This window comes from Vibrio sp. 10N.286.48.F5 (genome assembly GCF_041469785.1).
GTDB classification, from domain to species: Bacteria; Pseudomonadota; Gammaproteobacteria; order Enterobacterales; family Vibrionaceae; genus Vibrio; species Vibrio crassostreae_C.
In genome coordinates this window covers 1-57,671 of the sequence record NZ_JBFRLG010000003.1, presented here as the reverse complement: position 1 = coordinate 57,671, position 57,671 = coordinate 1, and the positions used below count along the sequence as shown (strand labels likewise).

Below are 57,671 nucleotides of genomic sequence, written 5' to 3'. Positions count from 1 at the left end.
ATTTCAATGGCTAGTTGTTTCACGCCGTATTCAGAAAGCTGAGAGCGTCCACCTTCTGGTAACACAATGCATTGTGAGTCAGGCTGTCTGACTTGCTCAATATACGTCTGTGGATGAAGTTCAGAGCCTGTTTCTTTGACTGAAATAACCTCAGCCCCAAGGTCGATAGCGCCACGGTAGTTGCCGAGTGGGCGTTCTTGTAGCCATTGAGGCAGGTGGTCGACGTAGAACTCAAGCGTCCAACCTTTGATTTTTGCAAGTACGGCGAGCGAGAACAATGAGTTGGCTTGAGCGGAACCATAGCTTATTAGGGTGGTAGTGCTTGGGTGCTCGTCTTCCAGTAGCTTCATGAACTTTCTGGCTTTGTTGCCGCAAAAGTGGGAATGAAGCTGATCGTCACGCTTTAAGAAAAAGGTGTGGTCGTTGTATTGATGTTGAGTTACAGGGCTATTATTTAGTTTCATCGCACTTAGACAAAATACTGACTCAAGAGCCAGCATTTATAGTTCAAATAGGACTAGCGAGTATCTAGTAGCTAGGGACCGCTGTAAACCAACTAAATCAAGTTTTCGTTCGATATTGAGCCGTGAACTACGAATTCATTTGCTCTGGGATTGATGAGGATAGATCGGTTTGAAAGGTGATTTTAGCGGTACATCCACCACAACTGCGATTGACCAATTCAAAGCCCCATTGGAAGCGTTGACATAAGTCCTCGACAATCAATAAACCTAACCCATGCCCATTCGGATTGTACTGTTCTTGTAGGCCTTCGCCTTGATCTTCAATCACAACACTCTCTTGGGACAGAGTGACCGTTACGGTGCCACTATTGGTCGCTGCAATGGCATTTCTCAACAAGTTTCCGACCAACATATTCATTATCGCGCTGGTGGCCTGAATTGTGGGTTCTGATTGAACGTACATGGAGATGTCGACGTCTTTCTCATCCGCCTGTGCTGAGTTTTTTGAGACGATAGTCTCTAACTCTTGTTGGCTAAACAATCGCAGTGGCGCATCGTCACTGTTTCTTTCGTAACGCACGAGGCCGAGTAGGGCATCGACCATCTCTGACATCTGAACAATGGCTTCATCAATGCGCTCAATCTGGCGAGATTGAAACTCGGTGGTTTCGCTTCTTAGCAGTAATTTATTTGCGCCACGAGAGACCGTTAACGGTGTTCTTAGTTCATGACTTGAGTAGCGAGCAAAGGCTTGTTCACGTTTGAGTAAGGAATTGATTTCTCTTCGGTACTGATTGAGTTGATCTGTGAGCTGACGAAACTCAACTGCGGCGTCGTCATTGACACTAAATTCTTCATTGAGGTTGAGCTTATTGGATTCCAATTGTTCGGAAATAGAATTGAAGGGTTCAATCAGTCGTTTAGATAATCGATAGAGCAGAGCACCAAAGCTAAAAATTAGAATAGAGAGTAATGTTAGTACAAAGGTGGTCGCATAAACCAGTTCGTAAATCTCAAACTCGACGCGGTCGATCTCGGAAAGCAGAACGATTGGGTGGGTTTGACCTTTATCAGAATACTCACCAACATACACCATGCGAGAGTTAGGTTCTTCACCTACCTCGCCAACAAAGCTTTCTTTGCCTTTAATGTATTTGAGGTATTCGGCAGGTATCAATGAAAGATCATTGTAGGCGATTGTCAGGTCATCAATTCTTAACGTACCGCTTTCCCCTGCTTGGAATAAACCAACCGCATAGTTACGGTCGATCAGGATGCGTCTTTCACCGACGCGATCTTCTGACATGTAGAGTGCGGCAACAAAGACTAAATAGACAAAGGCCGATACAATCACGGCCATTAACCCAAAGAAAACCGCTAAGCGGCCGGTTAGGGTTTTGGTGCTCGTGAGAACATTTAAAATCAATTCGATGACTCCAGACGGAATCCAACTTTAGGGACGGTAATCAACATCTGAGTATCAAACGGCTTGTCGAGTTGGTTACGTAATTGATAGATGTGACTGCGCAACACGTCATTGTTGGGTTCGTCTTCTTCCCAGAGTTTGTAGGAAATATCTTCGCGAGTAACCACTTCTGGTGCTTTTTGGCACAACATCTCAAGGATGGTGTAAGTGGTTGGGTTGAGTGCGAGTAACTTATCTTGACGGTACGCTTTACGCGTTTTTTGGTCGATGGTGAGTTCATCAAACTGCAATTTAGAAGAAGCCACTTTTCCTCGGTAACGACGAACAAGCGCTTTCATTCTGGCTTCCAAAATATCCAAATCAAAAGGTTTGGTTAGATAGTCATCGGCACCATGCTCAAACCCTTTTAACATATCATCGCGGCTATCTAACGCAGTCAACATCAAAATAGGTGTCGCGTTGCCTTGGTCTCGCAGTTTATTACAAACCGTGAGGCCGTCCATTCTTGGCAACATCAGATCCAATATGATGATATCAAATGAGTTTTCCAACGCGAGTTGCAGGCCGAGTTCGCCGTTGTCCGCATAATCGAGTTCCATGCCAATACACTCAAAATAATCAAACAAGACACCTGCGATTTCACGGTTATCTTCGACTAATAGAACTCGTTTCATTTTGATTCTCATACAGAAATAGACGGTAACATTATCCTGAGTGAGCGTGAAAAATATGTCAATAACATAACTTTCACTTATGAGGGGGTAGATTGGATTCAGATTAAAAAATAGAAGAACGTATTATGTCTGAACTTCATATTAGCCGACCTAAAGTCTCCACATCACGGATCAATCCCGCCGTTTCACTATCGATCATTGTGCCGTTTTACGATGAACAAGAGGTGTTAGAAGAGTTTCATTCTCGCTTAACCAAGGTACTGGATAGCTTACCCATCACCAGTGAAATTGTTTATGTCGATGATGGCAGCAAAGACAACAGCTTGGATTTGGTGAGTTCATTCACTTCAATCAATAGCTCAATTTCTGTGATCGGTTTAAGCCGTAACTTTGGTAAAGAATCAGCGATGAGTGCTGGCCTCGAACACTGCCGAGGACAAGCTGTGATCTTGCTCGATGCCGATCTACAAGACCCACCCGAGCTGATTCCTCAAATGATTGCCAAATGGCGCGAAGGTTATGACGTCGTCAATATGCAGCGTAGCCAACGTGATGGTGAAACGTGGTTTAAGAAGTTTTCAGCAGCAAGCTTTTACAAAGTCATGAACGTGGCAGCGAAGATCGATGTTCCAGAAAATGTCGGTGATTTCCGACTGTTAAGCCGAGAGGTTGTCGACCATATCAACCAACTGCCTGAACGTAACCGTTACATGAAAGGCATCTTTTCATGGCCAGGTTTTAGACAAGCAACGATTCAGTTTAAGCGCGACGCTCGCTTCTGTGGCGAGACCAAGTGGAACTACCTGAAACTCATCGGATTGGCGATGGATGGCATCACATCATTTTCTATCCGCCCACTGCGTATTGCGACGGCCGTTGGTGGATTAGTGGCGCTTACTGCTTTCGTGTATGGCGTCTTCATCGTGCTCAAAACCATGATGTTTGGTGAGCCTATTACGGGCTACCCCTCAATGATGGTGGTTCAACTTGCCCTTGGCGGCATTCAACTTCTGAGTATTGGTTTAATGGGGGAATACATAGGTCGTATTTTCATCGAAACCAAGAACCGTCCTTTGTATCTGATCCAATCGGTGGTCGATACCCCTGCATTAAAAACGCATTTTAAATTAGAGGAGTCAGCATGAGCCTGAACCGAACGCACCTATGGTATTTGTTGGCTTTTGCATTGGTTCTAAGGCTCTTATCTCTGGCGACATACCCTTTAATGGACACTACGGAAGCGCGCTACGGTGAGATGGCTCGCTTGATGGTAGAAACCGGCAATTGGTTAACCCCTCAATTTGATTACGGCATCCCTTTCTGGGGTAAGCCTCCGATGTTTACCTGGATGAGCGCGATTGGCATTGAGCTGTTTGGTTTGAGTGAGTTTGCTGTGCGTGCGCCACACTGGTTAGCAGGTTTTGCGACGATTTTGTTGGTTGCGTACATGGCTAAGCGCACCGGACAAAGTGCCTTGGTGGCGGCCGTGGTATTGGCGACATGTGGGATTTTCTCTATCGCGGCGGGTGCTGTTATGACTGACATGGCATTAACGTTAGCGATGACCATAGCCATGTTAGGTTTCTACCTATGTTGGTTAGGAGGAGAGGGTTCGAAGGGAGAAGGGAGCGCGAAGACTAATCGGTCTTGGGGCTATGTCGGTTTCATTGGCTTAGCACTAGGCTTGCTGGCAAAAGGGCCGGTAGCGATTGTGATTATGGGTATCGCCGTTTTCCCTTGGTTAGTATTGCAACATGGATTTTTTGGCGCTTTTAAAGTGTTATGGCAACGCTTTCCACTGTTGTCAGGCTTAGGCGTGATGCTAGCGATTGCTTTGCCGTGGTACATCATGGCTGAAATGGCAACACCGGGTTTTATTGATTACTTTATTGTTGGCGAGCACTTTAAGCGTTTTGTTGTGAGTGGTTGGGAGGGCGATTTATACGGTTCTGCCCATGACCAAGCAAGAGGCATGATTTGGATTTTCTGGATTCAAGCGGCTGCGCCGTGGTCGATTGTGTTGCCTATTTTGACTTTCGCCCGTCGTAAGAAAATCGCAGAAGTTAACGCTGAACATAGTGGGTTGTTTTCATTCCTTGTGTGTTGGTTGGTCTCTCCTCTAATTCTTTTCACTATGGCGGGTAATATTCTTCCAGCTTACGTCCTACCGGGTATTCCAGCCCTTGGCTTGCTGGTGGCAACGCTTGTGGTAGAAAAAGATAAGAAGTGGTTCTCGAGTGTGGCTTTGGTGCTACCTGTGCTGTTAATGATTGCGATGGTCTACCTCAACCTAGGCAAAGCGAACGAGAAAAGTGACCGTATTATCTTCGAGCAGATCACGGATGAAGCGCCGAGCTTTTACATCGGTAAACGACCGTTCTCTGGGCAATTTTACAGTCATGGACAAGCGAAAAAGCTACTTGATGTTAAACAGTTAGATGGTATCGACAAGTTCTATCTGATTGGTAAAAGAGCGGAAGTGGAAACCAAGATTAAAGACAATGCGTTGACCTGTATTTTAGAGCCGACGGTGAAGATCAAGCGCGCTCTATTTAGTTGTCATAGCCAAAACATCAAACCAAATCTATCGTTGAGCCATATTCGAAGTGATGGCGATGTTCAATTTTAACTCGTCATCGAGACTGTTTAGCCACAAGTTCGACGTGCTAAACCAAAAACTACAACCTCATCATAAGATGATTAAATTCGCTATGGTGGGGTCGGGTGGCTTTGTTGTCGATTGTGCCGTGTTTGCGTTGCTGCATTACGTTATTGGGCTGCCGTTAATGAGTGCTCGAATTGGCTCTTTCATCGTTGCAGCAACGACAACCTGGTTTGGAAATCGAGTGTTGACCTTTGAATTCAAAGGGCAGGGGAATTGGTCCGAAAAGCTGATTCAATGGCAAAAGTTCATGTTCTCTGCATCAATATCGGCGATACCTAATTTGCTGTGCTTTAAGTTGATGACTGAATTGCTGCCTGCATTTACTGGGGCAGTGTTTATCGCAATGGCGGTTGGCATCTTGGTGGGCATGGTCAGTAACTATTTGCTTAGTCAGTATTGGGTGTTTGCTCGTTAGGCTATCTTGTAACAGACACAAAAAAGCGCAGCTAAATAGCTGCGCTTTGTGTTTTTACGATAGCGAAGTCAATCGGTTCGCGATATTAGCGTTGTGCTGCGCGCTGGCGGTTCTTGCCGTTACTTGCAGGTTTGCCACCTTGACCATTGCCCGCTTTGTTACGGTTTGGTTTGCCATTTCCGCCGCCATTACCTTGTGATTGCTGACCACCAGGACCTTTCTTAATGAAGCCAGTCGCTGGTTTACGAGCATTGCCATTACCGCCACCTTGGTTAGCATTACCTTGGCTACCGTTGCCGTTACCATTCGGCTTCTTGCCACCCGGTTTCTTACCAGAGTGGTTACGTGGGCTTTCGCCGCCAAGACCCGGTTGAGCTTTACTGTGCTTAGTTGCAAAACGTTGTGAGCCGTGACGACCAGATTTACGACGTTGTGCCGGTGTTTGCGTATCAAAGTCTTCTGCGGGTACTAGGCAGTTTGCTTTGTCACCAATTAGGTGCTGTTTACCCATGCTGATCAGCGCTTCACGGATGATTTTCCAGTTTTCAGGATCGTGGTAACGAAGCAGGGCTTTATGCAGACGACGTTGACGATCACCTTTCGGTACAGGAACATCTTCACGCTTTTTATATTTCACGCGTTTCAGAGGGTTAGTCTCTGAGTAGTACATCGACGTTGCATTACACATTGGCGATGGGTAGAAGTTTTGTACTTGGTCACACTCGTAGTTGTGCTTTTTCAGCCACATCGCAAGGTTAAGCATGTCTTCATCTTCCGTGCCCGGGTGAGCTGAGATGAAGTAAGGAATTAGGTACTGTTTCTTGCCGGCTTCGGCGCTGTACTTCTCGAACATCTCTTTGAAACGATCGTACGTGCCCATACCTGGTTTCATCATCAGATCCAGTGGGCCTTTTTCAGTATGCTCTGGAGCAATCTTCAAGTAACCACCAACGTGGTGAGTCACAAGCTCACGAACGTATTCTGGAGATTCAATCGCTAAGTCGTAACGTACACCAGAAGCGATCATGATCTTCTTAACGCCCGGTACTTTTCTCGCAGAGCGGTACAGGTCGATGGTGTGTTGATGATCTGTGTTTAGCTTTTCACAGATTTTCGGGAACACGCATGATGGACGACGACAGTTAATTTCTGCTTTTGGATCTGAACAACCTAAACGGTACATGTTCGCCGTTGGGCCGCCCAAGTCAGAAATAGTACCTGTGAAGCCCGGTACTTTATCTTTAATGTCTTCGATTTCATCCAAGATAGATTCTTTCGAACGGTTCTGAATGATGCGACCTTCGTGCTCTGTGATTGAACAGAAAGAACAACCACCAAAACAACCACGCATGATGTTAACCGAGGTTTTGATCATGTCGTATGCAGGGATTTTCGCTTTGCCGTACATAGGGTGCGGAACACGCTTATAAGCAAGGCCAAACACGTAGTCCATCTCTTCTGTGGTCAATGGAATTGGCGCTTGGTTAACCCAAAGTTCGCGATCTCCGTGACGTTGAATCAGAGCACGACCTGAGTACGGGTTTGTCTCAAGGTGCAGAATACGACTAGCGTGAGCGTAAAGAATACGGTCATTGTTTAGCTTTTCGTAACCTGGGATACGAACCGCTGTAGTTTTTGCATCGTGACGAGAAGGGCGAATAGTAATAGGTTGCGCTTTTACTTCTTCTTTTTCGTCTTTCTTGGTATCACACTGAGTTTCAACTTCGTACGGGTTAACCGGAACATACGCTTTGTTCGGCTTTTCGATACGAGAAGAGTCAATGATCTTGAAGCCTTCAGGGGCCGCAGGAAGATTGATAGCAGTACCGCGGATATTGGTCAGCGTAGACATGTCTTCACCATCGGCAATGCGGTGTGCTACTTCAACCAATGCACGCTCAGCGTTACCAAAAAGAAGAATGTCAGCTTTTGCATCAAACAATACAGAGCGGCGAACTTTATCTGACCAGTAGTCGTAGTGAGCTACACGACGTAAGCTCGCTTCAATACCACCAAGCACGATTGGCGTGCCTTTGTAAGCTTCACGACAACGTTGAGAATAAACCAGAGTTGCACGATCAGGACGCTTGCCACCTTCATTGTTCGGAGTATAAGCATCATCGTGACGTAATTTGCGATCAGAGGTGTAGCGGTTGATCATGGAGTCCATGTTACCCGCTGTGATGCCGAAGAATAGGTTAGGTTTACCTAGCTTCATGAAGGCATCTTTATTGTCCCACTTTGGTTGAGCAATAATGCCCACGCGGAAACCTTGAGCTTCAAGCAGACGGCCGATGATAGCCATACCAAAGCTCGGGTGATCGACATAAGCGTCACCAGTTACAATAATAATGTCACAGCTATCCCATCCAAGAGCATCCATCTCCTTTCTACTGGTAGGCAAAAAGGGTGCAGTTCCGTAGCACTCGGCCCAGTATTTTTTGTGTTCGTGAATAGGAGTGATATCGCTGTACATATTTCAACCTCTGATTTTTGAGGCGGGAATTATAGCGGCATGAGCCTAGACTAGCCAGTAGAACATGCCCCTGTTAGTTCTGGTGTCTTTCGTCTTTTTACGGTAAATGGCGATAAAAGAGCCATACAACAGCATAGTTGAAGCCTTGAATAACGTCGCTAATTTGTGATTTTGATTAGTGTTCGCAGCAGTTTTTGATATTATTCGCGAAAATAAGTCTGAAGAAGTAGATCCACAATGGTCGAAACGTTATTAGTACAATTTGCTCCGATGCTTTTAGGAACCCAACTGATCTTAACCCTCATCTTGGTGAAAGGGGATATTTGTCCGGGGCAGCGTGGTCGGATCCACAAGATGTTACCTGCGATTGGCGTGCTGTGGCTTGCCGTCGCTTCAGTAAAAATTGAAGCCTTTCTGGTCGTGTTCGCGATCTTTTATTTCTATTCTCAAGTTCAAACCAAGAAGACTCGCGATTCTGGTCCTATCTGGGTGATGTACTTGGCCTGTGGTTTAGCGTTGTCATATGTTGCTATACAAGCGACTGAGCAAGCAACCGCTGTTGGTATCATTACTACTTTGCTGCTAGTGGTACTGTTAGGAGCAGCGTTTGGCCATCTACTACTGACGATTGCAAGGACACGGTTGCAGGCATTTCATCGAGTGCTTCCTGTTGTGGGCGTGCTAACCGGTATGTTGGTAGTACTGGCGACCGTCGTGAGTGTTTACTCTTTGTCTGAAGCTCAATTAGAACCTGTGATTTCCACTTTGCTATTTAGTTTTGCTTTGTTGATCTCCTCAATCGTGGTGTGGTGTTGGCATTTACTGTTCGCAAGAACGCCTGAAAAGCTTCAACTGAGTATTTCGTTGTTGATGTTATTGGTGGCCGTTGTGGGTTTAACGCCAGTTTGGGCGCTTTAATCACGCACTTTCATTAATTACGTATTCTTGTTAAGAAGTGTGATCTGTTTTTTAGCGTGACGTTGGTAAGCGTTCTAAACTTAACTCTAGTCAGTGTGTTCGTAAGGAGTACGAGATGGATTTAAGCAACGTCAAAGGTTTCGATAGCATTATTTTGCTAGGAATCGTTAATGAAAAACTTCGCCTAGAATGCGATAGCTTTGAAGAGCTGATCAGCATGTATGAAATGGATACAGAAAGTGTTGTGGGCAAGCTCGATATGCTTGGCTATCAATACGATCCATTGACTAACCAGTTTAAGTCTTACTCGAGATAAGCTAAAGATTAGCGCATCTTTTATCGAAAATGACATGCATCGCGTGTTGTGGGTGTTGAGAGAAAAAAAGTCACAGATTATCTGTGACTTTTTTGTTTCTGACGAATCGATCGAGCTTAACTTAGCCATAAATCATCTTTAAACGACCTCTATGCCATCTAAGTGACTCTTACTTTGCTGTCTTGCCGTGCTAAAGAAAGCTTGCAGGTAACGTTTATCTTTCTCAGAGTTTCTTACCGCTGCGAACAGTCTTCTTGATAGTCCTTTGCCTAATGGCTTGCTGGCAATCAGCCCTTGTCTTGAGAATTCACTGATCGCCCAGTTTGGTAGAGCCGCTACTCCCAAACCTGCTGATACCATTTGAACTAGCATTAACGTGTTGTCCGCTTGTTTCCACTTTTTAGGTTCTACACCCGCAGGCTGTAAAAAGTGCTTCACGACATCTAAACGCTGTTTTTGAACAGGGTAGGTGAGCATGGTGAGATCGCTAAGATCTTGCGGTTCAATGCTCGCTTTTTCTGCCAAAGGTGAGTTGATTGCGGTGATCAAACGCATCTCAAAATCAAAGAGTGGTTCGTAGTGAACCTCAGAGCGAGGCTGTATATCAGAGGTGATCACCAAATCTAGCTCGCCTGCCATTAGCGCGGGTAGCGGCTCAAACCCAAAGCCTGACGAGAAATCTAGCGTTACGCTTGGCCAAGCCACTTGATATTCCTTCAAAGCAGGCATTAACCATTGGAAGCATGAGTGACATTCAATCGCCATGTGCAAACGACCATTCACATCCTCTTTCAGGCTCGCGAGTTCGTTCTCCGCTTTAGCTATTCTTGGCTGTATCTCATCGGCAAGCCTAAGCAAAATCTCACCTTCAGAGGTGAACTTAACTGGTCTAGTTTTACGTAGGAAAAGCTGACCACCGATACGCGCCTCAAGGTCTTTCAGTTGGTGAGAAAGCGCCGACTGAGTCAAGTGAAGAGAAGTTGCCGTCGCTGTTAGCGAGCCGCTGTCTCTTAAGGTAGTCAATGTTCGAAGGTGTTTAAGCTCTATCATGAGTTTTCCTCATATTCCTTAAGCCAATTCAATATTTCTTAATAATCACCCTACGGGGTTTTCTTTCATTTGTAAACGTCTAGATGTCCAGATGGATTTAATTTTTTCAGCTTTAGATTATTCAAGATGAATATTTTTAATAAACAAGATGAATATTTGGACGTTGTTCATCGTTCAGATTAGGGAGATAGTTTAGCCATCCAGACGCCTTATAAAGAACTTAAACCATAAGCTAGGCAGTTTGATCGAACACTAAAAATTATTGAATAAGGAACAGGTTCATGACTACGACAACGCATATTTTAGGCTACCCACGTATCGGCGAAAAACGCGAACTCAAATTCACTTTAGAAAAATACTGGCGCGGTGAGATTAGCCAATCAGATTTAAAGCAACTCGGTAGCGAACTAAGAAATCGTAACTGGAATGTACAAGCTGACGCGAATCTTAGCTTTGCAACTGCGGGTGACTTCGCATGGTACGACCATGTATTAACAACGACTTTACTTCTAGGCCACGTACCAAAGCGCCATACTGGTGGTTCTGAAGATGAAAAATCCTTCCCAGATTTAGATACTTTGTTCCGTGTGGGGCGTGGTCAATCTCAGGTTCAGTCGACTTGTTGCGGTGGTACGCATACGTCTAGTGACGGCACTAAAGATAGCTCTGCGGCTTCTGATATGACTAAGTGGTTCAACACCAACTACCATTACATTGTGCCTGAGTTCAGCAAAGACGATTCCTTTGAAGTGAGCTGGCCACAACTGTTTGACGAAGTGAGTGAAGCGATAAAATCCGGGCATAAGGTGAAGCCAGTTTTGTTAGGCCCGTTATCTTATTTATATCTTGGTAAAGAAGTGGAGGAGGGTTTTGATCGTTTATCTCTTCTTCCGCGCCTTCTTACCGCTTACCAAGCAATTTTGGCAAAACTCGCTAAGTTGGGGGTTGAGTGGGTTCAAATCGATGAACCAATTCTTTCGCTTGAGCTTGAGAGTCAATGGGCAGATTCATTCAAGTTGGCGTATCAAGTGATTCAAGGTGATGTAAAACTGCTGCTCACTACTTATTTTGATTCGGTGACTGATACCTTAGATAAGATAGTAGAGCTACCAGTTAATGGCCTACATATCGACTTAGCAGCAGCACCACAGCAACTTGATGAAGTAGTGGGTAAGTTACCTGAACACTGGGTACTTTCAGCAGGGGTGATTAATGGACGAAACGTTTGGCGAGCTGATTTAGCCGCTCAACTAGAGTTACTACAACCAGTGAAAGAGAAGCTAGGAGACAAACTTTGGGTAGCAAGTTCATGTTCACTTTTGCATAGTCCAGTCGACCTTGAGTTAGAAGATTCACTCAGCGATGAAGTGAAGAGTTGGTTTGCTTTCGCGAAACAGAAAGTGACCGAGGTGAGTATATTGGGTGCTGCACTAGACGGTAATCACAATGCTATCTTGGCGTGTGAAACCTACAGCCAGCCGATTGTTGCACGCAAGAGCGCGACTCATGTGAATAAGCCGCAGGTTCAAGCTCGTATTAACACCATTACCAAAACCCTAACCGAGCGAAGTGCTCCTTATGCCGAACGCGCTTCACATCAGTCTGAGGTGTTAGGTTTACCATTATTGCCAACCACAACAATTGGTTCATTTCCACAAACCGGAGAGATCCGTGTTCAGCGTAGTGCTTACCGCACTGGCAAACTGAGTGAAGCGGAATACAACACCGCGTTGAAAGGTCATATTGCGGATGCGGTGAAACGACAAGAAGCACTTGATTTGGATGTACTGGTTCATGGTGAAGCTGAACGTAATGATATGGTGGAGTACTTTGCTGAAAATCTAGCAGGCTTCCAAACTACTAAGTTTGGTTGGGTACAAAGCTATGGCTCACGCTGCGTGAAGCCGGCGATTGTGGTCGCGGATATAGAGCGTGAGAAGCCGATGACCGTAGAATGGTCGACCTATGCCCAATCTCTGACCTCGAAGCAGATGAAAGGGATGCTGACAGGCCCAGTCACTATCTTATGTTGGACATTCCCACGTGAAGACATTTCACGCAAAGAGATCACTAATCAATTGGCATTTGCGCTGCGAGATGAAGTGTCTGATTTGCAAGACGCGGGCATCAACATTATCCAAATCGATGAACCAGCGATTCGTGAAGGTCTGCCATTGAAAAAGCGCGACCACGCAGAATACCTAGAGTGGGCGGTCGATGCCTTTAAGATTTCAGCTGCGAGTGCTAAACCAGAAACTCAGATTCACACCCACATGTGTTACAGCGAGTTCAACGAGATCATTGATTCAGTCGCTGCGCTAGACGCCGATGTGATTACCATAGAGACTTCTCGTTCGAACATGGAACTGCTGAAAGCGTTTGAAGAGTTCAACTACCCGAATGCGATTGGGCCTGGCGTTTATGACATCCACTCACCAAACATTCCTTCAGAAGAGTGGATTGTTGATTTACTTAAGAGAGCGGCAAAGAAAATCCCAGCAGAACGTTTGTGGGCAAACCCTGATTGTGGCCTGAAGACGCGTAACTGGGCAGAGACAGAAGCGGCACTGGCTAATTTAGTTTCAGCGACTAAAATGCTGCGTAAAGAGTGGGAGTCGGCAGAAGCATCAGCATAATTAAAGCTAGGGTGTTATCGTTCTAAAAACAAAAGTCTGAGAAAAGAAAGGCCTCGCATCTGCAAGGCCTTTCTTGTTTGTTACTAGCTTAACGTTAGAAATCAAATCTAGTTAATGCTCTGACATGTCTCTTTGCTGATTAGCTTTTCAACCATCAGTTGTCCGCGAGTGTTGCGAACCTTAATGTTGTAAGCCAAGCCCATGTCAAGGTTTGCTCTAACTTCAGAGTTGGTGCAGTAGCTGTTAACACTCATATCTACGACTTGGTTTAAAGGCTTAGCACCTTTAGCGTCTTGGTTGTAGATGATCATGATCTCGATAACGGTGTTTTTTGCCAGTACACGCATGACCGACAGTGGGCCATACTCAATCGGCAGGCCTGCAGATAAAACGCCAGCACGGTGCTGCGCCATCATCTCTAGCTGTCTTTGTTCGTCTTGCTCACTTGAAGCACAGCCTGCAAGCAGAGCTAAAGCCAGTGAGCCAATAATCCATTTTTTCACGTTAAAATACTTTCTTGAATGGTTTTACAATCACATTTTGGTAAACGCCAGCATCAATGTACGGATCTGCGTCTGCCCATACCTGTGCGTCCTCTAAAGAATTAAACTCAGCAATTACAGTAGAGCCAGTGAAGCCGGCTTCACCAGGGTTGTCTGAATCAATCGCAGGCATTGGGCCAGCAGTCAAAAGTCGGCCTTCATCGTGAAGTGTTTGCAGGCGTTCTAGATGTTGTGGGCGAACACTTAGGCGCTTTTCTAATGAATTTTCGACGTCTTGAGAAAAAATCACGTACCACATATTGGTATATCCTTATTTTACTTCACTGAATTGGGGGCGTTTAAATTCGCTATCTTGCTAATTTACGCGAACTAATTGGTATTGGAAGAGCTAATGATAAGAAATTGTGAAATGGTGCGAGAGAGAAGTATGGTCTTTAGCGATTTCATTCGTTGAAACTAAAGACCGTCTACATTAGCAGCTTGGTGAAAAGTACTATTTATTGATCGGGCGAGGCTTACCACCCTCATCGACAGCAACGTAGTTGAACGTTGCTCCACAAACCTTATATCGGTCGCCGATGCCGTGATCAAGTACAGGCTTAACCCACACTTCTAGGTCGATATTCATCGAGCTACGGCCAATCTTGGTGCAGTCACCATAAACACACACAACATCACCCACTGAAACCGGCTGTTTGAACTCAATACTCGATACTGAAACAGTGACAATCTTGCCGTTAGAGATCTCCTTCGCCAGTATGCCGCCAGCAAGGTCAAGCTGAGACATTATCCAACCACCGAAAATCTGGCCTGCTGCATTGGTATCAGAAGGCATCGCCAATGTGCGAAGAAGTAAAGAACCAATCGGGTTCAAAGTTGATTGAATAGTCATTGTTGTACTCTTAATGGTATTGATTGTTTTAAATTTAAATAGATGTGTTTGCCGCGCTCGCGGTGGTCGTATTTTTAACGTATTCACCGAACACAAACAATCAGTGGCCAATGATCACGAGTATCATTGGCCACTGTTAAATAGCATATTGATAATAATTGTATCAAAAAGGGGATGAGGACTCATCCCTTAGGGTTACTTCTCGTCGGTATTTTTATCCGTTAACTCTTTCTGCTGGTCTTTTGGTAGATGCTTATAGATATAAACACCAGTGAGCAAGGTGAAGAGCAAGGTCGCGATGAGTAGACCAAACACTTTGAAGTTGACCCAAACATCCAACGGTAGGCTGAAAGCAACGTAAACGTTGAGAACGGCACATAGGGTAAAGAACAGCGTCCATGCCCAGTTGATCTTGCCCCATACCGAATCAGGCAGTGTGATCTCTTTGCCTAACATACCTTTAATCGCTGATTTGCCCATGATGTGACTGACCGTCAGGCCAATCGCAAACAGTGCGTAAACGATGGTGACTTTCCATTTAATGAAGTTGTCGTCGTGCAAGAAGATGGTCATGCCACCAAATACGGCAACCATTAGAAAGGTGATGACCTGCATTTTTTCGACTTTCTTGTAGATGAAATAAGTCAAAATAATTTGAACTGCAGAGGCAACGATCAAAGCGCCGGTCGCGGTATAGATGTCGTACATCTTATAAAGCGCAAAGAAAATAATGAGAGGAATGAAATCAAGAATTTGTTTCATGAGACACTGACTATCCAGTTAGTTGAGTTGCTGACAGTCTAACGAAAACTGTCTCGATGCTAAATAGCTCGAGACAATTGGGTGCCAATTAATTCAATCTAACCACTCATCGTGTTTAAAGAGTTGAAGCAGGTTATCGCATTGACGAGGTTTGATAGCGAGGTATCAGCTTTTTGATATCTTCAAGGTAACCTTCGCTCTTTAAGCTGTCTAAGGTGTTTTCGAGCTCTTGCTCACTCATGGCAAAACATGTCGATTTACCGGTCGTTAAGTCGAGATACTCGTGATATTCACGCTCTGTGAAGTGGCCGATTCTATCCATTAATAAGGTTTTAACCCCATGGTGAATTAAGCCGTAATATGTATGTCTTTGTAAGGTCATAGCCTATCCTCCGTGACAGGGTGCGAAGAAAAGACAACCTGCTGTAAATTGTTTGGGTTATCTATGACAAAGCAATTCGAATGCCATTTGGGTCACAGACACAGAATATTTCTGTTATCAAATTGAATTGATTCTTTTTTCAATCAGTTAAATGAAAGCTAATTCTGTTCTCAACCAAACAATACGTCGCTGACGGAAAATAGTTTTATTTTGAGAACGTTGTCATTCTCATTATGACGCTTTACTGAAGCCTTATGGTCTTTGAGCTTGGCAATTTCCCCGTTGTTAACCGACAAGCCACTCGACCAATGTAGTTAGGGATACATTTTGGCGATTCTTGGGCTGAATTAAGAAGTAACCATTTCCTGAAAAGACACTGTCTTCACTCACTTTGACTAATCTGCCTAAATCAATATCTTGCTTGGCAAGCGTGATGTCGCCTATCGCAATTCCAAATCCTTGAATAGCTGCATTCATCGCTTGATCGAGTGTTGCGAACTGTTGGTTATTCTTGCTCGAAAGGTCATGACTTCCTATGTGCTCCAACCAAAGTCGCCAATCACTTTGTTCATTGTTGGCGTGTAACCACGTGTAGTGAGCGAGTTGGTGCGGTTTGATTAGAGAAGAGGAACCACTGGTAAGGTGATTGGGTTTGATGCTTTGCGCTTGGCAGACGGGTGCGAGTTGCTCGTTGAACAATAACTGGCTGACGATCGATTGTTGGCTCGGCTTCTTGCCATAGGTAATCACGGCATCGAACGGGTCAAAACTTGGCTCAAAAACATGCTTGATGGTAGAAGTGAGCTCAACATCAATCTCAGGGTAGGCTTCTTGAAAAGACATCAGTTTTGGTAGCAACCAAGAGGTAATGCAACTCGGTGCGTTTAGCTTAATTTTGGAAGGGGAACTCGCCACTTGGTTCAGTGCGGATTGCAGTCGCTGAATTGTATCTTGGATGAGCGGAACCAGTTCTTCTCCTTTGGGTGTTAATGACAACCCCCGAGCATGACGATAGAAAAGGTCGCACCCAAGATTTTCTTCAAACGACAATACCTGACGACTCACTGCACCTTGCGTAACATTGAGCTCATGTGCCGCGCGTGTAAAGTTGAGGTGCCTTGCCGTAGACAAAAACGCGAGCAAGGTTTTGGTTGAAGGAAGTGTGCGATTCATATCTTTACCTATGACTTTTTATCATGGCTATTATGTGATTATTTCGATTCATTTATCAATAGTGTTCTGTTTGAATGTAAATACTTAATCATCATTTGTGATTCAATATTTGTATAAGTCACATTTTTTGAATATGAAGGCAATGATGAAGACATTGTGATTTTGTGAAAGGGATAGCTTCTTGACATCTTTTATTGATAGCTTAGTGCCTCAGGCTGTAAAAAAATTAATACCTTATCAATCGGCAAGAAGAATTGGTGGTGATGGACGTGTCTGGCTAAACGCCAATGAATTGGAAAGCTCGCTGTTTCAAGGAGAAGCAAGTCACAACCGATACCCAGACTTCTTACCACAAGATATTGCTAAGGCTTATCAAGATTACTGTAGTACCGATGCCGCGACTGTGGCTGTTCGTGGTGCAGATGAAGCGATTGATTTGCTGATCAGAACATTCTGTAAACCGGCGTGCGACAACATACTTATCTGCTCTCCAACGTATGCGATGTATGAGTTTTGCGCTGATGCATTGGCGATTAATACCTTGGACTCTCCATTGCAGGAAGACTTTAGCCTGAACGTCGCTGATATTGTGAATAAGGCAGAACTGGCGAATATCGTGTTTCTTTGCTCACCAAACAATCCAACGGGCAATGTGATTCCTAAATCGGATTTGATTCAGGTATTGGAAGGTACGATTGGGAAGTCGCTAGTGGTCGTCGATGAAGCGTATATCGAATTTGAACCACAAACGTCAGCCGTTAGTCTTATTGAACGCTATCCACATTTGGTTGTGATTCGCACCTTGTCTAAGGCATTTGGACTGGCTGCGGTTCGTTGTGGTTTTATCTTAGCGAGTCAAAATGTGATGCAGTATGTCGCGAAGCTGATTCCACCGTATCCGATGCCAGATTGCTCATCTCAAATCGTGCTAGACGCTTTGTCCGATGAACGAGTCTCAGTGATGCAAGACGCGACGCAAAAGCTGGTTGAACTACGTAACTGGTTTGCTTGTGAGCTAACGCGGTTTGATTTCATCGAGTCTGTTTACCCTTCATCGACAAACTTCATTTTGCTGCGTCAAAAAGCAGGGCACCAAGTGTTCAGTGTCTTGGCGAAGGACGGCATTGTGACAAGGAACCAAAACCATGAACCGGCTTTGCGTAACTGTGTTCGAATCAGTATTGGTAGCCAAGAGAGCATGCTAGAAGTGATAACGTCACTAACACGTTACCAAACCGAATTAGAACAGAGTCAACAAGGCAAACAAATTCAACAAGCTCAACATAAAGAAATTAAATCTCAACTCGATAAAGATCATATCTAGGATGGCAATGATGAAAAAGATAATACTAGGACTCGCTTGTGCGGCCGCTTTACTTGGTACAACGGTACAGGCGAAAGAAATCCGTTTAGCGTCGGACTTTACGTATCCGCCATTCAACTATAAAAACAGCGACGGTGTGCCTGTCGGGTTTGATATTGAGATAGCTGATGCTTTGTGTGAGCAAGCTAAACTCGATTGTACTTGGGTTTCACAAAGCTGGGATTCGCTAATTCCAAGTTTGTTGGCAAGAAAGTCGGATGTGATCATGGCTTCGATGCGCATTACCGAAGAGCGTAAGCGTAAAATCTTATTTACTGACAAGTACTACCAAACACCAGCCGTATTTGTTGCTGCTAAAAGCGCAGAATTCAGCGTTGATGAGGCAGGCTTAGCGGGTAAAACCATCGGTGTTCAGCAAGGTACGATTCACGATCGCTACGTAACCGACAAGTTTGGTAGTGTTGCCAACATTAAGCGTTACACAGGGCAAGATGAAGTGTATCTGGATCTGCAAAACGGTCGCTTAGATCTAACCTTCGGCAACTCAGATCAACTGTCATTGGCTTTCTTAGATAAGAAAGAAGGCGAGGGTTTTGAGTTCAAAGGCAAAGCCGTTACCGACAAAGCCTACATCGGTGAGGGTACGGCGTTAGCATTAAGAAAGCAGGATTCAAAATTGGCGAAACAATTCAATGCTGCGATTGAAGAGATCAGAGCAAACGGTACTTACGACAAGATCGCCGCTAAGTACTTCACGTTTGATATCTATGGCGCTGATTTGTAATTCGTTTAACGCCTAAAAATTAGAACACCAAAAACAAAAATCCGAGGGCTGTAAGGCTCTCGGATTTTTGTTACAAACAATTCATCCTCTCAAGCTTCTCTCTATTGCCTTTATCTATTCTTGTTACCTAAATCCAACCGAAAACCTTGCCTTCATCACCTCACAAAGCACTGTTCACGACTCGCGTTTTCGAGCGAGGAGACCTTCTTTGTCGTGCTCCATAACTGAATTTAATGTCTTAAAATAACATAAATAGATCGATACTCTTTTACTAAGAGATTGTTCTTAAAGCAGTTGAAAGTAATCGAAATTACAAAAAAATCCAAAGTAGAACTGATTAATGGTCTAATTAGTCCCAAATATGATTGGTATCACAATCAATTAGGTTCTCAGGCCAATAGATAAACCTTAGTTCACAAAATATACATATAGTATTGTAATACAAGATTCATAGGGTAAGAATATTGTAATGAAACGTTACTGCTATGAGCGATGTGCAATTGAACGTTAGATTTCAAACTTAGCTATAGCGTTGCATATAAAAACTGTACCTCTTACAAAATGGATTCTGGAGAAGAACATGAAAAAACACCTACTGACGATTGCAGCGGCTTCAATTCTTATGGCATTTGGCGCTCAAGCAAAAACTTTGACGTTAGGGCATGCAATGTCATTAGAAAGCGCAGCTCACCAAGGCATGGTGATCATGGCTGATAAAGTTAAAGAAAAATCGAATGGTGAACTTACGATTAAGATCTTTCCAAACGGTCAATTAGGCTCTGAACGTGACCAAGCGGAGCAAGTTGTTACTGGCGCGATTGATATGGCCAAAATCAATGGTGGGTTAGCCGAATCTTTTGAACCAACGTTTAAGGTTAATGCACTGCCTTTCTTATTCCGTGACGTTCCACATATGAGAACCTTCATGCGAAGTGAAGCTGCACAAGAGATGCTGCTTTCAAGCGAAGGTAAAGGTTTCATCGGTCTTACATTCTATGATTCAGGCACACGTAGCTTCTACGCTAAGAAAGCCATCAACTCACCAGCAGATCTAGCTGGCATGAAAGTTCGAGTTCCTGGTTCTCCAACCATGATGGAAATGGTTAACTTACTTGGTGGTAAAGCAACACCTGTACCTTTCAATGAGGTATACACGGCTCTGCAACAAGGTGTAATTGATGGTGCTGAGAATAATATTTCTAGCTTAGTTGAAATGAAACACAGTGAAGTTGCCAAATTTTACTCTATGGACCAGCACATGATGACACCTGACGTGATCATCATTTCAGAATACAAATGGGGTTCATTAACGGCAGAAGAGCAAAAGATCTTAAAAGAAGCTGCTGCTGAGTCTCTTGAAGAGCAGATCAAAATCTGGGATGCAACAGATGACATGAACAAAGAGAAAGGAATGAAAGAAGGTGTCACGTTTGTTGAAGTTGATAAAGCCCCTTTCCGTGCAGCTGTTAAACCTATGATTGATGAGGCGAAAAAAGATCCAAAACTAGCTCCATTCATTGAAAAAATTGAAGCTCTTTAATCAGTCTTAGTGAAAATATAATTTTGCCTTGGCTTTGCTAAGGCAAAATTTTTTGAGGTATCACACCATGTTAGCAACTTTCAGAAACCTACTTGATAGGCTGATTCTTTTTGTCTCTTCTTTTGCACTAATGTTACTTGTCGTTACTGTCACTTGGCAGGTCTTTAGTCGTTATGTTTTGAATGATCCAAGTAACTGGACTGATGAACTTGCTCGTTATGCGATGGTATGGCTTGGCTTATTAGGAGCAAGCTACTTATTCGGTATCAAAGGACACTTAGCAATAACGTTATTGGATGGTTATCTTAAGGGTAAAGCACATATCGCATTACATGTACTCATCAATATCATTTCTGGCGCATTTGTATTTCTAGCAATGCTTCAAGGTGGCATCGCCCTAATGGGAAGAACCACACAACAACTCTCTCCAGCACTGCAATTACCGATGTCGACGGTGTATTCAATATTGCCGATTTCAGCCGTTATTATCCTCATTTATTTGGTCATGAATACGTTTGATCTTTTTTGTGAACCCAACAAAAAATAAGTTTTAAAAGGACTCTATATTATGGATTTGTCCATTGGTGTTTGGCTGCTAGGCCTATTCTTATTCATGATCGCGATAAGCATGCCGATTGCGATTGCAATTGCCATGTCATCTTTAACCATCATGTATTTCATCTTACCGTTTGAAGTCGCCAGTATTACTGCGGGTCAAAAAATCATTACCGGTATTGATAGTTTCAGTTTATTAGCCATCCCTTTCTTTATCCTCGCGGGGAATATAATGAATGTAGGTGGCATCGCGAGTCGACTCATCAACCTTGCAAAGCTCTTGGTTGGTTGGATCCCGGGCTCACTTTTTCACGTGAACATCTTCGCCAATATGATGTTTGGCGCCGTTTCAGGATCAGCCGTTGCAGCAGCAGCTGCGGTTGGTAAAACCTTAGGCCCAGAATTAGAAAAAGATGGTTATGATAAAAACTTAGCAACAGCAGTAAACGTTGCATCTTGCCCGGCAGGCTTATTAATACCGCCGAGTAATTCACTGATCGTATTTTCAGTGGTATCGGGTGGAACATCCGTTGCGGCGTTGTTTATCGCAGGGTATGTCCCAGGTATTCTAATGGGCTTAAGTTGTATGGTCGTCGCCTATTTCATCGCTAAAAAGAAGGGCTACAAAACAAGTGCGAATGACGGCTTCACAACGAAAGATGTGCTGAATATTGTTTGGCAAGCAACACCAAGCTTAGGGCTTATTGTTGTTGTTATTGGCGGTATTATTGGTGGTATATTCACTGCAACAGAAGGGGCATGTATAGCGGTTCTATACTCTTTTATACTGTCACTCTGTTACCGAACCCTCAAATGGGCACACTTTCCGATAATTTGTAGAGAAACGGTTCAGGTTACTGGCATTATGCTGTTCTTGATTGGTGCTTCTACCATTATGTCATGGGCAATGGCGTTTACCGGTCTACCAACCATGATCAGTGATTGGATGCTCTCTATTTCAGACAATCCAATTATCATCTTTATTCTGATGAACCTGATTCTACTGATTGTGGGTATGTTTATGGACCTTACGCCAGCCGTATTGATCTTTACCCCTATCTTTATGCCGATTGCTGAGCATTTAGGCATGCATCCAATTCACTTCGCGATGATGATTATCTTCAACTTATGTATTGGCATTGCAACGCCACCCGTTGGTACGGCGCTATTTGTGGGTTGTAGTGTCAGTGGCTCTAAGATTGAAAACGTTATAAGAAGTATCATGCCGTTTTGTGCCGTATTGATCGTCACACTGTTGGCCATTACTTTTATTCCTGAAATTAGTTTGGCTCTGCCTCGTGCGTTTGGACTCATCAATTAGCCTTACAAGGGTAAGATTTACCGACTCAATATTGATCATCACCTAATAAAAAACCGCCTATATGAAGGCGGTTTTTTTAATCAAAACTGAAGCTTAATATTACGCTTGCTGTTTTTGTAGCTCAGTTTCTTTCGCTTCGTCTTCGATTAGAGAATCAACGATGACTGCACATGCTGCATCACCAGTGATGTTCAGAGCAGTACGGATCATGTCGAAGATACGGTCTAGAGCGAACAACAGAGGTAGACCTTCGATAGGGATACCAGCCGCTAGAAGAACCGCAACCACTAGGAAAGAGGGACCAGGAACACCTGCTTGACCAACTGCGCCTAGGGTAGACGTTACGATGATAGCAACGTAAGCACCCATAGACAGGTCGATGTTGAACAGCTGTGCGAAGAAGATAGCAACTAGGCCGTAGTAAATTGCGTTACCAGACATGTTGATCGTCGCACCAAGAGGCAGAACGAATGAAGCCGTAGAGTTACGAACGCCAAGTTCTTTCTCTACCGTTTCCATTGTTACTGGCAGTGTCGCCATTGAAGATGCTGTTGATAGTGCAACCGCTTGAGGCTTCTTCATTGCTACTAGGAACTTCTTAGCTGAAGTCTTAGTGAAGATTTGAATCATTAGCGGGTAAGCAACAAAGCCGAAGATTAGGATCGCAGCGATGTAAACAACGAACAGTTTGAACACAACCATAAGTGCGCCAAAACCGAATGTACCCACAGCTTCTGCCATTAGGCCGAATACGCCAAGTGGTGCAATGATCATAACTTTGTTGATCATCCAAACCATTGCGTCAACAATCGCGTTTACGCCATTGATGATAGGGTCACGTTTCTCTTTCGCTTGTTTAGAAATCGCAATACCGAAGAATAAGCAGAAAACTAGAATTTGAAGAATGTTTGCTTCATTCAGTGATTGGAAAACGTTGGTCGGGATCATGCCCGTGATGGTTGCCCAGAATGTTGGAAGTTCGCCTTTCGCAGCATATTCAGAAGAGAACATGCCTTCAACGCCAGAAACATCGATACCACGACCTGGTTCGAATATTTCACCCATTACTAGCGCTAGTGCTACAGCAAGTGCAGACGTTAGTGCAAAGTAACCCAGTGTTGTTACACCGACTTTACCAGCCGATGAGCTGTTGCCTAGACCAGCAGCACCTGAAATTAGGGCAACCGCGACTAGAGGGATAACCAGCATCTTGATCAAATTGATGAAGATAGCACCCAGTGGAGCGAACATAGTTGCGCTGTCACCCATCATCGCACCGACTAGGGTACCGATGATCATTGCAATAACGACTTGAACGCCGATGTTGCTTAGTAAACTCTTTTCTTTTAACACTTCCATAACCTCTGTGCTACTAAATATAAAAATCCCAGAACTACTCACCAATGTACGATGTACCATTGGATTAATATTTCGCGAGAAGTTTTACACGTATCCTTTACATTTATCAATATGAGCAGAGATGAAAGAACACCAAAAAGCAGTAATCAAATGTCATTTGATGATTTTTCACACTAAAGCAAACGATTGCTTTTTGATTTGTCATTATTTTTATAAATAGTAGTGATGTTTTGGTGGGGTATTATAGATGCGCTACAGGTTTGTATGAGGTGTTGTTTTTATCAGAAATTTAACAATTGAGAGGGTTTGGACGTGTTCTGGGAGAAAAACTCCCACAGCGCAAATTATCGCACTAGTGGGAGCCTATTTATTATTTTTGCGTTGCCGCTTTCATTGGCGTAACAAACTCAGCAAGTGCTTTAAGCATTGCTTCTGGTTGTTCAACGTTGTTTTCAATGATTTTCACAACCGCAGAGCCAGAGATAGCACCAGCAGCGCCAGCTTCGATGGCTTCTTTTACTTGCTCAGGAGCAGAGATACCGAAACCAAGCAGTGCTGGTGGCGCATCAAACTTGTTCAAACGGTCAAGTAGGGCTGTCACAGGCATGTTTGCTTTGGTTTCTGCACCCGTTACGCCAGCACGAGAAAGTAGGTAAGTGTAACCACCACCTAGCTCAGAAACCGATTGAAGCGTCTCATCACTTGCTGTTGGTGGAGCAATAAAGATTGGGTGAATACCAAACTTCTTAGCTGCAGCAACAAACTCGCCACTCTCGTTGGTTGGTACATCAGCAATCAATACTGAATCGATACCTGCATTCGCACAACGCTCGTAGAAGTTCTCGATACCACGTGCGTACACCAAGTTTGCGTACATCAGTAGGCCGATTGGCAGATCTGGGTATTTAGCACGAATTTGACCAATAAGATCAAAACACACATCTGGCGTTACTTTTGAATCTAGCGCGCGAATATTTGCGCCTTGGATTGTCGGGCCATCTGCAAGCGGATCGGAGAATGGAATACCAAGCTCAAGTGCATCTGCACCCGCTTCAACCAAAGTTTCCATGATCTTAAGCGATTGCTCAGGGTTAGGATCGCCAACTGTTACGAATGGTACGAATGCGCCCTGATTCTTTTCAGCTAAGTGAGTGAAGAGTGATTGATAGCGATCCATTATAATGCTCCTTTCTCTTTAAGAATGTCGTGTACAGAGAAAATGTCTTTGTCACCACGGCCAGATAAGTTAACGACTAATAGCTGTTCTTTCTCTGGATCATCGTGAGCCATTTTGATTGCATGAGCCAAAGCATGAGATGACTCTAGCGCTGCGATAATACCTTCGTTACGTGCGATAGCTTGGAAAGCTTCTAGTGCTTCGTCATCGGTTACGTTGTCGTATTCAGCACGGCCAATAGCATTTAGGTGCGCGTGTTGAGGGCCAACTGATGGGAAGTCTAGACCCGCAGATACAGAGTAAGACTCTTCTACTTGACCATTCTCATCTTGCATCAGTGGTGCTTTCATACCGAAGAAGATACCAGTTTTACCGTGTTTAAGCGGCGCGCCGTGTTGGTCGGTATCAATACCTTTACCAGCAGGCTCTACACCGATTAGGCGTACAGACTCTTCTTCAATGAAATCCGCGAACATACCGATAGCGTTTGAACCACCGCCGACACAAGCGATAACCGCATCAGGAAGGCGACCTTCACGAGCTAGAATTTGGTTCTTCGTTTCTTCACCAATCATGCGTTGGAAATCACGAACAATCGTTGGGAATGGGTGAGGACCCGCTGCAGTACCCAATAGGTAATGCGCGTCTTCATAAGTTGCAGACCAGTCACGTAGTGCTTCGTTACACGCATCTTTTAGCGTTGAAGAGCCAGAATGAACAGGGATAACCTCTGCGCCCATTAGCTTCATACGGAACACGTTCGGGCTTTGACGTTCAACGTCTTTTGCACCCATGTAAACACGACACTTAAGACCTAGTAGAGCACACGCTAGAGCCGTTGCCACACCGTGTTGGCCTGCGCCAGTTTCAGCGATGATTTCCTGCTTACCCATACGTTTTGCTAGCAATGCCTGACCAAGAACTTGGTTTGTCTTGTGAGCACCGCCGTGAAGTAGATCTTCACGCTTTAGGTACAGTTTTGTTTTTGTACCTTTTGTTAGGTTGCGTGCTAGCGTTAGTGCCGTTGGACGACCAGCGTACTCTTGAAGAAGCGTCATGAATTCGCTGCGGAACTCAGGATCGGCTTGTGCATCGATAAATGCTTGTTCAAGTTGGTCTAATGCTGGCACTAGGATCTGCGGTACGTATTGACCACCGTATTCACCAAAGTAGGCATCGAGTTTAGCCATTGTGTTATTCCTTCAATTCTACTGATGTGTATTCACACCAAGTCATTTAATCTTGTTTGAGCTTCGCAAAAGGCAAAGCTCACAAATATGTTTTTAGTTTCTGCTTTCTAATTTCTAGCGCCGAGTTTGGACTAGTAATTGCGAATCGCTGCAAAAGCACGTTGCAGTTTGTCTGCGTCTTTTTTTCCTGGAGCGGATTCAACGCCAGAGTTTAGGTCTAATCCTAAGCAACCCAACTTAGCGGCTTGGTTAGCATTTTCTGGGTTTAGGCCACCCGCCAACATGATTGCGCTTTGGTTGTTGATTAGGTTCCAATCGAACACTTGGCCTGTGCCACCAGTTTGAGAACCCACTTTAGTATCTAGCAGGTGACGAGTCACGTTGCTTTCCAGTAATTCTGGTAGCGAGCTCTCAGCATCGGGAGCAACACCGTAAGCTTTCCAAATCTCAACGCTTTCAGGTAGTGACTGTTTTAGCTCATCGACAAACGCTTGAGACTCATCACCGTGCAATTGCACAGCGAACAGGCCTAGCTCAGAAACCGTTTTCGCAACGTCAGTAACGCTGTGGTTTTGGAACACACCCACGTAGTTCAAAGGTGCGCCGCTCATAGTCAAACGAGCCGCTTCGATATCCACATGACGCTTAGATGCTTCAACGAATATCAGACCACCGAATACCGCACCAGCTTGATAAGCCTTTGCTGCATCGTCAGAGTGAGTTAAACCACACACCTTGTTTTCACCCAGTGTTACTTTGCGTACCGCAAGCTCGAGGTTCTTCTCTGCCATTAGAGAGCTACCGATTAGGAAGCCATCTGCAAACGTTGAAAGGTCACGAACTTGTTGATGTGTGTAGATGCCAGACTCTGAAATCACGACTGCGTTTGGAGCCAGTTCGCGAATCAGCGGCGCCAACTCTTTGGTACGATTCAAATCAGTCGAAAGGTCACGTAGGTTACGGTTATTAATACCGATCACCTTTGCTTTTAAAGCGACAGCGCGGTGAAGCTCTTCTTCGTTGCTGACTTCGGTAAGTACACCCATGTTGAGTGAGTGAGCGACTTCCGCCAGCGCTTTGTACTCTTCGTCATCCAATACCGATAGCATCAACAAGATAGCATCAGCTGAGTAATGACGAGCCAAGTAAACTTGGTAGGTATCAACCATGAAGTCTTTACACAGGATAGGCTGCTTAGCAATGCTGCGAACCTTAGGTAAAAACTCAAAGTCACCTTGGAAGTACTTCTCGTCTGTCAGCACAGAAATTGCGTTTGCGTGGTTGTTGTAAACCGACGCAATGTAGTCGAGGTCAAACTCGTCACGGATCAAACCTTTCGACGGAGAAGCCTTTTTACATTCAGTGATGAAAACCGTTTGTTCTCCGCTCAGAGCATCATAAAAGCTGCGGTCTGTTACAGTTAGTGACGCTTTAAACTCGTCTAATGGTTGAGTCTGCTTACGCGCTTCAACCCATTGGTATTTATCACGAACGATTTTTGCTAATACTTCCGCCATTTCAGCTTCTTTGACTGAAACGTGGGTCGACAGTTTATCGGTAGTCTGTGTCATGTTCTTTGTCTCAATTCGTCGTTCGTTAGGCGTGTGCAGCAAGCTTTTGTACAAGCTCGTACGCTTTGCCAGAGTTCATCGCGTCAATCGCTTGCTGAGCGTTGGCTTTTAGGTCTTCGTGACCAAATAGACGCATCAGCAGAGCTACGTTGACTGCCACTGCGCCAACTTGAGCATCAGTGCCTTTACCCGTGAGGATATCAGTTGTGATGGCTTTGTTCTCTTCTGGCTCGCCGCCCTTAATCGCTTCAAGAGGGTGAGTGTTCAAACCAAAGTCAGCCGGAGTCACTGTGTACTCGTGAATCTTGCCATCTTTAATCTCAGCAACGATAGTCTCGCCGTGAATCGCCACTTCATCTAAGCCACTACCGTGAACAACCGCAGCACGCTTCATGCCCATTTGCAGCATGGTTTCTGCGATAGGTCGAACCAGCTCTTTGCTGTAAACACCCATTAGCTCGATGTTAGGGCGAGCAGGGTTAATCAGTGGACCAAGAATATTGAAGATAGTGCGCGTTTTCATTGTTTGACGAACCGGCATAGCGTGACGTACACCGACGTGATACTGCGGAGCAAATAGGAATGCTACGCCAAGTTCATCAACAGCCGTACGTGTGTCTTCAGCTGTCATCGCTAGGTTGATACCGAACGAATCCAGTAAGTCAGAAGAGCCTGATTTGCTCGATACGCTGCGGTTACCGTGCTTCGCGACTTTTAAGCCACACGCTGCGGCAACAAATGCAGAAGTCGTCGAGATATTGATGGTGTTGTGACCGTCGCCACCTGTACCTACGATGTCTGCGAAATCGTAATCAGGGCGCGGGAACGGGTTTGCATTCGCAAGTAGTGCTTTTGCTGCGCCTGCAATTTCATCGGGCGTTTCGCCTTTGATTTTTAGTGCAGTCAGCGCAGAAGCCATCAAGATTGGGTCAAGTTCCCCCTTGATGATCACATCAAACAATTGTTGGCTTTCTTCTTGAGTAAGAGACTGCTGTTCGTAAAGTTTATTAATCTGTTCCATGATCGTTTCCTATTTTCCAGTCTTTTCAAGGCGAAGAGGTTTCTCAAGAGCCCATTCGATAGCGTTTGCTAGAAGCGTTGCACCGTAGGTCGTCATAATTGATTCAGGGTGGAATTGGAATCCACACACCTTGTCTTGTTCTTGAACCACAGACATCACCAAATCATCTACTTCAGCGGTCACCGTTAGGCTATCAGATACATGCGTTGCCACTAAAGAGTGGTAGCGAGCGATAGCCAATGGCGAAGGTAAGCCTTGGTAAGTCGCATGGTTTTGGTGTTCCATCATCGACACCTTACCATGAATGATTTCGCCAGCGCCTGCAACGGTGCCGCCATAGGCTTCAACAATCGCTTGGTGGCCTAAGCAAATACCAATCATTGGCACTTTACCTTTTAGAAGCTGAATCAGCTCTGGCATACAGCCCGCATCTGCTGGAGCGCCAGGGCCTGGTGAAAGCAGTGCAACAGGGTTGTCTAGTTCGTTGATCGCCGCTTCAACTACTTTTGCAGGAATGTTGTTACGGTAAATTTTTACGCTGTGACCTAATGAACGAAATTGGTCTACAAGGTTGTAAGTGAACGAGTCGAAGTTATCGATGAATACAATATCAGCCATGATTACGACTCCTTCTTATTTGTTAGGTTCTTAGTATGAGCTGCTTGAATCGCTGAGATAACCGCTTGTGCTTTGCCGCGAGTTTCATCGGCTTCTGCTTGTGGGTCTGAGTCAAATACGACCCCAGCGCCTGCTTGTACTTGTGCCACGCCATCTTCAACGTAAGCAGAGCGAATTACGATACAAGTATCTAGAGTCCCTTCACCAGTTAGATAACCGACTGCACCACCGTAGCTACCACGACGCGTTTTTTCTACGTCTCGAATAAGCTGCATTGCGCGGATTTTTGGTGCGCCCGTTAGCGTGCCCATGTTCATACAAGCTTGGTAAGCGTGCAGAGCATCTAAGTCTTCACGGAGCTGACCAACAACACGAGAAACCAAGTGCATTACATGGCTGTAGCGGTCTACTTTCAGTAAGTCTGCTACGTGGCGAGTGCCAGCTTCGGCAATACGTGCCACATCGTTACGCGCTAGGTCAACTAGCATCATGTGCTCGGCGTTTTCTTTCTTGTCGGTACGCAGTTCAAGCTCGATACGGCTGTCTAGGTCGAAATCGATTTGACCGTCAGGGCGCTTACCACGACGACGAGTACCAGCAATCGGGTAGATCTCGATTTGGTTGGTTTCTGTCTCGTATTTCAGCGCGCTTTCTGGAGATGCACCGAACAGAGTAAACAGCTCGTCTTGCATGTAGAACATGTAAGGGCTTGGGTTGCTTTGTTTGAGTTCTTTATAAGCCGCCAGTGGGGCAGGGCAAGGTAGAGTGAAGCGGCGTGAAGGTACCACTTGGAATACATCGCCTTTAACTACGTACTCTTTTAAATCACGAACCGTTTGGCAGAAGTCTTCATCTGAAACGCTAGGTACAGCTTCAACGTTGTCTAACGGCGTTACTTCAGTGATGGCTTTCAGGGACTGACACTGAGTTTGAATGTCGGCTAGACGGTCAGTTAATTGCGCTTTGATGTTGTCATCTTGAGCAAATAAGCTCGCGTGAAGTAGGCCTTCGTTCTCTTGGTGATCGAAACGCAATAGTGTTTCAGCTACATAGAAGACAAAGTCAGGACAATTGTTGGTTGCTTCAGCATCACCTAGTGGCTCAAAGTTTGCCACGATGTCGTAAGCGAATAAGCCCGCCATGAATAATGCGTGTTTGTTATCCGCGTCTTGCTCAAAGCTGTGCTGAACCAAACGCAGTGCATCGAATGAAGAGGCTTCTCTTAAACGTGAGTCTTCGTCTAATTCGTTGCTTGGTTCGATAAAAGTCAGCGTCAAAACGTTATCAGTAAGGTCAGATTTAATTTCTGCTTTCACGTTTTGAGTGAGATGTTCGATAAGCGCTTGACCGTTTTCAGTCAATGCTTGAAAGGTTACTTCATGTCCGCGACATACGATGCGAACAGCAGAGTCGATAAGGAGTAGGCTTGTCAGGTTCTGTTTAGATTCAATCTCGGCAGATTCCAACAAAAGACTATCAGTTTTGTTTTCACACAAAGTATGAAAAACGCTGGTTGGATCTTGCGAGTAAGGAACTGAGGAATTGATGACCTCAATGGTTCCCAGCTTTTTGATTTCAATGGCCTTGTTCACAAGACCTCCTTTATGATTCTTTAAATTTCCTGCCGTACATAGTCGCATAAAGATACCTTTCACCCAATCTAGAATATGGTCAATTCGATGATTTGTTAGTCAGTTGAATGTGAGATGTTCGACAAATTAAAAAGCCCGCTATTAAAGCGGGCTTAGTGATAACTTTTTTATAAACAAACTGTTTAATTAGAAGTACACGTTAGCCCACCAAGAACTTGTCCAAGTGCGCCACCAATTAAGCTCTGAACTTGCTTCTACTGAAGAAAGTTCTAAAACTTTATCTTTATGGTTTTGGTTAAATTCTTGTAACATGGTGAACCTATCAAATGTGATACTTCGTATTTGTGTACTAGTTAACTAGTTTTCTGCTTGCGGGTCAAGTGTGTTGACACAAATATAACGATAAAAATTGAAAACAATGAAAAAGAATATATGAGAATTGATCTACATAGTCATACAACAGCCTCAGATGGCCGACTTACTCCACCTGAGCTAATTGACCGAGCGCTTGGCTTTAACATCGAAGCGCTAGCGATTACAGATCATGACACGACTGATGGGCTTGCTGAAGCACGCAGCTACATTGCGGATAACAACCTTCCTATTCAGTTGATAAACGGCATTGAGATTTCGACTGTTTGGCAAAACAAAGATATCCATATTGTTGGGTTAAACGTTGATCCTGAGTCACCAGAACTCAAAGCGCTCATTGAACAACAGAAGCAACACCGTATTGGGCGTGCTGAGATGATCGCTCACCGTCTTGAGAAAGCGACTCGTGAAGGGGTGTTAGAAGAAGTTAAATTGATTGCGGGTGATGCACCAATCACTCGCGCTCACTTTGCTAAGTGGCTAGTCGACAATGGCTATGCGAAAACTATGCAGCAGGTGTTTAAAAAGTTTCTTACTCGTAATAACCCAGGTTATGTGCCGCCAACTTGGTGTTCAATGAGTGATGCTGTCACGGCTATTCATGCTGCTGGTGGACAAGCCGTACTCGCTCACCCTGGGCGATATGGACTTACAGCCAAGTGGGTTAAGCGCCTGCTAGCGGCATTTGTTGAAGCGAAAGGGGATGCGATGGAAGTAGCTCAACCTCAGCAAGCGCAACAAGAAAGACGCACACTCGCGGATTATGCTATACAATACAAACTATTAGCCTCCCAAGGCAGTGATTTCCATTACCCATCTCCGTGGATGGAACTTGGACGCAATCTCTGGCTACCTTCTGGGGTCGAAGAAGTATGGAAAGATTGGGAGTTTCAAACGGTTTCACCATCTGAATAGTCTTTAGGTGAGCCAGCTCCTTCTGATGATAGAGTCGAGAGATTCGATAACGAGGATCAACAATGAGCCAGTTTTTTTATGTACACCCAGATAACCCACAAGCACGCTTAATTACTCAAGCGGTTGCGATTATTCGCAATGGCGGCGTTGTGGTTTATCCAACAGATTCCGGTTATGCGCTGGGCTGTCAGCTTGAAAACAAACAAGCACTTGAACGTATCTGTAAAATTCGTCGCATCGATGACAAGCACAATTTCACCTTGTTATGCCGTGATCTTTCTGAGTTATCACTGTATGCACGCGTTGATAACGTGGCTTTCCGTCTGCTGAAAGCACACACGCCAGGTGCTTACACGTTTATCTTTAAAGCAACTAAAGAAGTGCCAAAGCGTTTGATGAACGCCAAGCGTAAAACGATTGGTATTCGTGTCCCAGACAACAAGATTGCACTCGACCTGTTGGAAGCGATGGGCGAACCACTGATGTCGACGTCTCTGATTCTTCCGGGTAACGAGACTACAGAGTCGGATCCAGAAGAAATTCGTGACAGCCTAGAGCATGCGGTTGATGTCATTTTGAATGGCGGTTACTTAGGTGAGCAACCGACGACGGTTATTGACTTCAGTGACGATGATGCCGTGGTTCTACGTCGTGGTGCTGGCGATCCTGCGCCGTTTGAATAATCGCTTTACTGATTAACAGTCTGTAACGATACAGCAAACCTGCCACAGTAAATAACAAGTGCTTTTTGGCAGGTTATTTGCGATAATACGCGACCGCGATTTGGTCGCGAAAAATTCATTCGACGTCTGTGAAGACGACAAATAGGTAGAAAAGAGTAAATGAGCGAAAAATTACAGAAGGTTTTAGCGCGAGCTGGTCACGGTTCTCGTCGTGAACTAGAAGGTTTAATCAAATCTGGTCGTGTAAGTGTTAACGGTCAAGTTGCGAAACTGGGCGAGCGTCTTGAAGACGAGAACTCAGTGATCCGTATCGATGGCCATACTGTTTCAGGCAAGGCTTCTGAAGAAGTGGTTTGTCGTGTACTTGCTTACTACAAACCTGAAGGTGAGCTTTGTACTCGTCACGACCCTGAAGGCCGCCGTACTGTTTTCGATCGTCTACCTAAGATCCGTGGTTCTCGTTGGATTTCAGTTGGTCGTCTTGATGCAAACACATCAGGCCTTTTGCTTTTCACTACTGATGGTGAGCTTGCAAACCGTCTAATGCACCCAAGCCGTCAGGTTGAGCGTGAGTACCTAGTACGTGTATTCGGTGAAGTGACTGAGCAAAAAGTTAAAAACGTTACTCGTGGTGTACAACTAGAAGACGGCATGGCTCGTTTTGAAGATGTTGTTTACGCTGGTGGTGAAGGTATGAACCATACTTTCTACGTAGCGATTAACGAAGGTCGTAACCGTGAAGTTCGTCGTCTTTGGGAATCTCAAGAAACGACAGTAAGCCGCCTGAAACGTGTACGTTACGGTGATATCTACCTTGATAAGAAACTGCCTCGTGGCGGTTGGAAAGAGCTAGATCTTCAAGAAGTTAACTACCTGCGTGAGCTTGTTGAGCTTAAGCCTGAGAAAGAGACACTGTTGGATCTTGATCCTTCAAACACTTCTCGTAAGCGTGAGCGTTCTCGTAGCCAAAAAATTCGTCGTGCTGTTAAACGTCACGAAGAGCGTGCAAACGCACCAAAAGGCCGTAGCAACCAAACTAAGCGTAAGAAGCCTGCAACTCGCGGTACTACAACACCTGATTCAGGTCGTAGCGCTCCAGCTGCAAACAAAGGTAAACCTCAGGCTAACAAAAGTAAGCCTAAACTGAACAACGGTCGTCCGGCTAAACCAGCTAAGCCAAGAACACGTCAGTAATTACGTAATTTCTTACGCGTAAAGCTTCATTAGCTGAAAGCACTGAATACTAAAAAACCTGCTCATTGAGCAGGTTTTTTTACGTCTGGAGAAATAGCAGATGCGGGATGCGAGTAACCGAGTATCGAAAACATGCTGCCATAAGTGACAGTAAGCGAGCTTTTCGCTTCTCTTATCTCGTGTAGGCGCATCTATAATCTGCTCGTATCTCGTATCTCGTATCTCGTATCTCGTATCTCGTATCTCGTATCTCGTATCTCGTATCTCGTATCTTTTACTTATGATTCGAAAAGTTATCGCCTTTCGCCAGTCGGTCGTAAAGCACAACATTCACTGATGCCGCTAGATTCATACAGCCGTTGGTCGGAACGTAAATCGTCTCACGACAGAAATCTGTGATTTCTTTCTTTAGCGTGCCATCTTCTGGGCCAAAAATGTAAAACGCACGTGGTGGGTGCTTGTAATCAGGTAGAGGCTTAGCACCTTCAATCAGATCAACAGCAACCGGCACGCAGCCTACTGGAATAATATCTTTCAGCTCTTCAACACCAATCAAAGGCAGGGCTAAGTGCTTTTCTTTGGTGTCGGTATGGAATTTTCGCGCATGGTCGTAGCGTGTGCCAGTGTAAAACACAGAGTTGGCGCCGTAGCAGCCAGCAGCTCGCATTACAGAGCCTACGTTTTCAGGCGTCTTTGGGTTAACTAGGCCAATGCAGGCATAGCCTTTTGATTGTGTGTCTGTTTTTGCTTTGGTCATAATCAGTGAATCTAAAGTTGATGATGAAAGTGAGTAATCATGATGAGAAATGGCGTGATAAAAATAGCCGAGCAATCGGCTCGGCTAACTTTTAACTCGCTTACATGAATACTTGTTTACTCATGCTGATGAGCGTCAACAGCGGTATTAGTCACGTTTCCACAGCATGTGACAGAACTTATGTTCTGGGTCACGGCTGATTAGCATGCGAGCAAATACGTCGTCTAGAACGTCATCAGCTTCATTCACAAGACCAATGCGCACTTCAGCGTAGATTTCTTTGTCGACTTCAAAGCCAACATGTTCAACCCAATCATCGCCAGTTTCAACAAGCTCTGCAGCACCACGATCTTCAAACTGAGCTGTGAATAGAATCACGTCTGCAGGTTCAAGATTATCAGGTGCCATCTCTAGAAAGATGTCGTATGCAGTATCAATTGCATCGTCATAAGACATTAGGTCGTTAGCTTCGGTCATAATAAGTATCTTAGCTTGCGCGGTTCATGTATTTACGTTCAGCAGTGTTTACTACTACTTTGTCGCCAGTCGCGATGTATTCAGGTACTTGAATAGTAAGACCTGTAGAAAGACGAGCAGGCTTAGTACGAGCAGACGCTGATGCACCTTTGATTGAAGGATCAGTCTCTTCGATAACTAGTTCAACAGATGTTGGTAGCTCAAGCGTTGCAGCGTTGCCGTCGATAAGGATCGCGTACATGCCTTGAGTTTCTTCGTTGATGAACAGTAGTTCGTCTTCGATAGTCTCACCGTTGAAGATGAATTGTGTGTAATCTTCGTTGTCCATGAAGATGTACTCGTTGCCATCAACGTAAGAGAACATTACTGCACGCTTAGTTACGTCAATAGTTTCAACAATTTCGTCAGCCTTGTGGCGAACTTCAGTTTTAACGCCAGTTGCTACATCGTTACCACGGAAGCGGTAAATCTTTTGGCCGCCACGGCCGCCTGGTGTTGTTACTTCGATATCTTTAACGATCACTGTTTTGCTTTCTACTGTGATAGCAAAACCTTTTTTAATTTCACTTGCTCTAGGCATTTTGTGTTTGTCCTTAGTGGGTCTATCCGCTGATTATATCTCGGAGATGCTATAAATAGGAATAGCTTGAATCATAAAGTCACCTAGGCGATCATAGAGTTATAGTTAAATCATTATTTTATTTACCGAAACGACCTATGCAGCTACCCGTTATTGACCCAACACAGCCTTTTCAACCTGAATTTCAACCTGTGGTTAACGATCTGATTACCTTTCTAAAAGGTGGGTTAGGATCTAATCTGCACAGTATTTATATTTATGGCAGTGTGGCTCGTAAGCAAGCCGTCTTCGGTCGCTCCAATCTAGATGTGGTTGTGGTGACCCATCGACCGTTTCCTGACCAACGAACCACTTTGTTGAACACCATCAAATGGCGTTTCCAAAAGAGCTTCCCGCAGGTAACTCAAGTGGCGATAAAAACTACCTTAGTGAGTGAGATAGTCGATTTCGACAATATCTTCACTTGGGGTTTTATGCTCAAGCATTTAGCCGTGTGTGTGCATGGTGAAGACTTATCAGACTGCTATGGTGATTTTGAAACAAGTTGGGAAATCGCTAAGCACTGGAATATGGATGCGGAAAACTGGTTGGCGGTGTATCGCAACAAGATCGCACGAGCGACAACGCCAGAACAACAAGTCGCTGCGCAGGTGATTATTGCCAAGAAGCTTCTACGGGCGAGTTACTCACTGGTGATGTACCGCGATAAATATTGGTACGATGATCCTGTTGAATGTGGCCAACAGTTCTTGAAGTATCACCCAGATCGAGAAGTCGAAATCCAAAGGTTGGGCATTTTACTTTCTGGTCGACCAATCCCTAAACGTTCGGTGATCGGTATTCTTGATGGCTTTGGTGAGTGGTTGATTAAGCAGTATCAGAAAACCGAGTTCAGAATCGGATAGAGATTTATAACCGATCCATTGATACTAAAAAGCAGAGTGTGCTGAAGAACATATCTCTGCTTTTTTCGTTTTAAGAGCATATTGAATATAGTGCTAGAACAAACCCAACTGCTGCCCACTAACTCTTTCAAAGTCTAAACCGATGAAGGGCAGTATTGCCTCTGCGACCGGTTTAATCTGCTTGTCGATATAGTGCTGATAATCGATACCACTCTTTAAATACTCCTTGGGCTCAGGGCCACTCAGAGTAATCAAATACTCAATGCGTCCTTTATTTTGGTATTGAAGAGGGCGCCCTAACTGAGCATTGATCTCATCGGCCATACGAGCTGCGCGAACCTGCGGCGGAATGTTCTTTTGGTATTCATGTAATTTGCGGCGTAAGCGCTTTTGATACACCAATAAATCATCATGTTTGCCAGCAGAGGTTTCATCAACAAACTGTCTGACGTAGTCGGTTGGATCTTGATCGTGAAACACCATCTCATACAAGGTTTGTTGGAATTGCTGTGCGAGAGGTGTCCAATCGGTGCGTGCACTCTCAAGCCCTTTAAATATGATCTTTTCTTTATCGCCTTGAGTGATTAATCCGGCATAACGTTTCTTCGAGCCGGTTTCTGAACCTCTAATGGTCGGCATTAGAAACTTGCGATAGTGAGTCTCGTATTCCAATTCGAGTATTGAGGTTAGGTTGTGGGTCTCTTTTAAGTGATTCGTCCACCAATCGTTGATGTAAGCGACCAGTGTGTTCCCGATCTCGTCTGCTTTTTGCTGATCATAACTGCCGTTCAGAGACACGAAGGTTGAATCGGTATCGCCGTAAATCACTTGATAGCCTTTGTCTTCGATCAGAACCTTGGTTTGCTTCATGATCTCATGTCCACGCATGGTAATTGAAGACGCTAACCGGGTATCGAAGAAACGACAACCAGACGAACCTAACACACCATAGAATGAGTTCATGATGATCTTAATCGCCTGAGAGAACGCTTTCTCGTTGTTCTTCTTCGCCACATCACGTGCAGCCCAAAGGTTTTCGATCATCTCGGGCAAGAAGTGTTTAGAGCGGTGGAATTGCCCACCTCGAAAGCCATCAACGGCTTGGTTTTCTGCTGGGCCTAGTTCAAGCTTCAACCCTTCAATTAGTCCCATAGGGTCAATCAGAAACGAGCGAATGATCGATGGATACAGGCTCTTAAAATCGAGTACCAAAACCGAGTCGTACAGATTGGGAATTGAATCCATCACATAACCGCCGGGGCTCGCAATCCAATTCTCTGGCTCTAAGTTCGGTGCGACATAACCCGCTCTGTGGATTTGAGGCAGATATAAGTTAGTAAAGGCCGCAACAGAGCCACCAACGCGATCCAGCTCAACACCGGTTAATCGAGAGCGCTCAATCGCGAAGTCGAGTAGGTGAGTGTGCTCGAAGATGCTGTTTACCAGTACGCAGTCTTGAAGGTTGTACTTAGCGAGTGAGGGTTTATCGAACTCAAACATTCGGTTTATCTCATCCATACGGTCATGAACGTTATGGATGTCTTTGCCTTCCCCAAGCAGCTCTTGCGATACCGACTCAAGAGACCAAGAACGGAAGTGGTAGGTCGCTGTCTTGAGCATATCAATACCATCCAAGACAACGCGCCCCGGAATCGTGATAAAACCTTGCTGATTTTGAGCAGAACTGCGGAAAAAGCTCGGTTGGTTGTCTCTGCCGATGTTGAGCTTCACTTCGTTCCATTCTGAACGTTTGTGCAGCAGCCTAAAATCGAAGTCGATAACATTCCAGCCAATGATGATGTCAGGATCAAATTCAGAGAACCAAGCTATCATGGCTTCAAGTAGCGCTTTCTCGTTGGCAACCCATTGGATATTGGTTTCAGCTTGTTGTGCTTCGCCGACCATGATTACTTGGCTGTCCATCGGGCTGTCTAGGCCAATTGAATAAAGCACGCCTTTTTCCGAACACTCAATATCAAGCGAGACCACAGATAGACTGGGTAAGTAATCACCTGCTCGGCATTTTGCGTTTGAGACTCGACGATGCTGATTTTTTTGCACAGCAGATCCGGTGAACTCAATACTTCCCTTGATAAAACGTTCCATCAAGAATCGATCGGCGAGTCGAATATCGCTTTCAAAGGTTTGGATTTCTTCGTTGTGAAAGGCTTGCGCTAAACCAAAGCTGCTTCTCGACAGTGAGGTGTAACACGCGGCGAGAGGTGTTTGCTCGAATGTGGCTAATTCTAGAGGCTTAAATTGGCAATCGATCGACTCTTTCGCTGCGATTGCCTGACATGCCTCAACGTCAGATTGAGCGACAAAAAATACCGGTTTTTCATTTTGAATCGTCAGCAGAGTAGGGCCTTGAGGGGTGCTTAACCACAAGTCGATTTGTGTGCGCCCTGAAAAATCTCTTGCTTGTCTTGTGAGTACAAAGCCTTGCTGAATATCCAATGTAGTAACCTATTGAAATGGGGAATCGAATACTACCATCTAGCGACCCTCTGCGCACAAAAGGCAGTAAAAATACTAACTAAATTCTAGTTAGTAGAGGCAAATAACGGGACTCTATAAGCAAATAAGTGAAATTGTCGCGAATGGTTATTCAATGGTATTGAAAATATCTTTATCTTATGTAATTTTATTGGGTGTTGTTTTAACTGGTTGATTTTTAGAAAAAGCTTGTTGTTTTAGTTAGCTTATTTGTTAATAAGTACTTGCTAAAGTTCGTGTTTCAGCACATATTCAACAGAGCTTTTTTTTAGTAATTAAGTTAAGATGTACTCAATGCTGCATCCACAGTTCCTTTGTTCAATTGTTTCAAACAGATGAAATGACACAGTGGTTGCAGAGCCAATTAATAGTGTGGAGATACAAGTTTGATAAATGTTTTCCTTGTAGATGATCACGAGCTGGTTCGCACAGGGATACGACGTATTATTGAAGACGTCCGTGGAATGAACGTAGCAGGGGAAGCTGAAAGCGGTGAAGATGCTGCAAAATGGTGTCGTACTAACAATACTGACGTTATTTTGATGGATATGAATATGCCTGGTATTGGTGGCTTAGAAGCAACCAAGAAGATCTTGCGTTTCAACCCTGATGTTAAAATCATCGTTTTAACTGTTCATACGGAAAATCCGTTTCCAACTAAAGTGATGCAAGCTGGAGCTGCTGGTTACCTTACTAAAGGGGCAGGTCCGGATGAAATGGTAAATGCAATTCGAGTGGTTAATAGTGGCCAACGATACATTTCACCAGAAATTGCGCAGCAGATGGCTTTGAGCCAATTCTCGCCTGCGTCTGAAAATCCATTCGCAGACTTATCTGAACGTGAACTTCAAATCATGATGATGATTACCAAAGGTCAGAAAGTGACGGATATTTCAGAACAACTCAATCTAAGTCCTAAAACAGTCAACAGTTACCGCTACCGCTTGTTCAGTAAGCTGGATATCAGTGGCGATGTAGAGCTGACGCATTTAGCGATTAGACATGGAATGTTAGACACTGAGACCCTTTAACACTGAGATCGTATAGTGACCAACTTGTTTGACTCAGTCTCATTCCTCAAGACAGTAACAGAGCAGCCCGGCGTTTATCGAATGTATAACGCCGAGGCTGCCGTTATTTACGTCGGTAAAGCTAAGAACCTCAAAAAACGCCTTTCCAGTTATTTCCGTAAAAAAGTCGACAGTGAAAAAACACGCGCTCTAGTTAGTAATATTGACAATATCGATGTCACTGTAACGCACACGGAAACAGAAGCGCTCATTCTTGAGCACAACTACATCAAGCAGTACTTGCCTAAATACAACGTACTTTTGCGTGATGATAAGTCGTACCCTTATATTTTTATTAGCGGTCACAAGCATCCTCGTTTGTCGATGCACCGTGGTGCTAAGACGAAAAAGGGCGAATACTTTGGTCCTTACCCTGATTCCGGCGCTGTGCGTGAGACGCTACACCTAATCCAAAAGATTTTCCCTGCCCGCCAGTGTGAAGATACGGTTTATGCCAATAGAACGCGCCCGTGTTTGATGTATCAGATTGGTCGTTGTGCTGCGCCATGTGTTAGCTCAATCATCTCTGATGAAGAGTACAGTGAACTTATCGACTACGTTCGTCTGTTCCTGCAAGGGAAAGACAAATTAGTCCTTGAGACGCTCATCGACAAAATGGACAAGGCAAGCCGTGAGCTTCGTTTTGAACAAGCTGCCGCTTTCCGTGATCAAATCCAAGCGATTCGACGTGTGCAAGAACAACAATACGTATCTGACGATTCAATGGAAGATATGGACGTGTTGGGATTTGCTCAAGAGAATGGCGTAGCGTGTATTCATATCTTGATGATTCGCCAAGGCAAGGTTTTAGGCAGTAGAAGCCATTTCCCTAAAATTCCCAACAATACGGTGCGAGAAGAGGTCTTTTCGAGCTTTTTAAGCCAATACTATCTTGCGCATAGTGAAGCGAGAACCATCCCAACCCGTTTGATTCTCAATGCCGATTTGATGGAAGATGTCACACCGATTCAAGAAGCCTTGTGTGAAGTAGCGGGTCGTAAGATTCACTTCAATACCAACCCTTCAGGTACTCGAGGTCGTTACCTTAAATTGTCTAATACCAATGCATTGACGGCTATTACCACCAAGATTAATCACAAGATGACGATTAATCAGCGCTTCAAAGAGCTCCAAGAAGTGCTGTCGATGGATGCTATCAAGCGCATGGAATGTTTTGATATCAGTCATACCATGGGTGAAAGCACGATTGCGTCGTGTGTGGTGTTCAATCAAGAAGGCCCGGTTAAACCAGAGTACCGTCGTTACAACATCACCGGCATTACAGGTGGCGATGATTATGCAGCGATGGCTCAGGCGCTTGAGAGACGTTATTCGAAGCAACTCGATGTCGACAAGATCCCAGACATCATCTTTATCGATGGTGGTAAAGGTCAGCTAAACCGCGCTCATGAGATCATTTCTCAATATTGGGGTGATTGGCCGTTTAGACCAAGAATGATGGGTATTGCGAAAGGCGTGACGCGTAAACCGGGTTTAGAAACTTTGGTAACCCTTGAAGGTGAAGAGTTTAATTTACCTAGCGATGCACCAGCGCTGCATCTTATCCAGCACATTCGTGATGAGAGCCATAATCATGCGATTGCAGGGCACAGGGCGAAACGTGGTAAAACGCGCAGAACCAGTGCTTTGGAAGGAATTGAAGGGGTAGGACCTAAACGTCGTCAAGCTTTGCTGAAATATATGGGTGGCTTACAAGAACTTAAGCGTGCAACTGTCGAAGAAATAGCCAAAGTGCCGGGCATTAGTCATTCTTTGGCAGAAAACATTTATCAAGCATTGAAACAATAGTAAAAATCCCGCACCATTAAAGCGCAATTAATAAGAGCCCAATAATATGCGTTTGAATATACCTAACATTTTGTCCTTACTGAGACTATTTTTGATCCCAGTATTCGTTGTCGTTTTCTATCTACCTTATCAATGGGCTCCTTTCGCTGCTGCGATGGTGTTTTGGGTAGCCGGTTTCACTGATTGGCTAGATGGCATGCTAGCTCGTAAGTTAGGGCAAACGTCTCGCTTCGGTGCCTTCATTGACCCTGTGGCTGACAAAGTGTTGGTCGCTACGGCTCTTATCCTGATTACAGAGCATTACCACTCTATTTGGATAACTATTCCAGCCGTGACCATGATTGCTCGTGAGATCATCATTTCAGCGCTTCGTGAATGGATGGCTGAAATCGGTAAACGCGCAAGTGTTGCGGTATCTTGGGTTGGTAAAGTCAAAACGGTTTCTCAGATGTTCGCTCTTTGGGTACTTATCTGGAGATACGACGACTGGATGGTGTGGGTAGGTTACATTGCACTGTATGTCGCCACCGTTCTTACTTATTGGTCAATGGCACAATACTTGATGGCTGCCAAAGACGATTTGTTAGACGAAAAACATCATTGATGAAGAAGCGAGCTGAGGCTCGCTTTTTTGATCTTTAACCTAAGGTTAAGTTATCAATAGTGGATATATAATGTGATATAGATCTCCTTTGAATAACCCGCTCACAGTGTGTTTTGAACATAAAGTCAGCTATTTGGCCTGTTTCGTATGAAATCTATTCAAACGAATTAAAAATACAAAAATAATATTGACTCAATCGTCTGAATCCGTAGAATGCATCCCGTACCCAAGAGGATGGCAATGAGCGATTCGATTGGAGTTACTAAGGCGCCTTGGCAGAGTGGCTATGCAGCGGATTGCAAATCCGTGGACCTCGGTTCGACTCCGGGAGGCGCCTCCATTCTCTCTTTCTTCTAGAAAGAATTTGAATGAAAATGCGATACTAGCTCAGTTGGTAGAGCGCAACCTTGCCAAGGTTGAGGTCATCGGTTCGAACCCGATGTATCGCTCCAAATTTTGTAATGTTGATTGGCGTCAGCATTAAGATGGTGTTTTACTTTTCAGTAATCGGCATCGCAATAAAGAATTGCGTGCCCTGGTGGTGGAATTGGTAGACACAAGGGATTTAAAATCCCTCGGCGTTCGCGCTGTGCCGGTTCAAGTCCGGCCCGGGGCACCATCTATTAAAGTCTTTATCTCGATAAAGCAAATGCGATACTAGCTCAGTTGGTAGAGCGCAACCTTGCCAAGGTTGAGGTCATCGGTTCGAACCCGATGTATCGCTCCAAATTAAGAAGCCCGAACAGAAATGTTCGGGCTTTTTGGTTTCTGACGTTTAGCTTTTACGTTTAAGAACTCTTCTTGTTCGAATCCGCACTCAACATTCATTTCTATCTCTGTTTCAAATTTTGCAATCAAGTTAGTTTTTAAAAGCGAGATTCCCTATGAACTCGTTCCTCGTGCTAGGGAATGACGGAAAGACGGTATGACCTCAAAGTCTCTCTAGTAACGTTTATAAATCCACGTCGTCATCCTCGGGCGTGAGGAACGAGCGAACCGGGGAGCTCTTGCCGCTTGCTGATTAACTTCAGTTTAATCTATTGCATCAGATAGTTTCTGAATAAAACAATACATCGACATGTTGTAAGGGACTCCCAATGAACTCATTCTTCAGGCTAAGGAATGACGGAAAGGCGCCACAGCCTCAAAGCCATCACTAACACCGCCTGTACACCCACGTCGTCATCCTCGGGTGTGAGGAACGAATGAACCGGGGATCTCTTGCCGCTTGCTGATTAACTTCAGTTTAATCTATTGCATCAGATAGTTTCTTGAATAAAGCAATACAATGACATGTTGTAAGGGGTTCTCTATGAATTCATACCTCGCTCTAGGGAGTGACGCCATGACCTAAAAGCTTCTCTAGCAACGTTTATAACCCCACGTCGTCATCCTCGGGTATGAGGAACGAATGAACCGGGGATCTCTTTCCCAAACGATAGTGTGACGATATTTACAGCAATTGCTTAGCCACCGCTGCTATTTATCAAGCTATTACTAAAAACTATTGATCGTTCATTTCACTTTATGTTACTTTCCCGCGCAATCTCGGAATGAAAATGTTCAAGAAGAGCAACGATTGCTTCTGGGGGATACGCGTAGTGACCATTCTTGCTGATTGGGACATTACGTAGGGTAGGTATTGGCTAGTCCTTTAGCTGATAGACGGGATACTTATGGCGCAGTTCGTCATGTTAATGGGAAACCCAACATTGAACACACTAATTACAACATTGCTAATCAGCTCTGCATTTCCAAAGGGACCAGCTCCTCATAGCTGCCCGATCCTGCAAAAATGTCCAATTCTTCAAAACAGTAGCATTACTGAACCTTGAGCTCACGCTAACAATTTATCGCTGTCTTAAGACGGCTTAATTTCGTATTCGTCATTTGACTTATGCGAGCGTACAGCTATATCTCATTTCTAGACAATACGTGTACTTCACTATGAACTCTCTCCAAATTTAACGAGAGTTGGTGGGTAATTGCGTCTGATGGAGGTGAGTATGAACACATTCAAGGGGACTTTTATGACTACCGCCTTTGAAGTCGATATCAATACTATCGCAAATTCATTTTCAACTATGGTTCCTATCTTAGAGGGAACGTACGACCTAACACCTGACGCTATTTTGCTAGAGCAAGAACAGCATGAGTCGGATGTTCGCTCTTACCCAAGACGCCTGCCTATTGCTATTAAACGAGCATGTGGCGCTTTAGTTGAAGATACTCGTGGCCAACTCTTTCTCGATTGCTTAGCCGGTGCAGGTACACTTTCTCTGGGTTACAACCACCCTGAGATTAACCAAGCACTTAAAGACCAACTCGATTCTGGTTTGCCATACCAAACACTTGATATCACGACTCAAGCAAAAGAGACGTTTATCAAGCGAGTTAAAGCTTTTCTTCCTCAAGACTTTTCAAATAACTCGGTTCTTCAATTCTGTGGCCCATCTGGCGCTGACGCTGTGGAAGCGGCGATCAAGCTCGCCAAGCAAACCACAGGTCGCAACACCATGTTTGCTTTCCGTGGTGCTTACCATGGCATGACCAACGGCACCATGGGTATGATGGGTAACCTCGGCACTAAAGAGCGTCGTAGCGGCTTGATGTCTGATGTGCACTTCATGCCTTTCCCATACAACCTACGCTGCCCGTTTGGTATTGGTGGTGAAGCGGGTGCTAACGCGAGCATTCGTTACATCGAACGTATGTTGAATGATGACGAGTCTGGCATCATGAAACCAGCCGCGATGATCGTTGAACCTGTACAAGGTGAGGGCGGTGTGATTCCAGCTCCTGCATCTTGGCTACAAGGCTTGCGTCGCATCTGTGATGAACACGGCATCCTACTGATCTTTGATGAAATTCAGTGTGGTGTAGGTAAGACGGGTCATCGATTTGCGTTTGAAGAGTCTGGCGTTAACCCAGATATCTTATGTTTGTCTAAAGCGATTGGTGGCGGACTGCCTATGTCGCTGCTTGTATTCGATAAGAGCATCGATACATGGAAAGCGGGTGAGCACACCGGTACATTCCGTGGTAACCAATTAGCAATGGTGTCTGGCGCTAAGGCGTTGGAAATCATTGAACGAGATGGTTTGGTTGAGCACGCGAACATCGCAGGCCAATATTTACGTCACGGGCTTGAGAAGATTCAATCACGCGTTAGCTGTATTGCTGAAGTTCGTGGTAAAGGCCTGATGCTCGGTGCTGAGATCAAACAACCAAATGGTGAGCTTAACAAGTTTGGCGAACCACAATCAGACGGCGAACTAACCCTAGCGATTCAACGAGCAGCGTTAGAGCGTGGCTTGATGGTTGAAAAGGGTGGTCGTGATGGCTCGGTAATTCGTTTCCTTCCGCCAATGATTATCTCTTTTGAGCAGATTGACTTTGCACTCCGCGTAATGGAAGAAGCGATCATCGCAGCTGGTGGTGGCTTACAACAAGACCCAACTTCAAGCGAACAAGCAAACCAAGAATGGAACAAGCATTTCATCCATACAGGTTTAGGCGGTAGCGACGAATTTGCTAACGTGATGAACCAAACCACTCAAGCGATGAAAGCGGTTTTTGAACAGGTTGAAACCCCTTATTCGGGTTTAGATCCAAAAGTGCTAGAAGCAGCTATCAATGCTGTCGACCTTGATAACAATCAACACGCTTTGGTTGATGTTGTAGATAGTACTGCAGACCTTGTCGCTGCAAACTCCATCTTCGTGCAACACCCAGATTGCATTGCACACCTTCACACTCCTCCTCTTATGGCTTCGGTAGCAGCGGAATCGATTATCGCGGCATTGAATCAATCAATGGATTCATGGGACCAAGCATCGGCTGCGACTTATGTTGAGCAGCGCGTTGTGGATTGGATGTGTGACAAATACCAACTTGGCGCACAAGCTGACGGTGTTTTCACTAGCGGAGGCACGCAAAGTAACCTAATGGGTTTATTGCTTGCGAGAGACTGGGTTGCGGATAAGCACAATGGTCATTCTATCCAAAAGCTTGGCTTACCAGAATACGCGAGCAAGCTGCGTATCTTATGTTCAAAGAAATCTCACTTCACGGTTCAAAAGTCAGCCTCTCTACTAGGGCTAGGCGAAGCGGCAGTGTGCTGTGTTGATACCAATGCAAACGGCACTATCAAGCCTGACTTGCTAGACGCAGAAGTGAAAGCACTGAAAGCACAAGGTCTGATTCCTTTTGCTGTGATTGGTACTGCGGGCACAACCGATCATGGTGCTATCGATGACCTTGATGCGATTGCAGAAATCGCAAGTCAGCAAGATCTTTGGTTCCATGTCGACAGTGCATACGGTGGCGCGCTTATCTTGAGTAGCCACAAGGCTCGCTTACAAGGCATCGAAAAAGCGGACTCTGTGAGTGTCGATTTCCACAAATTGTTCTATCAAACAATCAGCTGCGGCGCGGTATTGTTGAAAGACAAAGCGAACTTTAAGTACCTTCTACATCACGCAGACTACTTGAATCGCGAGCACGATGAACTGCCAAATCTAGTCGATAAGTCTATTGCGACCACCAAGCGTTTCGATGCATTGAAAGTCTTCATGACGATGCAAAGCGTTGGACCAAAGCAGTTGGGTGATATGTACGACAATCTTCTTGAGCAAACGCTAGAAGTGGCAGACCTGATTCAAAACCAAGCTGACTTAGAGCTACTCGCAGAGCCGTCACTATCAACAGTGCTGTTCCGATCTAAGCCGTCAGCAAACGGCGAGCTAGATTTAGACAAATTGAATCAAACGCTAAGACTGGAAGCGCTGACTCGTGGTGTTGCAGTACTCGGTGAAACGGTCGTGGATGGTAAGAGTGCGCTTAAATTCACTATCTTGAATCCGTGCCTAAAGACATCAGATTTCAAATCTCTAATTAACAAAATTCAAACTCTAGCCACTGAGCTAGCAGAACAACAAGGGTAATTAATACTATGGCTATTCTACAAATTGGTGCAGGCGGCGTTGGTTGGGTTGTTGCACACAAAGCAGCACAAAATAACGAAGTACTGGGTGATATCACAATCGCTTCTCGCACAATCGCGAAGTGTGAAAAAATCATCGAATCTATCAAGGGCAAAAACAACCTTAAAGATTCAACTAAGAAACTAGAAGCACGTTCAGTAGACGCTGATGATGTTGATGCGCTTGTTGCTTTGATTAAAGAAGTTCAGCCGGATCTAGTGATCAACGCTGGTCCTCCTTGGGTAAACATGGCAATCATGGAAGCATGTTACCAATCTAAAGTTTCTTATTTAGATACATCGGTAGCGGTTGACCTATGTTCTGAAGGCCAACAAGTACCACAAGCTTACGATTGGCAGTGGGGCTACCGTGAGAAGTTCGCTGAAGCAGGCATCACAGGTATTCTTGGTGCTGGTTTCGATCCAGGTGTGGTATCAATCTTTGCTGCATACGCGGTTAAGCACTTGTTCGATGAGATTGACTCAATTGATGTAATGGATGTGAATGCTGGTGACCACGGCAAGAAGTTTGCGACAAACTTTGACCCAGAAACCAACATGCTTGAGATCCAAGGCGATTCTTTCTACTGGGAAAATGAAGAGTGGAAACAAGTACCTTGTCACTCTCGTATGCTTGAGTTTGAATTCCCGAACTGTGGTTCTCACAAAGTTTACTCAATGGCGCACGATGAAGTTCGTTCAATGAAAGAGTTCATCCCAGCTAAGCGTATCGAATTTTGGATGGGCTTTGGTGATGCATACTTGAACTACTTCAACTGCATGCGTGATATCGGTCTTCTTAGCCCAGATCCGCTAACACTGCACGATGGTACTGTGGTTCAGCCTCTGCATGTTCTTAAAGCACTACTACCGGATCCAACATCTCTAGCTCCGGGTTACACTGGTTTAACGTGTATCGGTACTTGGGTTCAAGGTAAGAAAGATGGTAAAGAGCGTAGCGTATTCATCTACAATAACGCAGACCACGAAGTGGCTTACGAAGACGTAGAGCACCAAGCGATCTCTTACACAACTGGTGTTCCAGCGATTACCGCTGCACTTCAGTTCTTCCGTGGCGAATGGGCTGATAAAGGCGTGTTCAACATGGAACAGCTAAATCCAGATCCGTTCCTAGCAACTATGCCGGAAATTGGTCTAGATTGGCATGTTCAAGAGCTTGAAGCAGGCCAAGGTCTTCCAGTGATTCATGAGCAGAAAAAATAAGAACTGATTTCTTGTTTTGATTGCTAATTAAAGGGGACATGGATTGTTCCCTTTTCGATGATGATAGCCTTGAAGCTTTGGTATCATTTATTTTGATTTTGTAACTCACTGCGCTCGGACAGGACAAAATCAAAATAAATCACACCAAAATTGTTAATTTACCTTTCCATCTATAGATGCTGCTTGAGTGTTTACAAAAATGACGTTTAAGAAAGAAGAACTAAAAACCCCATATTTCATGATCAACGAAGACAAGTTGATTGCGAACTTAGAAAAAGCCAAGCAACTGAAAGAGATTTCAGGTGTGAAATTGGTACTTGCGCTTAAGTGCTTCTCGACTTGGGGCGTGTTTGACATCATCAAACCGTACCTAGACGGTACTACTAGTTCTGGCCCTTATGAAGTGAAATTAGGTCACGAAACTTTTGGCGGTGAAACTCATGCTTACAGTGTGGGCTACAGTGAAGATGACGTGAGAGAGGTTGCTGACATCTGCGACAAGATGATCTTCAACTCTCAAAGCCAACTTGCTGCTTACCGTCATATTGTTGAAGGTAAAGCTTCACTGGGTTTACGTTTAAATCCGGGCGTGAGCTACGCAGGGCAAGACTTGGCGAATCCAGCACGTCAATTCTCGCGTTTGGGCGTGCAAGCTGACCACATCAAACCAGAAATTTTCGATGAGATTAATGGTGTGATGTTCCACATGAACTGTGAGAACAAAGACGTCGATGCGTTTATCGGCCTGCTTGATTCAATCTCAGAACAGTTTGGTGAGCACTTAGATAAGTTGGACTGGGTGAGCATGGGCGGAGGTGTGTTCTTCACATGGCCTGGCTATGACATCGAAAAACTCGGTCTTGCGCTGAAAGCCTTCTCTGAAAAGCACGGTGTGCAGATGTATCTTGAGCCGGGTGAAGCGATCATCACTAAAACAACCGACCTAGTTGTGACAGTGGTCGATATTGTTGAGAACGTGAAGAAAACAGCGATTGTGGATTCAGCGACTGAGGCGCACCGCCTTGACACGCTTATCTACAATGAGCCCGCATCAGTATTGGAAGCATCAGAAACAGGCAGCCATGACTACGTGATTGGTTCGTGTTCATGTCTTGCGGGCGATCAGTTCTGCGAAGCGAGCTTTGATGAGCCACTTAAGATTGGTCAAAAGCTGCATCTGTTAGACAGCGCGGGTTACACAATGGTGAAATTGAACTGGTTCAATGGCCTTAAAATGCCTTCAATCTACTGTGAACGTAGCAGTGGTGAAGTTCAGAAGCTAAATGAATTCGGCTATGAAGACTTCAAACGCTCATTATCACAATGGTCAGTTAAGTAACTGAATCACAAGTTCAGAGCAATACAAAGAGCAGCTAATGAGCTGCTCTTTTTTGTTCTTTAATTTTGTTTATTTAGCTTTCAATCATCACACGAGTATCTTCACTGAGCGTTTCGAGTTCATTAACTACGTCGTCGATCTGTACTTCGATTGGCAGCTTAACGGCGATTTTTGATGTGAATAGACTTGAGCTAACACCGCCGCCACCAGCGATAAAGACGCGGTGACAATCCATATCGAGAATACTGATTCCTTGTCTATCCAATACATGAGTCACTTCGTTGACGATACCTGCTCGGTCGTTAGAGTCGAGTCTCAAGTGATGGACCGTGTCTTGAACATTGTGTGTATGATCGGAATCGACAAACTGCACGATGAGATCTGGATTGGCGCTGAACGCTTCTTTTACAATCGATTCGTTGATGGCTGGAAGTTGAACCTTTAGTACGCCTGCGACTTGGTCTTCAATAAAGTTCACTTTACTGATGAGCCATTTGCCGTCGTTTTCGTGAGTAACCGCAGCAAGCTGTTTGATTGTTGCTGGTGATGCTTTTCCGATAAAGTTTACGATAAATGTACTGTTCATATCAGCCCCCAAGGTTTCAATTATTCTTTGCTAATTAAATGTTTGATATCACGCGATAAAGTTCTTTAATTTCAGTGTAGAAGGTTACATCGAACAATGTTTGACCTAGGTCAATTTTTGAAACTAAGCTTCGATGCAAAAAAAGAGAATGAAGAGTAGGGCACAAAAAAAGCGGCTAGAGAGCCGCTTTTTAGAAGAGTTGTCACTGTGATTGATGATTCAGCAACTTATATTCAATAACTTATATTGAGTAGTACTAGAGACGAATTAGAACGTTACTTTGAAGTTCATACCAACAAACTGAGAGTCGTATGGTGCGCCAGCATCGTAAGCAAAACGTGCAGCGTCTTGGTTATCCCACCAAGGGTTAGTATTCAGGTTAACTTCTGCATCACCGCCCCATGCGTCACTTACCCAGTAGTGAATGTGTCCAACAGGGTTAAGGAAGAATAGCGACACATCACCCATGGTTTGAGAGCCCATCACTTCGCCACCTGAAGCAATGATATCCTGCTCTGCTTCTAGCATCATTTCACCGACAACCGCACCGAAGAAAGGTGTGATGAAGAGATCTTGCCATGAAGGTACTTCTGCAAACGCTTCTACGCCGTATTCCCAGAAGAACGTCGACATAGTCCAAGAGTATAAGAATGACTCAAACTCGTCGTAACCTGCGTGTCGAGCTGCGGTGTAGTAAACACCACCGAAATATGGGTGCATTACGTAGTTTAGGAAGTGTTCGTCACGGTCCCATGTTGGACCAGCAGAAACGTTATCTTTCCACTTTTTACCTAATGAGCTGATATCACGTTGGTCATCATCCCACTTAGTAATACTTTCAGGGAGCAGAGTCATTAGACCCACTGTCGCGACACTCAAGCCAAGAATGGTGTAGGTTTGACCCATTAGGTAATCCCAATCTTTCTCCTGACTCACCAACATGTGTTTTGGTTGTTGGATTGAGAAGTCGTACTCATCACTCGATTCGCTCAGTGCGTAATTGGTACTAGGCTTGTAGGTGTACAAGTTGTCATTAAAACAGTAATCTTGAGCACATTCATCCGAGTAAGAAAGGTTGATTGGCTGGTCGAAGTCGTATTGGCTTGCAACCGAGTTAACTGACATTAGCATTGAAAATGCGGCAGTAACCTTTGCTAGTAACGGTGATTTGGCCACAAGGGTCTCCATGAGAAAGTTTGGAATTGATCAGGGTCACAATTATCTATTAAATGCCTGATTTAGGGAACTAATAATTTATAGCTTTTCCTAAGAAAACCTTAGGTTTAACATTATTAATATTAATGAAAAGGCGAATTGCTCCAAATTCAACCATAGACCAGTTTGTAAATAATGCAGTGTCTTTTTATGACAACAAGGGATAGAAATATGACGAAAATCGCAATGTTAAGCACAGGTGAAGAAGTTCTTCATGGAGACATTGTAGATACAAACGCAGCTTGGATGTCTGCTGAGTTTTATCAGCATGGTTTTGCGCTTGCTAAGCGCTCAACTGTGGGTGATCAAATGAATGCTCTTGTTGAAGAATTGCTGATGCTGAGCTTTAACTATGATGTGGTTATCGTTAATGGTGGTTTAGGCCCGACAACCGATGATATGAGTGCTGCCGCCGCTGCAGCTGCTTCCGAGCAGAAACTCGTCATGTTCCCTGAATGGCTTGCTCGTATGGAAGAGATGTTCTCTGGACGTGGCATGCCAATGCCAGACAGCAACCTTAAACAAGCTTTGTTACCTGCGAGTTCAGAGATTGTCGATAACCCTGTGGGGACGGCTTGTGGCTTCAAACTGAAAATTAACGATGCGACTTTCTATTTCACGCCGGGTGTACCAAGTGAATTCAAGCGCATGGTGACGTTTGAGATTCTTCCTGACTTGTCGTGTACCTACCCTCAAGTGGTTGCCTCTGAATGCAGTCGACTGTTTACGTTTGGTTTGTCTGAGTCCGGTATCTCTGATGTTTTGGATCAACTAAAGCTGCCAGAAGGTTATGAACTTGGTTATCGCTCTTATCTGCCGTTCATTGAGGTCAAACTGTTTGGTCCTAAGGCAGACTTAGAAACTCGCGTTAAGCTTCTGCAGATGGTTTACAAGCTGCTAGAGAGTAATGTCGTTAGTGTTGATGAGCCGATGATTGACCATATTGGACACATCATGGCGGAAAAAAAGAAGACGTTATCTGTGTCTGAAGTGTCGACCAAAGGTTCACTGTCAGCGTGGCTGCAATTGAATGAGCAGATAGAAGATTGCTTCGGACACTCATGGGTGATGGCTGAGCCAAAAGAGAGCGAACTTGAAAAGAGCGATCCATTAGCCGCGACCTTTGCGCTGGCTGGAGCAACAAGAGATAAGTGCGGAACTGAATTGGCTTTGGTGACTGGTAAGCTGGAAGGCAACACATTCAGCGTTGCATTGTCGACTGAAGCAGGCGAGTGGGGGCAGGTACTTGAGTTTTATCGTCAGTACTCGCGTGAAGACCAACGCAACGTGATTAAGACCGTTGCCACCGATATGCTGAGAAGGCATTTAGATAACAAACCGATGTTTGGTACTTATTCTTCGGTTAAGCGATTAAAAGACATGTTTATTCCAGCGGCTATCATTAAGTAGCTATGTAAGCTAACGATGTAAGCTAACGATGTAAGCGAACTCGCTAAGTCTGTATTAAAAACGCTAGAAAAAACGAAATAAAAAGGCCCAACATCTAAATAGGTGTTGGGCCTTTTGTTTATCTAGCCTTCTAGATAACCAAACAAGCAGCGATGTTTACACGCAACTCATGTCTGTAAGAACTCGATTACAAACCGCTTGTCATATGTAGGCTGTAGAACAAACCACGGCCGATTAACTCTGAAGCCAAGAACAATACTAGTGCTAAGCCAAGGTTAACTGGGTTCACTTTTGCTTTGTTCAGCATAGGTAGAATCCAAATCAACAAGCTTGCCATTAGCAGTGCCACTTGAAGAATCACATAGCTACCTAAACCATCGACTAACTCAGACGCTTTTGCCGCTGAAGTTTGGATGTCTCCGATTAGGTTCAGTTTTCCTACTGTCACAAGCAAGCTGATAGCAACAGCGATAACAGCCAACATGGTGATGTTACGGTCAACCGTAAAGCGGCTGTCGTTTGCGAATACAATCACGAACTGAGATAACAGCAAGCCACCCACAACCATCGTCATGATGAAGCTCAGTGGTGTGTAGATGTTGTCCCACGTCGGTACTGTGTTGATCATGTATACGTTGATCATCGCGTACATGAAGATAACACCCAGTACCATCGCGCCAACCATCAGTGCTTTCTGGATAGCAACGCCACCTTTCTTGACTACCGACAGTAACCATTGCAGGCCACCGACAGCGAAGAATGCCGCACCGAAGAACACTTCGTTAGACAACCAAGCCGAACCTAGCTGATTAAAAGCGTTAAACGCGCGCAGTGGAGAGCCAAGGTGCGTTGTCGAGAACATGAAGCCAAGACCCATCAGTACCCATAGGATAAACATTGGAACCTTGTAGCTGTTCAGCTTCTCTTCGTCATGACCAAGTACCAGTGCACGTGCGCCAATCAGTAAGTAACCACCAACCGCAGTTTGCGCCAGCACCGTAAAGAAGATTAAAGACCACTCATGAAAAATCATCTTACACCTCCTTCGGGTTTGCTAGGTGACCGCTGGTATCGCCAGTCGGCTTCGCGTTTTTGTTCAGCTTAATCACGATGTTTGGTAGCGTTTCTGTTGAAGATGGCAGTGGAGCCACATCCGCACCAGAGCCGTACTTCTCGCGAAGTGTATTGATTTCACCAAACTCCAATGCACGAAGTGGGCAAGACTCAACACAGATAGGCTGTTTGCCTTCAGAAACACGTTGGTAACAACCATCGCATTTCGTCATATGACCTTTCTTAGCATTGTATTGTGGTGCGCCGTAAGGACACGCATTGCTACAGTGCTGACAACCAATACATACGCTCTCATCAACCACAACCAAACCGTCTTCATCACGTTTGTGCATTGCGCCCGAAGGACACACTTTCACACACGCTGGGTTAGTACAGTGGTTACAAGCGATAGATAGGTAGTAAGAAAAGACATCTTTCTGAACCCAGGTATCACCATCTTGAGTGAAGCCACCACCGGCATATTCGTATACGCGACGGTAGTTCGTTTTGATGTCTAGATCGTTATAATCTTTACAAGCAAGCTGACAGGTTTTACAACCCGTGCATTTACTTGAATCAATGTAAAAGCCGTATTGTTTCATTCCAACCTACCTTATGCTTTCTTTAGCGCTTTGATTTGAACTAGGTTTGTATGCTGAGGGTTACCCTTAGCAAGTGGGCTCGGGCGCTGAGTCGTCAGCACGTTGATAGAGCCTGCATGGTCGATCTTCTGACCATCTGGTGCGTACCATGCACCTTCGCCTAGTGCGACAACTCGAGGAAGAATCCTAGGTGTCACTTTCGCTGGAATATGTACTTCGCCACGGTCGTTGAAAATACTCACCATGTCGCCGCTATCAATACCACGTTCTTTTGCATCGATTGGGTTGATCCACAACTCTTGCGGTGCTGCTGCTTTGATTTCTGCAACGTTGCCGTAAGTCGAGTGAGTACGAGCCTTGTAGTGGAAACCGGTTAGCTGAAGTGGGTACTTCTCTGCTAGTGGGTCGTTATGACCTTCGAAAGAGTCCGCGTAAATCGGAAGTGGGTGAATCACTTCGTCTTCTTTCAGCTTCCAAGTCTTCGCGATATCAGCCAGTTGCTCTGAGTAGATCTCAATCTTGCCACTTGGTGTAGTCAGTGGGTTCGCTTCAGGATCTTTGCGGAAGTCTTCGTAAGCGATGTAGTGGTGGTCGTAGCTACGTTTGTAGATACCCAGCTCTTTCATCTCTTCGAAGGTTGGCAGTGTTGGATCGTTCTTACGAGTTTCTGCGTAAAGGTGCTCAATCCATTGCTCTTGAGTACGGCCTTCGGTGAACTCTTTTTCTACGCCCATGCGTTTTGCAAGCTGAGTACACATCTCGTAGATAGATTTCGCTTCAAACTGAGGCTCAATCGCTTTCTGCGCGTAGATGAAGTAAGGCATGTTCGCCGCTTTACCGTCCATACACCAGTCGTCTTGCTCAGACGTTGTTAAGTCTGGAAGGATGATATCGGCGTATTTCGCTGAAGAAGTCATATGGTTATCAACCACGACAATCATTTCACACGCACTTTCATCTTGAAGAATCGCGTGAGTCTTGTTGATGTCTGAGTGTTGGTTGATGATGCAGTTACCTGCGTAGTTCCAGATCATTTTGATTGGGTTCTTAAGGCGCTCTGCACCGCGAACACCATCAGTGATGTCGGTCATTTCATGGTGACGGTAAATCGCGTCTGTCCACATGAACATTGAAATAGACGTTTCAACTGGGTTTGGCACAGTAGGGAAGCGCACAAACGGAATGTTGATGTCACTTTCACGAGCACCTGTTGAACCGCCTGATACACCCACAGAACCGGTGAGTAGCGACAGCATTGCGATTGCACGACAAGCTAGCTCACCGTTCGCAGTACGTTGTAACCCCCAACCTTGGTGGATAGCACACGGTTTTGCTGTGCCCATCTCACGACCAAGCTTCACGATAGTATCAACTGGAATACCCGTGATCTTAGAAGCCCACTCTGGTGTTTTCTCTACGCCATCTTGACCTAAACCTAGGATGTAAGATTTGTAGTCGCTGTTTTTAGGCGCTGATGCAGGCAGAGTTTTCTCGTCGTAACCTACGCAGTATTTGTCTAGGAACGGTTGGTCGACAAGGTCTTCCGTGATCATCACGTGTGCAAGGCCGGCAACCAACGCAGCATCGGTAGAAGGACGAATTGGGATCCATTGATCTTCACGACCACCGGCAGTATCGGTGTAGCGAGGGTCGATGATGATCGTTCTTGCGTTCGATTTGTTTTTGCTCTCTACGTAGTGGTGGATCAGACCGCCACCAGACATACGTGTCTCAGCAGGGTTGTTACCAAACTGAATGTTAAGTTTAGTGTTCTCTAAATCAGAGAAAGAGTTGTTGTTTGCCCAACCGCCGTAGGTGTAGCTCAAGCCTTTCGTGATTTGCGCTGTTGAGTAGTCACCGTAATGGTTTAGGTAACCACCACTTAAGTTCATTAGACGAGCAATCAGCGTTTGAGCTGGTGGCCAAGACTTAGTTACTGTACCGCCCAGCGTACCAGTACCGTAGTTTAGGTAGATGGTGTCGTTACCGTAGTCTTTGATAAGGCGTTGCATGGTGCCAGCGACTTCATCATAAGCCTCTTCCCAGCTAATACGCTTAAACTTACCTTCACCACGTTTACCCACACGTTTCATTGGGTACTTTAGGCGATCTGGGTTATAAACACGGCGGCGCATCGAGCGACCACGTAGACACGCACGAACTTGGTGATGACCGTATTCGTCAGTGCCTGTGTTGTCTGTTTCTACGTATTTGATTTCACCGTTTTGTACATGCATACGCAGTGGGCAGCGAGAGCCACAGTTTACTGTACATGCACTCCACACGATTTTCTCATCCACATTCTCAGCAACCGCAGCCGCTACTGGTTTGGATTTGAAAGGTAAAGCGATACCGCCCGCAAGTGCAGCTGCACTACCTACTGCAGAGGAAGCTTTCATGAAGCCTCTTCGAGTAAGATTCATTACCCCAGATTCTTTCTTATTCGTCATTCTAAGATGCCTTTTACTATTGATAGCTAGCACTTTATAGGTAGTTTGTTCTTTATGTATTTATTTCGAATTATTGATTGATTGGCATCAAATAAGTGTGGAATTTAAAGTTTATGAATTGAATGTATAAAATAGATCAAAG

50 protein-coding genes, 4 tRNA genes and 1 other annotated feature (1 of these 55 running past the window's edge) are annotated in these 57,671 nt (G+C 44.8%); of the genes, 26 read left to right on the top strand and 28 right to left on the bottom strand.

Features of this window, described 5'->3' with window-relative positions; genetic code table 11:
• From AB4185_RS01810 to AB4185_RS01800, 3 genes are all read right to left on the bottom strand, one after another.
• Window positions 1-464 carry the 5' end (the start) of a 1-aminocyclopropane-1-carboxylate deaminase/D-cysteine desulfhydrase gene (locus AB4185_RS01810; protein ID WP_372134749.1) on the bottom strand. The gene continues 472 nt to the left of window position 1, outside the view, so only the first 464 of its 936 coding nucleotides appear in the window; it begins with the start codon at window positions 462-464; its stop codon lies off the left edge, out of view.
• A gap of 127 nt (window positions 465-591) precedes the next feature.
• Entirely contained in the window at window positions 592-1,890 is a 1,299-nt protein-coding gene (locus AB4185_RS01805) for a sensor histidine kinase (RefSeq protein WP_372134747.1), read from the bottom strand.
• A complete protein-coding gene (locus AB4185_RS01800; RefSeq protein ID WP_065585153.1) occupies window positions 1,887-2,564 on the bottom strand; it encodes a response regulator transcription factor in 678 nt (225 codons plus the stop codon). Before AB4185_RS01800 ends, AB4185_RS01805 begins: the two co-directional genes overlap by 4 nt.
• A gap of 125 nt (window positions 2,565-2,689) precedes the next feature.
• Here AB4185_RS01800 and AB4185_RS01795 point away from each other — a divergent pair, with 125 nt between their 5' ends.
• Genes AB4185_RS01795 through AB4185_RS01785 form a run of 3 tightly spaced genes read left to right on the top strand, consistent with a single transcriptional unit; the run spans window position 2,690 to window position 5,644 of the window.
• Window positions 2,690-3,709: a glycosyltransferase gene (locus tag AB4185_RS01795; RefSeq protein WP_372102542.1), complete on the top strand. Its 1,020-nt coding sequence runs from the start codon at window positions 2,690-2,692 to the stop codon at window positions 3,707-3,709.
• Window positions 3,706-5,193 carry a glycosyltransferase family 39 protein gene (locus tag AB4185_RS01790; protein ID WP_017063527.1) on the top strand — a complete coding sequence of 496 codons (1,488 nt, stop codon included), beginning with the start codon at window positions 3,706-3,708 and terminating at the stop codon, window positions 5,191-5,193. The genes AB4185_RS01795 and AB4185_RS01790 overlap by 4 nt, the downstream gene beginning before the upstream one ends.
• Window positions 5,180-5,644 (top strand): GtrA family protein, encoded by a 465-nt coding sequence (locus AB4185_RS01785; RefSeq protein WP_017062031.1) that lies wholly within the window; start codon window positions 5,180-5,182, stop codon window positions 5,642-5,644. Before AB4185_RS01790 ends, AB4185_RS01785 begins: the two co-directional genes overlap by 14 nt.
• A gap of 85 nt (window positions 5,645-5,729) precedes the next feature.
• Here AB4185_RS01785 and AB4185_RS01780 read toward each other — a convergent pair whose 3' ends face one another.
• The gene (locus AB4185_RS01780) at window positions 5,730-8,027 is read right to left on the bottom strand and encodes a YgiQ family radical SAM protein (RefSeq protein WP_408068902.1); all 2,298 of its coding nucleotides are present in this window, start codon (window positions 8,025-8,027) and stop codon (window positions 5,730-5,732) included.
• Between the two features lie 330 nt (window positions 8,028-8,357).
• On the opposite strand from AB4185_RS01780, the gene AB4185_RS01775 reads away from it, so the two are divergent.
• Window positions 8,358-9,038 carry a hypothetical protein gene (locus tag AB4185_RS01775; RefSeq protein WP_029235143.1) on the top strand — a complete coding sequence of 227 codons (681 nt, stop codon included), beginning with the start codon at window positions 8,358-8,360 and terminating at the stop codon, window positions 9,036-9,038.
• A 115-nt stretch (window positions 9,039-9,153) separates the two neighbouring features.
• Complete coding sequence (locus AB4185_RS01770) at window positions 9,154-9,354, top strand: DUF4250 domain-containing protein (RefSeq protein ID WP_010437991.1); 201 nt, start codon at window positions 9,154-9,156, stop codon at window positions 9,352-9,354.
• Window positions 9,355-9,492: 138 nt separating this feature from the next.
• Here the strand turns inward: AB4185_RS01770 and AB4185_RS01765 are convergent, their stop codons facing one another.
• On the bottom strand, window positions 9,493-10,404 hold the full coding sequence (locus AB4185_RS01765) for a LysR substrate-binding domain-containing protein (protein WP_010437993.1): 912 nt from the start codon (window positions 10,402-10,404) through the stop codon (window positions 9,493-9,495).
• 281 nt (window positions 10,405-10,685) lie between these two features.
• Here AB4185_RS01765 and metE point away from each other — a divergent pair, with 281 nt between their 5' ends.
• Entirely contained in the window at window positions 10,686-13,040 is a 2,355-nt protein-coding gene (gene metE / locus AB4185_RS01760; RefSeq protein ID WP_016789268.1) for a 5-methyltetrahydropteroyltriglutamate--homocysteine S-methyltransferase, read from the top strand.
• Between the two features lie 107 nt (window positions 13,041-13,147).
• Here metE and AB4185_RS01755 read toward each other — a convergent pair whose 3' ends face one another.
• From AB4185_RS01755 to AB4185_RS01730, 6 genes are all read right to left on the bottom strand, one after another.
• Window positions 13,148-13,543 carry a GspS/AspS pilotin family protein gene (locus tag AB4185_RS01755; RefSeq protein WP_372134743.1) on the bottom strand — a complete coding sequence of 132 codons (396 nt, stop codon included), beginning with the start codon at window positions 13,541-13,543 and terminating at the stop codon, window positions 13,148-13,150.
• 1 nt (window position 13,544) lies between these two features.
• Window positions 13,545-13,841, bottom strand: coding sequence for a YciI family protein (locus AB4185_RS01750; protein ID WP_248389989.1), 297 nt, complete (start codon window positions 13,839-13,841; stop codon window positions 13,545-13,547).
• Window positions 13,842-14,036: 195 nt separating this feature from the next.
• Window positions 14,037-14,435, bottom strand: coding sequence for an acyl-CoA thioester hydrolase YciA (gene yciA / locus AB4185_RS01745; protein WP_010438001.1), 399 nt, complete (start codon window positions 14,433-14,435; stop codon window positions 14,037-14,039).
• 195 nt (window positions 14,436-14,630) lie between these two features.
• Entirely contained in the window at window positions 14,631-15,197 is a 567-nt protein-coding gene (locus AB4185_RS01740; protein WP_017061509.1) for a septation protein A, read from the bottom strand.
• A gap of 133 nt (window positions 15,198-15,330) precedes the next feature.
• Window positions 15,331-15,579: a hypothetical protein gene (locus AB4185_RS01735; protein ID WP_372134741.1), complete on the bottom strand. Its 249-nt coding sequence runs from the start codon at window positions 15,577-15,579 to the stop codon at window positions 15,331-15,333.
• A gap of 285 nt (window positions 15,580-15,864) precedes the next feature.
• A complete protein-coding gene (locus AB4185_RS01730) occupies window positions 15,865-16,752 on the bottom strand; it encodes a LysR substrate-binding domain-containing protein (RefSeq protein WP_065585159.1) in 888 nt (295 codons plus the stop codon).
• 181 nt (window positions 16,753-16,933) lie between these two features.
• Here AB4185_RS01730 and hisC point away from each other — a divergent pair, with 181 nt between their 5' ends.
• From hisC to AB4185_RS01705, 5 genes are all read left to right on the top strand, one after another.
• Window positions 16,934-18,076, top strand: a complete 1,143-nt coding sequence (gene hisC / locus AB4185_RS01725; protein ID WP_372134739.1) for a histidinol-phosphate transaminase — start codon at window positions 16,934-16,936, stop codon at window positions 18,074-18,076.
• Between the two features lie 10 nt (window positions 18,077-18,086).
• Window positions 18,087-18,860, top strand: a complete 774-nt coding sequence (locus AB4185_RS01720; protein WP_029235360.1) for an ABC transporter substrate-binding protein — start codon at window positions 18,087-18,089, stop codon at window positions 18,858-18,860.
• 580 nt (window positions 18,861-19,440) lie between these two features.
• Window positions 19,441-20,400, top strand: coding sequence for a TRAP transporter substrate-binding protein (locus AB4185_RS01715; RefSeq protein ID WP_017063537.1), 960 nt, complete (start codon window positions 19,441-19,443; stop codon window positions 20,398-20,400).
• Between the two features lie 67 nt (window positions 20,401-20,467).
• Window positions 20,468-20,947 carry a TRAP transporter small permease gene (locus AB4185_RS01710; protein ID WP_004736522.1) on the top strand — a complete coding sequence of 160 codons (480 nt, stop codon included), beginning with the start codon at window positions 20,468-20,470 and terminating at the stop codon, window positions 20,945-20,947.
• A gap of 21 nt (window positions 20,948-20,968) precedes the next feature.
• Window positions 20,969-22,276, top strand: a complete 1,308-nt coding sequence (locus AB4185_RS01705; protein ID WP_010438025.1) for a TRAP transporter large permease — start codon at window positions 20,969-20,971, stop codon at window positions 22,274-22,276.
• 99 nt (window positions 22,277-22,375) lie between these two features.
• Here AB4185_RS01705 and AB4185_RS01700 read toward each other — a convergent pair whose 3' ends face one another.
• The 8 genes from AB4185_RS01700 to AB4185_RS01665 form a co-directional block, all read right to left on the bottom strand.
• Window positions 22,376-23,695 carry a dicarboxylate/amino acid:cation symporter gene (locus tag AB4185_RS01700; RefSeq protein WP_372050086.1) on the bottom strand — a complete coding sequence of 440 codons (1,320 nt, stop codon included), beginning with the start codon at window positions 23,693-23,695 and terminating at the stop codon, window positions 22,376-22,378.
• Between the two features lie 310 nt (window positions 23,696-24,005).
• Complete coding sequence (gene trpA, locus AB4185_RS01695) at window positions 24,006-24,812, bottom strand: tryptophan synthase subunit alpha (protein WP_372134737.1); 807 nt, start codon at window positions 24,810-24,812, stop codon at window positions 24,006-24,008.
• Window positions 24,812-26,002 carry a tryptophan synthase subunit beta gene (gene trpB / locus AB4185_RS01690; RefSeq protein WP_048613233.1) on the bottom strand — a complete coding sequence of 397 codons (1,191 nt, stop codon included), beginning with the start codon at window positions 26,000-26,002 and terminating at the stop codon, window positions 24,812-24,814. The genes trpA and trpB overlap by 1 nt, the downstream gene beginning before the upstream one ends.
• A gap of 131 nt (window positions 26,003-26,133) precedes the next feature.
• Entirely contained in the window at window positions 26,134-27,573 is a 1,440-nt protein-coding gene (trpCF, locus tag AB4185_RS01685) for a bifunctional indole-3-glycerol-phosphate synthase TrpC/phosphoribosylanthranilate isomerase TrpF (RefSeq protein WP_372134735.1), read from the bottom strand.
• 25 nt (window positions 27,574-27,598) lie between these two features.
• Window positions 27,599-28,594 (bottom strand): anthranilate phosphoribosyltransferase, encoded by a 996-nt coding sequence (gene trpD, locus AB4185_RS01680; RefSeq protein ID WP_102332468.1) that lies wholly within the window; start codon window positions 28,592-28,594, stop codon window positions 27,599-27,601.
• Window positions 28,595-28,603: 9 nt separating this feature from the next.
• On the bottom strand, window positions 28,604-29,212 hold the full coding sequence (locus tag AB4185_RS01675) for an aminodeoxychorismate/anthranilate synthase component II (protein WP_017063544.1): 609 nt from the start codon (window positions 29,210-29,212) through the stop codon (window positions 28,604-28,606).
• Window positions 29,213-29,214: 2 nt separating this feature from the next.
• A complete protein-coding gene (locus tag AB4185_RS01670) occupies window positions 29,215-30,804 on the bottom strand; it encodes an anthranilate synthase component 1 (RefSeq protein WP_017063545.1) in 1,590 nt (529 codons plus the stop codon).
• 125 nt (window positions 30,805-30,929) lie between these two features.
• Window positions 30,930-31,044 (bottom strand) — a sequence feature (Trp leader region).
• Window positions 30,991-31,116, bottom strand: coding sequence for a trp operon leader peptide (locus AB4185_RS01665; protein ID WP_009848753.1), 126 nt, complete (start codon window positions 31,114-31,116; stop codon window positions 30,991-30,993). It overlaps the preceding feature by 54 nt.
• Before the next feature lie 120 nt (window positions 31,117-31,236).
• On the opposite strand from AB4185_RS01665, the gene rnm reads away from it, so the two are divergent.
• The 3 genes from rnm (at window position 31,237) to rluB (ending at window position 33,968) form a co-directional block, all read left to right on the top strand.
• Window positions 31,237-32,091, top strand: coding sequence for an RNase RNM (gene rnm / locus AB4185_RS01660; RefSeq protein WP_017061496.1), 855 nt, complete (start codon window positions 31,237-31,239; stop codon window positions 32,089-32,091).
• Between the two features lie 62 nt (window positions 32,092-32,153).
• Window positions 32,154-32,774, top strand: coding sequence for an L-threonylcarbamoyladenylate synthase (locus AB4185_RS01655; protein ID WP_009848751.1), 621 nt, complete (start codon window positions 32,154-32,156; stop codon window positions 32,772-32,774).
• A gap of 159 nt (window positions 32,775-32,933) precedes the next feature.
• Window positions 32,934-33,968, top strand: coding sequence for a 23S rRNA pseudouridine(2605) synthase RluB (gene rluB / locus AB4185_RS01650; protein WP_017055112.1), 1,035 nt, complete (start codon window positions 32,934-32,936; stop codon window positions 33,966-33,968).
• Between the two features lie 274 nt (window positions 33,969-34,242).
• Here rluB and AB4185_RS01645 read toward each other — a convergent pair whose 3' ends face one another.
• From AB4185_RS01645 to yeiP, 3 genes are all read right to left on the bottom strand, one after another.
• Window positions 34,243-34,725, bottom strand: a complete 483-nt coding sequence (locus AB4185_RS01645) for an RNA methyltransferase (RefSeq protein ID WP_017061495.1) — start codon at window positions 34,723-34,725, stop codon at window positions 34,243-34,245.
• Between the two features lie 147 nt (window positions 34,726-34,872).
• Complete coding sequence (locus AB4185_RS01640; RefSeq protein ID WP_004741258.1) at window positions 34,873-35,202, bottom strand: HI1450 family dsDNA-mimic protein; 330 nt, start codon at window positions 35,200-35,202, stop codon at window positions 34,873-34,875.
• 10 nt (window positions 35,203-35,212) lie between these two features.
• Window positions 35,213-35,782, bottom strand: a complete 570-nt coding sequence (gene yeiP, locus AB4185_RS01635) for an elongation factor P-like protein YeiP (protein WP_017055115.1) — start codon at window positions 35,780-35,782, stop codon at window positions 35,213-35,215.
• A gap of 137 nt (window positions 35,783-35,919) precedes the next feature.
• Between yeiP and AB4185_RS01630 the strand changes: the two genes are divergently transcribed.
• Window positions 35,920-36,687 (top strand): hypothetical protein, encoded by a 768-nt coding sequence (locus AB4185_RS01630; protein WP_017061494.1) that lies wholly within the window; start codon window positions 35,920-35,922, stop codon window positions 36,685-36,687.
• Between the two features lie 93 nt (window positions 36,688-36,780).
• Here AB4185_RS01630 and AB4185_RS01625 read toward each other — a convergent pair whose 3' ends face one another.
• A complete protein-coding gene (locus AB4185_RS01625; RefSeq protein ID WP_102429054.1) occupies window positions 36,781-39,144 on the bottom strand; it encodes a DNA polymerase II in 2,364 nt (787 codons plus the stop codon).
• A 425-nt stretch (window positions 39,145-39,569) separates the two neighbouring features.
• Between AB4185_RS01625 and uvrY the strand changes: the two genes are divergently transcribed.
• From uvrY to nspC, 10 genes are all read left to right on the top strand, one after another.
• The gene (gene uvrY / locus AB4185_RS01620) at window positions 39,570-40,214 is read left to right on the top strand and encodes a UvrY/SirA/GacA family response regulator transcription factor (RefSeq protein WP_004729778.1); all 645 of its coding nucleotides are present in this window, start codon (window positions 39,570-39,572) and stop codon (window positions 40,212-40,214) included.
• Between the two features lie 15 nt (window positions 40,215-40,229).
• Window positions 40,230-42,062: an excinuclease ABC subunit UvrC gene (gene uvrC / locus AB4185_RS01615; RefSeq protein WP_372116468.1), complete on the top strand. Its 1,833-nt coding sequence runs from the start codon at window positions 40,230-40,232 to the stop codon at window positions 42,060-42,062.
• 46 nt (window positions 42,063-42,108) lie between these two features.
• On the top strand, window positions 42,109-42,666 hold the full coding sequence (gene pgsA / locus AB4185_RS01610) for a CDP-diacylglycerol--glycerol-3-phosphate 3-phosphatidyltransferase (RefSeq protein WP_017061490.1): 558 nt from the start codon (window positions 42,109-42,111) through the stop codon (window positions 42,664-42,666).
• Between the two features lie 266 nt (window positions 42,667-42,932).
• Window positions 42,933-43,006, top strand: a tRNA-Cys gene (locus AB4185_RS01605).
• 36 nt (window positions 43,007-43,042) lie between these two features.
• Window positions 43,043-43,118 (top strand) — tRNA-Gly (locus AB4185_RS01600).
• A gap of 80 nt (window positions 43,119-43,198) precedes the next feature.
• Window positions 43,199-43,285, top strand: a tRNA-Leu gene (locus AB4185_RS01595).
• A 32-nt stretch (window positions 43,286-43,317) separates the two neighbouring features.
• Window positions 43,318-43,393 (top strand) — tRNA-Gly (locus tag AB4185_RS01590).
• 1,279 nt (window positions 43,394-44,672) lie between these two features.
• Complete coding sequence (locus AB4185_RS01585) at window positions 44,673-47,612, top strand: pyridoxal phosphate-dependent class III aminotransferase (protein ID WP_372134733.1); 2,940 nt, start codon at window positions 44,673-44,675, stop codon at window positions 47,610-47,612.
• A gap of 8 nt (window positions 47,613-47,620) precedes the next feature.
• Complete coding sequence (locus tag AB4185_RS01580; RefSeq protein ID WP_372104683.1) at window positions 47,621-48,874, top strand: carboxynorspermidine synthase; 1,254 nt, start codon at window positions 47,621-47,623, stop codon at window positions 48,872-48,874.
• A gap of 199 nt (window positions 48,875-49,073) precedes the next feature.
• Entirely contained in the window at window positions 49,074-50,213 is a 1,140-nt protein-coding gene (gene nspC / locus AB4185_RS01575) for a carboxynorspermidine decarboxylase (RefSeq protein ID WP_017063550.1), read from the top strand.
• Window positions 50,214-50,286: 73 nt separating this feature from the next.
• On the opposite strand, the gene AB4185_RS01570 is transcribed toward nspC, so the two are convergent.
• Together AB4185_RS01570 and AB4185_RS01565 are read right to left on the bottom strand one after the other, a co-directional pair.
• Entirely contained in the window at window positions 50,287-50,799 is a 513-nt protein-coding gene (locus tag AB4185_RS01570) for a glycine cleavage system protein R (RefSeq protein WP_017061000.1), read from the bottom strand.
• 267 nt (window positions 50,800-51,066) lie between these two features.
• Window positions 51,067-51,975 (bottom strand): DUF3943 domain-containing protein, encoded by a 909-nt coding sequence (locus AB4185_RS01565; RefSeq protein WP_017069173.1) that lies wholly within the window; start codon window positions 51,973-51,975, stop codon window positions 51,067-51,069.
• A 210-nt stretch (window positions 51,976-52,185) separates the two neighbouring features.
• Here AB4185_RS01565 and AB4185_RS01560 point away from each other — a divergent pair, with 210 nt between their 5' ends.
• A complete protein-coding gene (locus AB4185_RS01560) occupies window positions 52,186-53,424 on the top strand; it encodes a CinA family nicotinamide mononucleotide deamidase-related protein (protein WP_065585167.1) in 1,239 nt (412 codons plus the stop codon).
• Window positions 53,425-53,611: 187 nt separating this feature from the next.
• Here the strand turns inward: AB4185_RS01560 and AB4185_RS01555 are convergent, their stop codons facing one another.
• Genes AB4185_RS01555 through AB4185_RS01545 form a run of 3 tightly spaced genes read right to left on the bottom strand, consistent with a single transcriptional unit; the run spans window position 53,612 to window position 57,529 of the window.
• Window positions 53,612-54,457, bottom strand: coding sequence for a DmsC/YnfH family molybdoenzyme membrane anchor subunit (locus AB4185_RS01555; RefSeq protein WP_017060997.1), 846 nt, complete (start codon window positions 54,455-54,457; stop codon window positions 53,612-53,614).
• A 1-nt stretch (window position 54,458) separates the two neighbouring features.
• Window positions 54,459-55,079: a DMSO/selenate family reductase complex B subunit gene (locus AB4185_RS01550; RefSeq protein WP_004733360.1), complete on the bottom strand. Its 621-nt coding sequence runs from the start codon at window positions 55,077-55,079 to the stop codon at window positions 54,459-54,461.
• A gap of 11 nt (window positions 55,080-55,090) precedes the next feature.
• Window positions 55,091-57,529 carry a DmsA/YnfE/YnfF family dimethyl sulfoxide reductase gene (locus AB4185_RS01545; protein WP_372134731.1) on the bottom strand — a complete coding sequence of 813 codons (2,439 nt, stop codon included), beginning with the start codon at window positions 57,527-57,529 and terminating at the stop codon, window positions 55,091-55,093.
• Window positions 57,530-57,671: the final 142 nt, after the last annotated feature.

What these genes read in the sequence shown, in the direction of transcription:
- nspC (WP_017063550.1), top strand. Translation starts at nt 49,074, where the DNA reads ATGACGTTTAAGAAAGAAGAACTAAAAACCCCATATTTCATGATCAAC.
- rnm (WP_017061496.1), top strand. Translation starts at nt 31,237, where the DNA reads ATGAGAATTGATCTACATAGTCATACAACAGCCTCAGATGGCCGACTT.
- yeiP (WP_017055115.1), bottom strand. Translation starts at nt 35,782, where the DNA reads ATGCCTAGAGCAAGTGAAATTAAAAAAGGTTTTGCTATCACAGTAGAA.
- AB4185_RS01780 (WP_408068902.1), bottom strand. Translation starts at nt 8,027, where the DNA reads ATGGATGCTCTTGGATGGGATAGCTGTGACATTATTATTGTAACTGGT.
- rluB (WP_017055112.1), top strand. Translation starts at nt 32,934, where the DNA reads ATGAGCGAAAAATTACAGAAGGTTTTAGCGCGAGCTGGTCACGGTTCT.
- pgsA (WP_017061490.1), top strand. Translation starts at nt 42,109, where the DNA reads ATGCGTTTGAATATACCTAACATTTTGTCCTTACTGAGACTATTTTTG.
- AB4185_RS01715 (WP_017063537.1), top strand. Translation starts at nt 19,441, where the DNA reads ATGAAAAAACACCTACTGACGATTGCAGCGGCTTCAATTCTTATGGCA.
- AB4185_RS01765 (WP_010437993.1), bottom strand. Translation starts at nt 10,404, where the DNA reads ATGATAGAGCTTAAACACCTTCGAACATTGACTACCTTAAGAGACAGC.
- AB4185_RS01785 (WP_017062031.1), top strand. Translation starts at nt 5,180, where the DNA reads ATGTTCAATTTTAACTCGTCATCGAGACTGTTTAGCCACAAGTTCGAC.
- metE (WP_016789268.1), top strand. Translation starts at nt 10,686, where the DNA reads ATGACTACGACAACGCATATTTTAGGCTACCCACGTATCGGCGAAAAA.
- AB4185_RS01655 (WP_009848751.1), top strand. Translation starts at nt 32,154, where the DNA reads ATGAGCCAGTTTTTTTATGTACACCCAGATAACCCACAAGCACGCTTA.
- AB4185_RS01630 (WP_017061494.1), top strand. Translation starts at nt 35,920, where the DNA reads ATGCAGCTACCCGTTATTGACCCAACACAGCCTTTTCAACCTGAATTT.
- AB4185_RS01555 (WP_017060997.1), bottom strand. Translation starts at nt 54,457, where the DNA reads ATGATTTTTCATGAGTGGTCTTTAATCTTCTTTACGGTGCTGGCGCAA.
- AB4185_RS01585 (WP_372134733.1), top strand. Translation starts at nt 44,673, where the DNA reads ATGAACACATTCAAGGGGACTTTTATGACTACCGCCTTTGAAGTCGAT.
- yciA (WP_010438001.1), bottom strand. Translation starts at nt 14,435, where the DNA reads ATGACTATTCAATCAACTTTGAACCCGATTGGTTCTTTACTTCTTCGC.
- AB4185_RS01750 (WP_248389989.1), bottom strand. Translation starts at nt 13,841, where the DNA reads ATGTGGTACGTGATTTTTTCTCAAGACGTCGAAAATTCATTAGAAAAG.
- AB4185_RS01545 (WP_372134731.1), bottom strand. Translation starts at nt 57,529, where the DNA reads ATGACGAATAAGAAAGAATCTGGGGTAATGAATCTTACTCGAAGAGGC.
- AB4185_RS01640 (WP_004741258.1), bottom strand. Translation starts at nt 35,202, where the DNA reads ATGACCGAAGCTAACGACCTAATGTCTTATGACGATGCAATTGATACT.
- AB4185_RS01710 (WP_004736522.1), top strand. Translation starts at nt 20,468, where the DNA reads ATGTTAGCAACTTTCAGAAACCTACTTGATAGGCTGATTCTTTTTGTC.
- AB4185_RS01790 (WP_017063527.1), top strand. Translation starts at nt 3,706, where the DNA reads ATGAGCCTGAACCGAACGCACCTATGGTATTTGTTGGCTTTTGCATTG.
- AB4185_RS01550 (WP_004733360.1), bottom strand. Translation starts at nt 55,079, where the DNA reads ATGAAACAATACGGCTTTTACATTGATTCAAGTAAATGCACGGGTTGT.
- AB4185_RS01730 (WP_065585159.1), bottom strand. Translation starts at nt 16,752, where the DNA reads ATGAATCGCACACTTCCTTCAACCAAAACCTTGCTCGCGTTTTTGTCT.
- AB4185_RS01645 (WP_017061495.1), bottom strand. Translation starts at nt 34,725, where the DNA reads ATGACCAAAGCAAAAACAGACACACAATCAAAAGGCTATGCCTGCATT.
- AB4185_RS01700 (WP_372050086.1), bottom strand. Translation starts at nt 23,695, where the DNA reads ATGGTACATCGTACATTGGTGAGTAGTTCTGGGATTTTTATATTTAGT.
- trpCF (WP_372134735.1), bottom strand. Translation starts at nt 27,573, where the DNA reads ATGACACAGACTACCGATAAACTGTCGACCCACGTTTCAGTCAAAGAA.
- AB4185_RS01795 (WP_372102542.1), top strand. Translation starts at nt 2,690, where the DNA reads ATGTCTGAACTTCATATTAGCCGACCTAAAGTCTCCACATCACGGATC.
- AB4185_RS01800 (WP_065585153.1), bottom strand. Translation starts at nt 2,564, where the DNA reads ATGAAACGAGTTCTATTAGTCGAAGATAACCGTGAAATCGCAGGTGTC.
- AB4185_RS01665 (WP_009848753.1), bottom strand. Translation starts at nt 31,116, where the DNA reads ATGTTACAAGAATTTAACCAAAACCATAAAGATAAAGTTTTAGAACTT.
- trpB (WP_048613233.1), bottom strand. Translation starts at nt 26,002, where the DNA reads ATGGCTAAACTCGATGCCTACTTTGGTGAATACGGTGGTCAATACGTA.
- AB4185_RS01770 (WP_010437991.1), top strand. Translation starts at nt 9,154, where the DNA reads ATGGATTTAAGCAACGTCAAAGGTTTCGATAGCATTATTTTGCTAGGA.
- trpA (WP_372134737.1), bottom strand. Translation starts at nt 24,812, where the DNA reads ATGGATCGCTATCAATCACTCTTCACTCACTTAGCTGAAAAGAATCAG.
- AB4185_RS01580 (WP_372104683.1), top strand. Translation starts at nt 47,621, where the DNA reads ATGGCTATTCTACAAATTGGTGCAGGCGGCGTTGGTTGGGTTGTTGCA.
- trpD (WP_102332468.1), bottom strand. Translation starts at nt 28,594, where the DNA reads ATGGAACAGATTAATAAACTTTACGAACAGCAGTCTCTTACTCAAGAA.
- AB4185_RS01560 (WP_065585167.1), top strand. Translation starts at nt 52,186, where the DNA reads ATGACGAAAATCGCAATGTTAAGCACAGGTGAAGAAGTTCTTCATGGA.
- AB4185_RS01570 (WP_017061000.1), bottom strand. Translation starts at nt 50,799, where the DNA reads ATGAACAGTACATTTATCGTAAACTTTATCGGAAAAGCATCACCAGCA.
- AB4185_RS01675 (WP_017063544.1), bottom strand. Translation starts at nt 29,212, where the DNA reads ATGGCTGATATTGTATTCATCGATAACTTCGACTCGTTCACTTACAAC.
- AB4185_RS01705 (WP_010438025.1), top strand. Translation starts at nt 20,969, where the DNA reads ATGGATTTGTCCATTGGTGTTTGGCTGCTAGGCCTATTCTTATTCATG.
- AB4185_RS01735 (WP_372134741.1), bottom strand. Translation starts at nt 15,579, where the DNA reads ATGACCTTACAAAGACATACATATTACGGCTTAATTCACCATGGGGTT.
- AB4185_RS01775 (WP_029235143.1), top strand. Translation starts at nt 8,358, where the DNA reads ATGGTCGAAACGTTATTAGTACAATTTGCTCCGATGCTTTTAGGAACC.
- AB4185_RS01720 (WP_029235360.1), top strand. Translation starts at nt 18,087, where the DNA reads ATGAAAAAGATAATACTAGGACTCGCTTGTGCGGCCGCTTTACTTGGT.
- AB4185_RS01740 (WP_017061509.1), bottom strand. Translation starts at nt 15,197, where the DNA reads ATGAAACAAATTCTTGATTTCATTCCTCTCATTATTTTCTTTGCGCTT.